Here is a 50,218-nt window from a genome sequence, read left to right on the forward strand (position 1 = left end):
CCGGGCAATCGCACACCGTTCCGCATACGAGAGCTGTCGGTACCTGGTTCCCATCGCAACACCTCAACCTGGTGTTGCACTTCGTTTGTGAACTCGGGGCATCTCTTGCCGCTAGGATTGTGAGTCGGGATGGCGGCCGCGGCTGGCGTGTGGCTGGAGCCTCAGGCGTTGCGCGAATGGATCCTGACTTTCGTCAGGATGACGAAGAAAGGCAGGCACAAAAAAGGGGCGCTCGCGGGCGCCCCTTTTCTTCGTCGCTGTACTCGCCTCAGTGGCGGAAGTGGCGCATGCCGGTGAAGACCATCGCCAGTCCGGCCTCGTCGGCCGCCGCGATGACCTCTGCGTCGCGGATCGAGCCGCCCGGCTGGATCACGGCCGTCGCGCCCGCCTCGACCGCGGCCATCAGCCCGTCGGCGAAGGGGAAGAAGGCGTCGGAGGCGACTGCCGAGCCGATCGTGCGCGGAGTCGCCCAGCCCGCCTTGTCGGCGGCATCCTTGGCCTTCCACGCGGCGATGCGCGCGGATTCCAGTCGGTTCATTTGGCCGGCGCCGACGCCCGCGGTGCTGCCGTCCTTGGCATAGACGATCGCGTTCGACTTGACGTGCTTGGCGACGGTCCAGGCGAAGCGGCAGTCGGCGAGCTCCTGCTCGGTCGGCGCGCGCTTGGTGACGACCTTCAGTTCTTCCGTCGAGAGCAGCCCGTTGTCGCGCGACTGCACCAAGAGGCCGCCGGCGATCGACTTGATGGCGAGGCCGCCGCGCGCCGGATCGGGCAGCTCGCCCGTTACAATCAGGCGCAGGTTCTTCTTGGCGGCGAAGATCGCGCGCGCTTCCTCGTCGGCGTCGGGCGCGCACACCACTTCGGTGAAGATGCCGCTGATCGCGCGCGCCGTCTCCCCGTCGAGCGGGCGGTTGAGCGCGATGATGCCGCCGAACGCCGACACGCTGTCGCAGGCGAGCGCCGCCTGATAGGCCTCGAGCAGCGTGTCGCCGGTGGCGACGCCGCAGGGGTTGGCGTGCTTGACGATGACGACGGTCGGCGGACCGTCGCGGAACTCGGACACGAGCTCCAGCGCGGCGTCGGCGTCGTTGTAGTTGTTGTAGCTCAGCTCCTTGCCCTGGAGCTGCTGGCCCTGGGCGATGCCGCGGGTGGCGCCGGTGTTGGGCAGGTAGAGCGCCGCCGTCTGGTGCGGGTTCTCGCCATAACGCAGCGTGTCGGCGCGGGTGAAGGCGAGCGGCAGCGTCTGGGGCAGCGTCTCGCCCTGATCGACGCTCGCGAACCAGCCGGCGATCGCCGAGTCATAGGCGGCGGTGGCGGCATAGGCCTTGGCAGCGAAGCGGCGCCGGGTGTCGAGGCGCGTCGCGCCCGCGTTGGCGTCGAGTTCCTCGACCAGGGCTGCATAGTCGGCGGGATCGGTCACGATCGCGACATGCGCGTGGTTCTTGGCGGCCGAGCGCACCATCGAGGGGCCGCCGATGTCGATGTTCTCGATGATCTCGTCGCGGTCGGCGCCCTTGGCCACCGTCTGCGCGAAGGGGTAGAGGTTCACCACCACCAGGTCGATCGCGCCGATGCCGTGCTCGCCCATCGAGGCGACATGCTCGGGATTGTCGCGCACCGCCAGCAGCCCGCCGTGGACGACCGGGTGGAGCGTCTTGACGCGGCCGTCCATCATCTCCGGAAAGCCGGTAAGGTCGGAAATGTCGCGCACGGGCAGCCCCGCGTCGCGGATCGCCTTGGCGGTGCCGCCGGTGGAGACCAGTTCCACGCCGTGGCGGTCGAGCGCCCGGGCGAGATCGAGAATGCCGCTCTTGTCGGAGACGGAGAGCAGCGCGCGCGTGACGGTGACGTTCATGCGCGGCTCCTTCGCGCCGATTGGGCGGAGAGGCAAGGGGGGAGCGGGTGTCGGGTCGGATGAGCCCATCCCCGTTTGTCTCGAGTAGGGATCGAGCTTGTCGAGAGCCCGTATCGAGAGAGCCACAACGACCGGTTTCTCGATACGCCCTCTCGACAAGCTCGACGGCTACTCGAAACGAACGGAGAAGGGGACGGGCCTTGAACCTACCGCGCGCGGTGGAAGCGCCAGCCGACGCCGGCGCCGCCCGGCTGGGCCATGCCGGTGAGCACCAGCTGCTGGGTGCCGTGCGGCCGCCCGTCGCCGTCGATCCACAGGCTGTCCTCGACGGCGAGCGCGGCACCGCGGCAGCGGAACTGCCATACCGACTTGCCATCGGGCAGCCGCAGGAACGCCGCCTGGCCGTCGGCGGTGCTCGCCACCTCGATGCCGAGTCCCAGGTGGAAGCGGATCGCGAAGCCGACGTCGCCCTGCTTGCCGCCGTTGCCGCCGCGGGCGGTGGCGGGCAGCAGCGTGTCCTCGCCCACCAGATCGCGGCCGTCCGTCGACAGCGTGATCAGCCGGCGGTGGACGAGGCCCAAACGGCGGACATAGCCGTCGTGGCTCGCCTCGATCCGGCTGAGGTCGTCGGTTTCCTGCCGGCTGAGCTCGACCTCGCTGACGCCCCGGCCGAGCGCGCCGTCGGCGTGGATCGCGGTGGAGTTGGAGTCGCCCAGCACCAGCGTCGAATGCGCGGCGGTGGTGCGCAGCGCGGGCGGCAGGCTGGGCGGCAGCGTCCGCAGCGCGCCGTTGGCGCCGCCGCAGTTGACGACGATCCGCTGCCCCGCGTCCGACAGTTCGAACGCCAGCGTCGAAGCGCAGCCGCCGGTCGCCTGGCGGTTGGCGGGCGGCGGCGCGGCGTCGAGCACCACCACGGTCTTGGCCGCCGACAGCCGCTGATAGCCCCAGTCGCGTGCCTGGCGGAGCGGGCGGGTGCGCACGCCGGTCGCCTCGACGATCTGGGCGATGCGCTCGCCCGCCAACGGTGCCGCGCCCTGCCAGCTGCCCAGCCCGCCGTCGCCGTGGCACACGCCGAGCAGCGCCGCGACCAGCCGGGCGAGCGTCTCCCCGACACTCTCGGGCGCCTCCATCCGACGCGCGGCATAGGTCTCGCGCAGCATGGTGAGCAGCTGGATCAGGTCGAGCTGGTCGGCGGGCGAGCGGCCGAGCGTGCCGCCGTCGTCGAACACCGCGGCTGCGAGCGCGCGGGCGAGCCCGGCCTCGCCGAACGCGCGGCGCGGCTCGCCGCCGGGGATCATCAGCCCCGCCGCGACCACGCCGCACCAGGCGGCGACGCGCGGCACGCCGGCAGCGACCTTGCCCGCGGTGCTGTCGAGATGGCGGGCGCCGCGCGCGAGCGCGTGCAGCACCTTCGAACGATAGACGAGGTCGGTGCTCGACAGGATCAGCGGCGCATGCGCGGTCCAGAACAGCAGCCGCCGGCCCCACAGGTCGGCGCGCCAGGCGGGGTCGGAAACCTTGCTCTCGTGCGCCGCGAGCCAGTGGCGCAGGATCGCCTCGGCGATCGGCGCGGCGGTGGCGCGCGTCGCGACGCTGGAAAGGTCGCGCAGCCACGCGAAGCTGTGGAGATATTCGGCGAACGGAGCCGAAAAGGTGGGGCGCGGTAGCGACAGCGCGTTGATCGGCACCGCTTCGCCACGGAACAGCACCACGCCGTCAAGCAGCGCATGGCCGCGCTCGACATCGCCGAAGAAGGGATCGTCGGCGACCGCGATCAGCTTCAGCGGATGCTTGCCCTTCAGCCGCAGCGCGTGGAACGGCGTTCGCCACGCCAGCCGCTCGAGCCGTTCGGACAGCCGCTCGGCGAGCGACAGCCCCTTGCCGCCGCTCTGGCGGATCAGCCGCTTGCCCGCTTCGATCCCGTCGGGTGCGGTATCTTCGGGGGCGGGATCGGTCACGCGCCTTTCAGTGCCCGGATGTTGTCGGCATAGGCGGCAGGGCCGCCGGTGAAGGTGGCGGTGCCGGCGACCAGCACGTTCGCCCCGGCTTCCACCGCCAGCGGCGCGGTGGTGCGATCGATGCCGCCGTCGACCTCCAGGTCGATGTCGCGGCCGGTGGAGTCGATGCGCTGGCGCAGCGCGGCGATCTTGGCGAGCTGGCTGTGGAGGAACTTCTGCCCGCCGAAGCCCGGATTGACGCTCATCACCATGATGAGGTCGACCAGGTCGAGCACGGAGTCGACCGACTCGACCGGGGTGGCGGGATTGAGCACCACGCCCGCGCGCTTGCCCAGCGCCTTGATCGCCTGGAGCGAGCGGTGGAGGTGGGGGCCGGCCTCGGGATGGACCGAGATGATGTCGGCGCCGGCCTCGGCAAAGGGCTGGAGCAGCGGATCGGCGGGGGCGATCATCAGATGGACGTCGAACGGCTTGGCGCTGTGCTGGCGCAGCGCCTTCACCACCATCGGGCCGATGGTCAGGTTGGGCACGAAATGCCCGTCCATCACGTCGACGTGGATCCAGTCGGCCCCGGCCGCGTCGATCGCGCGCACCTCCTCGCCCAGCCGGGCGAAGTCGGCGGACAGGATCGAAGGGGCGATGCGGACGGGTCTGCTCATGATCCCGCGACCTCTAGCATGGCAGCCCCTTGCCGCAACCGGCTGTCGGGCGCGGTCGCCGAATTCCGAGGGCGGGTGATCGCTGTGGATGACGCGGTGCACTCTTTCTTCTTGTACCCCGGCGGAGGCCGGGGCCCAGTTACGGTGGTGTCGGATTGGGGCACCCATGACGGCCTTCCCACCTGGGCCCCGGCCTCCGCCGGGGTACAGAAGCAAGGAAAGGCGTTCCCTCAGCCCACCCGGTCGAGCCGCGCGATGAAGAAGCCGTCGAGGCCGCCCTGTTCCGCCAGCATCCCCGGCAGCGTGCGCACCCAACCTTGCGGCGAGGGCGCGATGCCCTCCGGCAGCAGCTCGGGCGCGGCGGGCACCAGGCGATAGTCGGCGCGGTCGGCGAGAAAGCGTTCGACCTGCGCCTCGCCCTCCTCGCGCTCCAGCGAGCAGGTGGCGTAGACCAGCCGGCCGCCCGGCTTCACCCAGTCGGCGGCGCGCGCGAGCAGCCGCGCCTGCAGCTCGGCGGCCTCGGCGATCACCGCCGGGCGGACGCGGTGGAGCACGTCGGGGTGGCGGCGGAAGATGCCGGTGGCGCTGCACGGCGCGTCGAGCAGCAGCGCGTCGACCGGCGCGGCGGGTTTCCACTTCAGCGCGTCGGCGGCGGCCACCTTGGCCGACAGCCCGGTGCGCTCCAGGTTCTCGGAAAGGCGCGCGAGCCGCTTTTCCGACACGTCGAGCGCGGTCACGTCCCAGCCGGCAGCGGCGAGTTGGAGCGTCTTGCCGCCCGGTGCCGCGCACAGGTCGATCGCGGTGCCCGGCCCGTCGCCCAGCAGCCGCGCGGGCAGCGAGGCGGCGAGGTCCTGCACCCACCACTCGCCCTCGTCGAAGCCGGGGAGCTTGGGCACCACCGACTCCGCGGGCACGCGGCGATGGCGCGGCAAGAGCGGGGTGCCGCCAGCGGCAGTGTCCTCGCCGCGCAGGCTAAGGTCGATCGGCGGCGGGGCGGCGATCGCGACGCGGGCCGCTTCGGCGACGTCCTCGCCCCACGCCGCCTGCCAGCGCAGCCAGGCGGCGGCGGGCAGCTCTGGCAGCTCCGGCAGCGTCGCGCCTTCGCGCATCAGCGTGCCGAACACGCCGTGGACCAGCTTGCGCGGGCCGCCGTCGACCAGCGGCAGCACGGTCGCGATGGCGGCGTGCGGCGGCGTGCCGAGCGCCAGCGCCTGGACGAGCGCGATGCGGAGCGCAAAGCGCGCCTTGGCATCCTCGGGCAAGGGCCGCGCGGTGGCGGAATCGATCAGCGCGTCGAGGTCGGGCAGCCGGCGCAGTGCCTCGCTGGCGATGGCGTGGGCGAGGCCGCGGTCCTCGCGTCGGTCGAGCCCGGCGGCGGCGCGGTCGAGCGCGGCTTCGAGCGCGATCCCGCGGCGGAGCACCGCGTCGAGCAGGCGGAGCGCGGCGCGCCGGGCGGGGACGCCGGGCGGTTCGGGGGCGAGTTGCGGGCGGGCCATCAGGGGCGCCGTCCGGGTGCGCACTGCATCATATCGTCCATCCCTTGATCCCGAGCCTTTCGCCGCCGATGTGGGGGCTGCATCTGTTTCGGAGAGTCCCATGGGCCAGCGGCCGCCCCACGTGAAGCCACCCGAGCATCTTTCGAAGAGTCCGCCGGTCCCCGAACCCGAACCGGTCGCGCCGCCCGAGGGCGATCCGCTGGGCGCCAATCCCGTGCGCTATGGCGACTGGGAGCTGAGGGGCGTGGCGGTGGATTTTTAGGTTCGATTCTAAGCAGGGCCCCGTTCGTGCTGAGTAGGGACTGAGCGTGGCGTAGGCGGGCCTTCGCAAAACCTCGGTCCATTCTCGTCATGCTGACGGAAGTCAGCATCCATACGCGCTCCGCTTGCGCCTCCAGCGTAGCGGCAACGGATCCTGACTTCCGTCAGGATGACGAGGGAGGATCCTGTCCAAGGCACCGCCGCAATCCCGTCGTGCTCCTGCGCAGGCAGGAGCCCAGGATTGCGGAACGTCGCGCTTTTGACCCTGGGCTCCTGCTTTCGCAGGAGCACGCAGCGCCAGCGGGAGCGACCGCCCTCACACCGGCAGCTCGTCGCCCCGCTCGCGGTAGAACGCCTTGACCGCCTCCCAGCCCTCTTCCGCGGTTTCGCAGAAGGTGATGAGGTCCAGGTCGCGCGGGGAGATCACGCCTTCGTCGCACAGCGCCTCCAGGTTGACGACGCGCTCCCAGAACTCGCGGCCGTAGAACAGCACCGGGATCGGCGCGACCTTGCCGGTCTGGATCAGCGTCAGCAGCTCGAAGCTCTCGTCGAAGGTGCCGAAGCCACCGGGGAACACCGCCACCGCACGGGCGCGCAGCAGGAAGTGCATCTTGCGCAGCGCGAAATAGTGGAACTGCATCGACAGCGACGGCGTGACGTACGGGTTTGGCGCCTGTTCGTGCGGGAGCACGATGTTGAGCCCGACCGACTCGGCGCCCGCCTCGCTCGCGCCGCGGTTGGCCGCCTCCATGATCGACGGCCCGCCGCCCGAGCACACCACGAAGTGCCGCTTGCCGTCCTCGTCGAGCGGGAAGTTGCTGGCGAGGCCGGCGAGTTCGCGCGCGACGTCGTAGTATTTGGACTTGGCGATCAGCCGCTCGGCGATGCGCCTGGCGCGATCGTCCTGCGCGAGGTCGAGCAGCGCGCCGGCCTTGCTCGGCTCGGGGATGCGTGCCGAGCCGTAGATCACGAAGGTGGAGGCGATATTCGCCGCGTCGAACACCAGCTCCGGCTTGAGCAGTTCGAGCTGGAAGCGCACGGGACGCAGGTCCTCGCGCAGCAGGAAGTCCATGTCCTGGAAGGCGAGGCGGTAGGAGGGGTGCTCGGTCTGCGGGGTGGAGACCTGGGTGCGTGCGGTCTCGGCTTCGTGCTTGGCGTCGCGGAATACGCGCGACGGTACTCGGGTATCGGCCATGATGCTTCCTGCGGCAGCCGGCGCGGACGCACCGGGCGAAAGCGCACCAATCTAGCGCGGTTGCGGTCGCACGCAAGCGGGGGTGGGGCTTCGGCTGGCGCGATCTCGCTCTTCCCCGTCATGCTGACGGAAGTCAGCATCCATTCGCGCTCCGCTTCCGCATCTGGCGTTGCGGCAATGGATCCTGACTTTCGTCAGGATGACGAGGAGGGAGGCCATTCCGGCTCTCCGAATTCCCCCGCGACCGCACTCACCGGCAGTAGCCGCCGCGGCCGCTCATGTCGAAATGCAGGTGGTTGTAGTGCGCCGCGTTGTAGTCGGGGCCGAGCACGGTCTTGAACCGCTTGCACGCCGATCGGTGGACGATCTGGAGGAACTCGCGCACATTCGGGTCGCTGGAGCGCCAGCCGCGTTCGATGCTGATGCGTCGCCCGTCGGCCAGCACGAAGCCGCCGATGTCGATCGCGTTGGCGAGGCCGTGCTGCGACAGCTTGGCCGAGCCGGCCGCCCCCTGGCCGACGATGCCGCGGCAGACGTAGGTGCCATAGCTTTCGATCCGCACCACGTCGCTGCCCAGGATCTGGCGCGCGGCCGGACCGACGCCGTGCTGCACCCAGCCGACGAAGGCGCGCGCGGTGGGGCAGCGGATCGCCTTCAGGCCGGAAGTGGGCACGCCGAAATCGACCAGCTGCACCGCGCCCAGCACCAGGCAGCCGCCGCCATAGTCGCGATCGGGCAGCGGGCTGAAGCGGACGCCGGCGCGCGACAGGTCGGCATAGCATTGCTGCGTGTCGCGCGGGGTCTGGCCGGTCAGCGTCACCGGGCCGCTGCCGCGCGGGCGCGGCGCCGGGCGCCGTTCCTCGCGTCCGCCGCCGAAGACACAGGCCGCCAACAGAAACGGCAGCAGCAGGGCGAACAAGCGACGCGAAACCAAGTGCATGGCCTCGGGTGTAGCGGAGGTGCCGGTGCCTGCGCCACCCGGGCCGCGCCCACCGCGCCCACCGCGCCCACCGCGCCCACCGCGCCCACCGCGCCCACCGCGCCCACCGCGCCCACCGCGCTTCGCCCCGCCGCCCGTGCGCCGCCGTTCACCCAATCCGCGCGGACCGGCGTTGACAAGCGCCCGCGCGCCGTTAGGGCCGTCGACGGGCCACGCTGTCCCAACGCAGCGCGTGCTCTCTGTAAGGAGAGACTATTTTGACGGATATGATTTCGGTTCCCGCCATCGGTGCGTCCGCCGCACCCGCAAAGCCCGCCGCCAAGCCGGCGCGCCCCCATTTTTCTTCCGGTCCCTGTGCCAAGCCGCCCGGCTGGTCGCCCGAGAAACTCGCCACCGAGGTGCTCGGCCGCTCGCACCGCTCGAAGCTCGGCAAGGCGCGGCTGCAGCGCGCGATCGACCTGACCCGCGAACTCCTCCAGGTCCCGGATACCCATCGCATCGGCATCGTTCCGGGCTCCGACACCGGCGCGGTCGAGATGGCGATGTGGTCGCTGCTCGGTGCGCGGCCGGTGACGTTGCTCGCCTGGGAAAGCTTCGGCGAGGGCTGGGTGACCGACGCGGTCAAGCAGCTCAAGATCGAACCCAACGTGCTCAAGGCGCCCTATGGCGAGATCGTCGACCTGACCCAGGTCAGCCCCGAACATGACGTGATCTTCACCTGGAACGGCACCACGTCGGGCGTGCGCGTGCCGAACGGCGACTGGATCGCCGACGACCGCGCCGGCCTCACCATCGCCGACGCCACCTCGGCCGTGTTCGCGATGGACCTGCCGTGGGACAAGCTCGATGTGGTCACCTTCTCGTGGCAGAAGGTGCTGGGCGGGGAGGGCGCGCACGGCGTGCTGATCCTGGGCCCGCGTGCGGTCGAGCGGCTGGAGAGCTACACGCCGGCATGGCCGCTCCCCAAGATCTTCCGCATGACCAAGGGCGGCAAGCTGATCGAGGGCATCTTCAAGGGCGAGACGATCAACACGCCGTCGATGCTCGCAGTCGAGGATGCGATCTTCGCGATGGAATGGGCCGAGAGCGTCGGCGGGCTCAACGGCCTGATCGCGCGATCGACCGCCAACGCCACCGCGCTCGGCCGCATCGTCGCGGCGCGCGACTGGCTCGACCATCTGCCGGCCGATCCGGCGATCCGCTCCAACACCAGCGTCTGCCTGAAGCTCGTCACCGATGCGGATGCCGAAGCGCAGGGCGCGATGGTCAAGAAGATGGCCTCGCTGCTGGAAGCGGAAGGCGCGGCGTTCGACATCGCCGGCTATCGCGATGCCCCGGCGGGCTTGCGCATCTGGTGCGGCGCGACCGTCGACACCGCCGACATCGAGGCGCTCGGCCCGTGGCTCGACTGGGCCTGGGAACAGGTCAAGCCCGCCTGATCCTCGTCTCCTCGTTTTTCCAGTTATCCCCGTCATCCCAGCGAAGGCTGGGATCTCCCGCCGCGAACGCCATGAATCCGTTCCCCTGCGGCTCGAGATCCTGACTTTCGTCAGGATGACGATTGCAGAAAGCCAATCGTCATGCCCAAAGTCCTCATTTCCGACAAAATGGATCCCAAGGCCGCCCAGATCTTCCGCGAGCGCGGGGTCGAGGTGGACGAGATCACCGGCAAGACGCCGGACGAGCTGAAGGCGATCATCGGCCAGTACGACGGCCTCGCCATCCGCTCCTCGACGAAGGTGACCCAGGAGATCCTGGACGCCGCGACCAACCTGAAGGTCGTCGGACGCGCCGGCATCGGCGTCGACAACGTCGACATTCCTGCCGCCAGCGCCAAGGGCGTGGTGGTGATGAACACCCCGTTCGGCAACTCGATCACCACCGCCGAGCACGCGATCGCCCTCCTGTTCGCGCTCGCCCGCCAGCTGCCCGAGGCCGATGCCTCCACCCAGGCCGGCAAGTGGGAGAAGAACCGCTTCATGGGCGTCGAGCTGACCGCCAAGACGCTGGGCCTGATCGGTGCGGGCAACATCGGCTCGATCGTCGCCGACCGTGCCCGCGGCCTCAAGATGAAGGTCGTCGCCTTCGATCCGTTCCTCACCCCCGAGCGCGCGATCGAGATGGGCGTGGAGAAGGTCGAGCTCGACCAGCTGCTTAGCCGCGCCGACTTTATCACGCTGCACACGCCGCTCACCGACCAGACTCGCAACATCCTGTCGGCCGAGAATCTCGCCAAGACCAAGAAGGGCGTGCGCATCATCAACTGCGCGCGCGGCGGGCTGATCGACGAGGCTGCGCTCAAGGCCGGGCTCGACTCGGGCCATATCGCCGGCGCAGCGCTCGACGTGTTCCAGACCGAGCCCGCCAAAAACTCGCCGCTGTTCGGCACGCCCAACTTCGTGTCGACGCCGCACCTGGGCGCGTCCACCACCGAGGCGCAGGTCAACGTCGCGATCCAGGTCGCCGAGCAGATGGCGGACTTCCTTGTGTCGGGCGGCGTCACTAACGCGCTCAACATGCCGTCGCTGTCGGCCGAGGAAGCGCCCAAGCTCAAGCCGTACATGGCGCTCGCCGAGAAGCTGGGCTCGCTGGTGGGCCAGCTGGCGCACGGCGCACTGACGTCGATCGCGATCGAGGTCGAGGGGGCGGCCGCCGAGCTCAACCAGAAGCCGATCACCGGTGCGGTGCTCGCCGGGCTGATGCGCGTCCATTCGGACACGGTGAACATGGTCAACGCGCCGTTCTTGGCGAAGGAGCGCGGGCTGGAAGTGCGCGAAGTGCGCAACGAGCGTGAGGGCGACTATCACACGCTGGTGCGGGTGACGGTGCGCACCGAGGCGGGCGACCGCTCGGTCGCGGGCACGCTGTTCGGCAACCAGGCGCCGCGGCTCGTCGAACTGTTCGGCATCAAGGTCGAGGCCGATCTCGCCGGCCACATGCTCTACGTCGTCAACGAGGACGCGCCCGGCTTCATCGGCCGGATCGGCACGACGCTGGGCGAGGCGGGGGTCAACATCGGTACCTTCCACCTCGGCCGCCGCGAGGCGGGCGGCGAGGCGGTGCTGCTGCTGTCGGTCGACGAGCCGGTGACGCCCGAACTCGCCGCCACCGTGCGCGCGTTGCCCGGAGTCCGCACCGCGATGGCGCTGGCGTTCTGACGAGCGCAATGCCGCACCAGCATCGTACCCCGGCGGAGGCCGGGGCCCAGTTGGGATAGTGGCGGAAGGGCGTGCTGACGCCTCGACCGCTCCGCAACTGAACCCCGGCCTCCGCCGGGGTACGGGTGTCCCCAGCGCTTGCGACTCCAAGCGGAGCGGCAATGGATCCTGACTTCCTTCAGGATGACGAGAGGAGACGTAGGGAGTACCCGCCGCCCCCGCTTGTCGCGGGCGGGGACATCCCCTAGCTGCCGGGCGCGACGCCGCGCGCCGATCGGGGCCGCGCCCAACAGGAATTTGCGATGACCGGCCTCTTGCCCGAAGGGTTCCACGACCGCCTGCCGCCCGCCGCCGATGCGGTCGCGCGGTTCGAGGGGCGGGTGCTCTCGGTCGCGCGCAGCTATGGCTACGAACAGGTCGACCCGCCGCTCGCCGAATACGAGGATGCGCTCGGCCGCCGGCTGAAGGCGGCGCGCGCGCAGGACGCGGTGCGCTTCGTCGATCCGGTGTCGCAGAAGACGCTGGCGATCCGTCCCGACATGACCGCGCAGGTCGGCCGCATCGCCGCCACCCGCATGGGCCACCACCCGCGCCCGGTGCGGCTGTGCTATGCCGGCCCGGTGCTGCGGCTGCGCGCCGCCGACCTCGATCAGCGCCGCGCGCTGCGCCAGATCGGGGCGGAGCTGATCGGCCTCGACAGCGTCGCGGCGGTGCGCGAGGTCGTGACCGTCGCGGTCGAGGCGCTCGCCGCCGCCGGCCTCACCGACGTGTCCGTCGATTTCACCCTGCCGGACCTGCTCGACGCGCTCGCCGGCGACACGCTGGCGCCCGACCAGCTGCTGGCATTGCGCGAGGCGCTGGACGGCAAGGACGCCGGCGCGGTCGCGGCGATCGATCCGGCCTATCTGCCGCTGATCGAGGCGGCCGGGCCGTTCGACCAGGCGCTCGAGCGGCTGCGCGCGAGCGATGCGGCCGGGGCGCTCGGCAGCCGGCTCGACGGGCTGGAGGCGATCGCCGAGGCGATCCGCGACCGCGCGGCGCTGACGCTCGACCCGACCGAGCGGCATGGCTTCGAATATCAGAGCTGGGTCGGCTTCTCGCTCTACGCGCGCGAGCTGCGCACCCAGATCGGGCGCGGCGGCGCCTATGCCGTGGTCGGCGAGAACGGCCGCGCGGAGCCGGCGGTCGGCTTCTCGCTCTATGCCGACGTGCTGCTCGACGCCGGCATCGGCGCCGACGCGCGCCGGAGGCTGTTCCTGCCGTTCGGCACGCCCGCCGCCACCGGTGCGGCGCTGCGCGCGGAAGGCTGGGTGACGGTGGCGGCGCTGACCGAGGACGACACGCCCGAGGCGCAGCTGTGCACGCATCGGCTAGGGGATGCGGGGCCGGTCGCGCTGGGGTGAGCGTGTAGCGGAAGACCCGTCCACTCCCCCCGTTTGCCCTGAGTAGCGCCGTGAGGCGCGTATCGAAGGGGGGTGCCGGGGCGGTACCTCGATACGAGCCCTCGATACGCTCCTGGCGGAGCTACTCGGTCTCTACTCGGCACGAACGGGGGAGGGCGCGTGGCCCCCCAACCTCACCCCGCCGGCGTCAGCTTCAGCAGCCGGCCGCCGTCGCCGTCCTCCAGCAGCCAGATCGCGCCGTCGGGGCCTTGCTCCACCTCGCGGATGCGCTTGCCCATCGGCCATTGATCGCCCTTCGTCGCGCTGGTGCCGTTCACGTCGACGCGGACCAGCGCCTCGCTCGACAGGCCGCCGATGAACAAATCGCCCTTCCACTGCGGGAACAGGTCGCCCGAATAGACGAGCAGCCCGCCCGGCGAGATCACCGGGTTCCACGACACCTTGGGCGGTTCGAAGCCGTCGCCGGGCTTGTGGTCGGGGATGTCGCGGCCGTCATAGTGGCTGCCGTTTGACGCCTTGGGCCAGCCATAGTTGCGGCCCGGCAGGATCAGGTTGACCTCGTCGCCGCCCTTGGGGCCCATCTCCTGCTCCCACAGATTGCCCTGCGCGTCGAAGGCGATGCCGAGCAGGTTGCGGTGGCCGTAGGACCAGACCGCGGGATGGAAGCCGCGCGCGGTGAGGCCGGGGTCGCCCGCCGGCTTGCCGTCGAGGGTGAGGCGCAGCACCTTGCCGAGCGTCACCTTGGGGTCCTGCGCCGGGTCGAACTTCTGGCGCTCGCCGTTGGTGAAGAACAGGTGCTGCCCATCGGGCGCGAAGGCGATGCGGCCCGAATAATGGCCGTTGCCCGAAACGAGCGGAGTCGCGCGGAAGATCGTCTCGATCTGGCGCAGCCGCTCGCCGCCGGGCTGCAGGTCGAGCGTGCCGCGCGCCAGCACCACGCCCTTGCCGCCGTCGCCGGCCGCGGAATAGCTGAAATAGACCCGCTTGCTGGTGGCGAAGTCGGGCGCGAGCACCACGTCCATCAGCGCGCCCTGGCCTTCGCTGTCGACCGTCATCGTCGCGACCGTGCGGCGCTCGCGGCCGTCGGCGGAGACGAGCAGCATCTTCCCCTGCTTCTCGGTCACCAGCATCCGCCCGTCGGGAAGGAAGGTCATCGCCCAGGGCGCATCGAAGCTGGTGACCGGGGTGACGGCGAACGGGCGTCCGTCGGCAGCCGCCGGTGCGCCGGTCGCGGTCGCCTGCGCCTCGGTGCCGTTGGCGACGGCCGGGCTGTCGGGGGCGCCGCAGGCGGCGACCAGGACGGCGGCGGCGGTGCAGGCGATGGTCCGGTGCATGGCATTCTCCCTTGTTCATTGCCCAACGCGGCGTCGGCGGGAATGGTCCCGCAGCGGCGTTTCGAAACCAGCTTGTTCTGACCTGGCGAATTGCCTATATCCGGCATGTTCTCGACATTGGAAACCTTGGCGAGGTCGGGCCCCACGGGTCCGGCGGCGGCGGGGCGTACCTTGGTTCGAACCGAACTCTAAGGACCGGCAGCAGGCCGGCCGCAACGAACTGGAGCGTGGATTGGCGGACATCGCCGAACTCAACCGGCTGATCGAGCCCGAGGCGAAGGCCCTGGGGCTGGCGCTGGTGCGCGTGAAGATGTTCGGCGGCAAGTCGGATCCGACGCTGCAGGTCATGGCCGAGCGGCCGGACACCCGCCAGCTGACGATCGACGATTGCGCCACGCTGTCGCGCCGCCTGTCCGACCTGCTCGACACGCTGGAGGCCGAGGGCCGCGACCCGATCGAGGGTGCGTACCGGCTGGAGGTTTCGTCGCCGGGCATCGACCGGCCGCTCACGCGGCTGCAGGACTTCGCCGACTGGGCAGGGCACGAGGCGCGGATCACGCTGGCCGAGCCGATCGAGGGGCGCAAGCAGCTCACCGGCGATCTCGTCGGCGTCGAGGGCGACCAGATCACGATCGACGTGCGCAAGTTCCGCCAGATGACGGTGCCGTTCGCCGCCGTCGCCGACGCCAAGCTCACCATCACCGACAAGCTCCTCGCCGCCACCCAGCCGCTCGACTCGAGCGGGGCGGACGACATCATCGAAGTAGAAGGGTAACCTCATGGCCACTGCCGTTACCGCCAACCGCGCCGAGCTGATCGCGATCGCCGATTCGGTCGCGCGCGAGAAGCTGATCGACAAGGGCATCGTCATCGAGGCGATGGAGGACGCGATCCAGCGTGCCGCCCGCGCGCGCTATGGCGCCGAGAACGACATCCGCGCCAAGCTCGATCCCAACACCGGCGACCTGCGCCTGTGGCGCGTGGTCGAGGTGGTCGAGGCGGTCGACGATTATTTCAAGCAGGTCGACGTCGCCCAGGCGCAGAAGCTGCAGAAGGGCGCGGTCGTCGGCGACTATATCGTCGATCCGCTGCCGCCGATCGAGTTCGGTCGCATCGCCGCCCAGGCCGCCAAGCAGGTGATCTTCCAGAAGGTCCGCGACGCCGAGCGCGAGCGCCAGTTCGAGGAGTTCAAGGACCGCGTCGGCGAGATCATCACCGGCGTCGTCAAGCGCGTCGAGTTCGGTCACGTCGTGGTCGACCTGGGTCGCGCCGAGGGCGTGATCCGTCGCGACCAGCAGATCCCGCGCGAGGCGGTGCGCGTCGGCGACCGCACCCGCTCGCTGATCTTCAACGTCCGCCGCGAGAACCGCGGGCCGCAGATCTTTCTGTCCCGCGCGCACCCGGACTTCATGAAGAAGCTGTTCGCGCAGGAAGTGCCCGAGATCTACGACGGCATCATCGAGATCAAGGCCGCCGCCCGCGACCCGGGCTCGCGCGCGAAGATCGGCGTCATCAGCCGCGACAGCTCGATCGACCCGGTCGGCGCCTGCGTCGGCATGAAGGGCAGCCGCGTCCAGGCCGTCGTGCAGGAGATGCAGGGCGAGAAGATCGACATCATCCCCTGGTCGGAAGATACCGCGACCTTCGTCGTCAACGCGCTGCAGCCGGCGAACGTCAGCCGCGTCGTGATCGACGAGGAAGAGGATCGCATCGAGGTGGTGGTCCCCGACGACCAGCTCTCCCTGGCGATCGGCCGCCGCGGCCAGAACGTGCGGCTGGCGAGCCAGCTCACCGCCAAGGCGATCGACATCCTCACCGAGGCCGACGCGTCGGAGAAGCGCCAGAAGGAATTCGTCGAGCGCTCCGGCATGTTCGAGAGCGAGCTGGACGTCGACGAGACGCTGGCGCAGCTGCTGGTCGCCGAAGGCTTCGGCGCGCTGGAGGAAGTGGCCTATGTCGAGGTCGACGAGCTCGCCTCGATCGAGGGCTTCGACGAAGACCTTGCCGCCGAGCTGCAGAACCGTGCGCAGGAAGCGCTGGAGCGTCGCGAGGAAGCCAATCGCGAGGCACGCCGCGCGCTGGGCGTCGAGGACGCGCTCGCCGAGATGCCGTACCTGACCGAAGCGATGCTGGTCACGCTCGGTAAGGCGGGGATCAAGACGCTCGACGATCTGGCGGACCTCGCCACCGACGAGCTGGTCGAGAAGAAGCGCGCCGAGCCGCGCCGCCGCAACGACGACGCGCCCAAGCGGCCGGAGCCCAAGGGCGGCATCCTCGCCGAGTACGGGCTGTCGGACGAGCAGGGCAACGAGATCATCATGGCCGCGCGCGCCCACTGGTTCGACGACGAGGAAGCGCCGGCGGACGAGGCTCCGGCCGAAGCCGAGACGGGCGAGGAGGCCGAGGCCTGATGCCCTTCGTCGACATTCGCCTGGCCGGCGCCGCCTCGCGCGAGCAGAAGGCGGCGATTGTCGCCGACGTCACGCGTTCGCTGGTCGAGCGGCTGGGCAAGAGCCCGGCCGCCGTCCAGATCACCATCACCGAACTGTCGACCGAGAACTACGGTGCCGGCGGCCAGCTGATCGCGGACCGCGATGCTGCCCCCGGCGCGCAAGCGAGGGAGGACGCGCATGCGGAACCCTCGCAATGATGCCGCTTCGGTAACGCCGCGCGCCTCCGGGCACCGCGGACAGCGCAATCCTGCCACGCCCCGGCCTCCGCGCGAACCGCGCGACGGGCCGGAGCGCAGCTGCATCCTTACGCGCGAGACCGGCGCGCGCGGCGCGCTGGTGCGCCTGGCGCTGTCTCCGGACGGCGAGGTGCTGCCCGACGTCCATGCCAAGGCGCCCGGTCGCGGTGCGTGGATCGGCGTGGACCGGGTCGGCCTCGATGCGGCGATCGCCAAGGGGCGGCTGAAGGGTGCGCTGTCGCGTGCCTTCAAGACCCAGGCGATCGCGATTCCGGACGATCTTTCCGGCCGGATCGAGTCGGCGCTGCAGCGCGCGGCGCTCGACCGGCTTGGGCTCGAGTCCCGCTCGGGCAAGCTGGTGAGCGGCGGCGAGCGGATCGAGAAGGCCGCGCGCAGCGGCCAGCTCCACGCGCTGTTCCACGCCGCCGATGCCGGCGCCGACGGGGCCGGCAAGCTGGCCCAGGCATGGCGCGTCGGCTCCGATCGCGAAGGCAGCGGTGCCAAGGGGCTGGTATTGCCGGTCGGGCGCACCATATTGTCCTTGGCGCTGGGGCGCGAAAATGTGGTACATGTCGGCGTGACCGACGGACCAGCGGCCAGTCGGGTCGGCGAGGCGATCGCCCGGTGGCTGCACTTTATCGGACCCGTACCCTCCTCCGTGTCTTGCGAAACCGTTTCGCAGGGCGCATCGGCTGCCGGAACCTCGGCGGCTGCACAGACGACGACGAAGCAGGAACTTGAGTAACGCATGAGCGAGACGGACAACGACAAGCCGAAGCTGGGCGCGCGGGCACCGCTGGGGCTGAAGCGCACGGTGGAGACGGGCAAGGTGAAGCAGAGCTTCAGCCATGGCCGCTCCAACACCGTGGTCGTGGAGGTCAAGCGCCGCCGCGTGCTCGGCCGCCCCGGCGAGGAGCAGCAGCAGGCGGCCCCCGCCGCCGCGCCGACTCCGGCGCCCGAGGCTGCGGCCCCCGCGCCGGCAGCCCCGCGCACGCCTGCGCCGGCGCCGGCCGCGAACGCTGGCCTGTCGCGCCACGAGTTGCAGGCCAAGCTGCTGCGCGAGGCCGAGGAAGCGCGCATGACCGCGCTCGAGGAATCGCGCCGTCGCGACGAGCGTCTCCGCCAGGAGGCTGCCGGCCAGGAACAGCGCCGCGCCGAAGAGCGTCGCGCCGAAGCCGCTGCGCCCGCGCCGGAGCCGACGCCCGCGCCGGAGCCGACGCCCGCGCCGGAGCCGACGCCCGCACCGGCCCCCGCGCCCGTCGTCGAGGCCAAGGTCGAGACGCCTGCGCCCGAGCCCACGCCGGCACCCGAGCCGACGCCCGCGCCGGCCGAGGCCGCCGCTCCGGTCTCGGCTGCCCCGGCAGCGCCGACGCCTGCCGAGCCTGCACCCGCCGCCGCGGCACCGAGCACGCCCGCGCCCAAGCCGGCGGCGCCCGCCGCGCAGGCACAGCGCCGTCCGGCAGCAGCGTCGCGTTCGCCGCAGCAGCCGCAGCAGCCGATGACGGTGCAGTTCGATTCGTCGCTGCCCGCGCCGCGCCGGTTCACGCCGGTCCAGCGGCCCGAGATCCCCAAGCCGAAGCCCGAGCCCAAGCCGGCTCCGGCCGCAGCGACGCCGTCGGCAAGCCCGTCGTCGTCCGCACCCGCCAACCGCACCGGCGCACCGACGCCGCGGCGCAACGACTCGCCCAGCCGGCCCGCGCCCTCGCGAGACCGCAAGGGTGACGATCGCCGCCAGTCGGGCAAGCTCACGGTCACCCGTGCGCTGGGCGACGGCGATGGTGCACGCGCACGTTCGCTCGCGGCGCTGAAGCGCGCCCGCGAGAAGGAAAAGCGCCATTACGGCGGCCCGCGCGAGCCGCAGGCCAAGCAGGTGCGCGACGTGAAGGTGCCGGACGCGATCACCGTCCAGGAACTCGCCAACCGCATGGCCGAGAAGGGCGCCGACCTCGTCAAGACGCTGTTCAAGATGGGCATGCCCGTCACCATGACGCAGACGATCGACCAGGATACGGCCGAGCTGCTGGTGACCGAGTTCGGCCACAACATCGTCCGCGTGTCCGACGCCGACATCGACCTGGCGCTCGACACCACCGAGGATTCGGCCGATGCGCTCAAGCCGCGTCCGCCGGTGGTCACGATCATGGGCCATGTCGACCACGGCAAGACCTCGCTGCTCGACGCGATGCGCGGCACCGACGTGGTGCGTGGCGAGGCCGGCGGCATCACCCAGCACATCGGTGCGTATCAGGTGACGCTGAAGGACAAGTCGAAGATCACCTTCCTCGACACGCCGGGCCACGAGGCCTTTACCGAGATGCGGGCGCGCGGTGCCGACGTCACCGACATCGTCATCCTGGTGGTGGCGGCCGACGACGGGCTGATGCCGCAGACGATCGAGGCGATCAACCACACCAAGGCGTCGGGCAAGCCGATGATCGTGGCGATCAACAAGATCGACAAGCACGAGGCGAACGCCCAGCGCGTGCGCGAGCGTCTGCTCGAGCACAACGTCCAGGTCGAGGAGATGGGCGGCGAGACGCAGGACGTCGAAGTCTCCGCGCTCAAGAAGATCGGTCTCGACACGCTGATCGAGAAGATCCAGCTGCAGGCCGAGCTGCTCGAGCTGCAGGCCAACCCCGACCGCCAGGCCGAGGGTGCGGTGATCGAGGCGAAGCTCGACAAGGGCCGCGGCCCGGTCGCGACGATCCTCGTCAACCGCGGCACGCTCAAGGTCGGCGACGTGTTCGTCGTCGGCGCCGAGAGCGGCAAGGTCCGCGCGCTGATCGACGACAAAGGCCGTCAGGTGAAGCAGGCCGGGCCGGCGATGCCGGTCGAGGTTCTGGGCCTGTCGGGCGTGCCGATGGCCGGCGACCTGATGCAGGTCGTCGACAACGAGGCGCGTGCTCGCGAGGTCGCCGAATATCGCGCCGGCGTGATCCAGCAGAAGCGCACCACCAATGCGCCCGCGAGCCTGGAGAGCATGTTCTCCGCGCTCAAGGACAAGCAGGCGATCGAATATCCGCTGGTCGTCAAGGCCGACACCCAGGGCACCGTCGAGGCGATCGTCGGCTCGCTCAACAAGATCTCGACCGACGAGATCCGGGTGCGGATCCTGCATTCGGGCGTGGGCGGCATCACCGAGAGCGACGTGACGCTCGCCGGGGCTTCGGGGGCGCCGATCATCGGCTTCAACGTCCGTCCGAACAGCAAGGCGCGCGAGATCGCCGAGCGGAACAAGGTGGCGCTGAAGTATTACGACGTCATCTACGACCTGGTGGACGAGATCCGCGCCGGCATGGCGGGCGAGCTCGGGCCGGAGGCGTTCGAGACCGTCGTCGGCCGCGCCGAAATCCGCGAGGTCTTCTCCGCGGGCAAGACTGGCAAGGCCGCCGGTCTGCTGGTGGTCGAGGGTGCGATCCGCAAGGCGCTCAAGGCGCGCATCACGCGCAACGACGTCATCATCTACCAGGGCGAGATCGCCTCGCTCCGCCGGTTCAAGGACGATGTCGCCGAGGTTCGCGCGGGCCTGGAATGCGGTGTGACGTTCTCGCAGAACTTCACCGACATCAAGGCGGGCGACTTCCTCGAAACCTTCGAGGTCGAGATGCGCGAGCGCACGCTCTGAGAACCCGTGTCACCCCGGTCCCGAGCCGGGGTGACACGCCTTTTTTGCTAAGATTGCATCATGAAGAACGAACCGCAGGAACGCTCCGTCCGCACGCTCCGCGTGGGCGAGCAGGTGCGCCACATCCTGTCGGAAATCCTCCAGCGTGGCGACGTCCACGACGAGACGCTCGCCAGGCACATGGTGTCGGTGACCGAGGTGCGTATGTCGCCCGACCTGCGCCACGCGACCGTGTTCGTGAAGCCGCTGCTGGGCAAGGACGAGGAAGCGGTGCTCAAGGCACTGCGCACCAACACCGCGTATCTGCAGCGCGAGGTCGCCCACCGCGTGAAGATGAAATACGCGGCCAAGCTCAAGTTCCTGGCCGACGACAGCTTCGAGGAAGCGAGCCACATCGACGCGCTGCTGCGCGATCCCAAGGTGGCGCAGGATCTGGGCGACGGGGCCGACGGCGACGATTGACGCTGCAGCTGGTAAGACGCATCTTACCGGCATGGGCGCGCAAACCACCATGTCCGAAAAGGGCCAAATCGTTATCCCGAAAGACGTTCGGGAGGCGCTTGGTTTTTCGCCGGGGCAGCGGTTCGACGTGATCCAGACCGGCCGGGGCGTGCTGCTCCAACCGTCTGCCGTCAAGAGCGGCCGCAGCCGGGACGAGCTGCTCGGCGAAATTCGCAAGATCACCGCCAGCTACAGGGGGCCGGCGGTCTCGATTGACGAAATTAACGAAACCGTCTCGGCCGAATGGGCGAAGAGCGGACTGCGCGGCGACTGGTGAGGGCACTTGACACCAATGTCGTCCTGCGGCTGCTCGTCCCCGACGACCCAGAGCAAACCCGCCTTGCCGAGGCGCAGTTGAATGGGCCGGTGTTGTTGTCGCTCACGGTCCTGCTGGAAACTGCCTGGGTACTGCGCTCGCGCTACGGTTTCGCACGCGAGCAGATCGTGACGATCCTGACCTACCTGCTCGACCAGCCGCGGCTGGTCGCTGAAGCGGCCGACCAGCTTCCTTGGGCGCTCGACAGCTATGCCCGGGGCGGCGATCTCGCCGACCTGCTCCATCTCGTCGCCGCGCGGGGCGCGGACGCCTTTGTCACCTTCGACCGCGGCATTGCGCCAGCGGCAGGCGCGAACAGTCCCCTTCCCGTCGAGACCCTCGCCTGATGGCCAAACTCTATTTCTACTACGCCTCGATGAACGCGGGAAAGTCGACCACGTTGTTGCAAGCCGACTTCAACTATCGCGAGCGCGGGCTCACCACGCTGCTGTTCACCGCGGCGCTCGACGATCGGGCGGGGGCGGGGACGATCGGATCGCGGATCGGCCTTTCGGCACCCGCCGCGATGTTCGACGCGGCGACCGACCTTCATGCCGCCGTCGCGGCCGAGCGGCAGCCGGTCGGCTGCGTGCTGGTGGACGAGGCGCAGTTCCTGTCGGCGGAGCAGGTCGACCAACTCGCGCGGGTCGCCGACGAGCTGAACGTGCCGGTGCTCGCCTATGGCCTGCGCACCGACTTCCAGGGCGTGCTGTTCCCGGGCTCGGCGCGGCTGCTCGCGATCGCCGACGCGCTGGTGGAGATCAAGTCGGTGTGCGTGTGCGGGCGCAAGGCGACCATGAACCTGCGCGTCGACGCGCAAGGTCGTGCGGTCACCCAGGGCGCCCAAACCGAGATCGGCGGCAACGACCGCTACCTCGCGCTGTGCCGCAAGCATTTCTGCGAGGCGATGCGGGGGTAGGCGCTTCAGTCGCGCGCCGCGCGACCTCGCACGACCTCTGCGACCGCCTTGGCGCGTTCGGGTTCGTCGCACGTCTTGCGCACGAACGCGTCCCGCGAACCGGCGAGGTCCACGCAGGCGAAGGTCGCCTGCTGGCTGGGGATCATGTCGAGCGGTTCCGCGCTCGCGTCATGCCGGGCGATGACCACCGCGAGCTGTTCGAGATAGGCAGCCGGGCTGTCGTCCTGCGCCAGTCCCACGGCGCTGGCGAGCGCGCGGGTGCGGAAGCGCTCGGCCCGTCCGAACGCCTCCATCTCTCGAAGGGTATTGGCCGCGCGCGCTTCCAACCAGGCGCGTTCCAGCTGCGGCACTTGCGTGGGGAGCCGGTCGACCCGTTCCACGAACGTCTGCTGATATCGCGCCGCCTGCCGCTGCAGGTCGGGCATGCCCGTGTCGTCTCCAGTACCGGGGCGCACTTCCCAGATAGCGCGCATCAGCAGGCTGAGCGACTGCTCCGGCGGCCGCCCGAGTTGGTCGGCGAGCCAGAAGGCGCGGTAGTAGACCGTTTCTCCAAGGATCGCACGATAGCGTTCGGAGGCAATCAGCGGCGTCAGCCGCGCGATATCCTTCGCGTCGAACTCGTCAAAGATCACCAGGTGGTTGGTCGGGCATTCCGGGATCGGCAGCGGAAAGGGTAGGTAGCTATAAGGCTTGCCGTCGGGACGCTGGCCGTAGGTGCTGTAGCTTCCCGCCTGCCAAGCCGAGAACCGTTCGCCGCCGATCGGACAAACCTGTTCGGTGGGGCCGCCGTGCAACGGGGGCGGCGGCGGGGGCGATTGCGTCTGCAGCGCCGCCAGTAGCAGCATGGTCCATCCCATCGTCCGTCTCCCTGCCGAAATCGCACCAGCCTATCGGCGACGTCAGGGTGCGCAAGCGGACTTGGCGATCTAGCGGCCTTGCGGCAGGTCCCCCGCATCGCCACTGACACAGGCATCATGGACATCGCACAAATCGTCTGGACCATCGCCGTGTGGCTCGTGCCGCTGGTGATCGCCATCGTCTTCCACGAGGTCGCGCACGGCGTGGTCGCCAACTGGCTCGGCGATCCGACCGCGGCCGAGCAGCGGCGGCTGACCTTCAATCCCGTCCGACACGCCGACCCGATCGGCACCGTCGCGCTGCCGCTGGTGCTCGCCGTCTCCGGCGCGCCGGTGTTCGGCTGGGCCAAGCCGGTGCCGGTCGACGCGCGGCGGCTGCGCAATCCGCGCTGGCACATGGTGCTGGTGGCGCTGGCCGGGCCGGGCATCAACCTGCTGCTGGCGCTCACCGCCGCGCTGCTGATCGCGGTGGTGTCGACCGTCACCGGCGGCGAGGCGGGGATCGTCAGCCGGTTCCTCGTCAGCAACCTGATCAACTTCGTGCTGATCAACCTCTTCCTCGCGGTGTTCAACCTGCTGCCGGTGCCGCCGTTCGACGGCGGGCACGTCGTGGAGGGGCTGCTGCCGCGCCCGCTCGCCCATCGCTACGCGCAGCTCGGGCGCTTCGGCATCCCGGTGCTGCTGCTCCTCTTGCTGGTGCTGCCGATGCTGTCGCCGCAGCTGAACGTGGTCGAGCGCGTGGTGTCGCCGATCGTGTTCGGCCTCGCCGAGGCGCTGCTGCGGCTCGTCGGGCTGGGGGGCTAAGGTGCACGGCTGGATCCTGCTCGACAAGCCGCTGGGGCTCGGCTCGACCCAAGGCGTGAGCGCGGTCAAGCGCGCGCTGCGCGACGGCGGCTATGGCAAGTTCAAGGTCGGCCACGGCGGCACGCTCGATCCGCTCGCGACCGGCGTGCTGCCGATCGCGCTGGGGGAGGCGACCAAGCTCGCTGGGCGGATGCTCGACAGCGACAAGGTCTATGAGTTTACCGTCCAGTTCGGCACGCAGACCAACACGCTCGATCGCGAGGGAGCAGTGATCGCGACTTCGGACGTGCGCCCGACCCGTGCCGCGCTCGACGCGGTGCTGGGGCGCTTCACCGGCCCGATCGCGCAGGTGCCGCCGGCCTATTCGGCGCTCAAGGTCAACGGGCAGCGCGCCTACGACCTTGCGCGTGCGGGCGAGGAGGTGACGCTGAAGAGCCGCGACGTCACCATCCATGCGCTGACGGTCGCGGAAGCTGCCGGCGAGGGAGCGCTGGAAAAGGCCACCCTTACCGCCCATGTGTCGAAAGGCACCTATATCCGCAGCCTGGCGCGCGACATCGCGCTGGCGCTGGGCAGCGTCGGCCATGTGACGATGCTGCGGCGGGTAAAGGCGGGGCCGTTCGGGCTCGACGGCGCCATTTCGCTGGACAAATTGGCGGAACTCGGTAAGGGCCACGCGCTTGCGCAAGCGCTTCTGCCTTTGAGGGCGGGGCTGGACGACATCCCGGCTCTTTCCCTCACCCCCGACCAGGCAGGGCGGCTCCGACAGGGGCAGCAGTTGGTCGGGATCGCCGCTGACGATGGCCAGGCCTTTGCGACGCTGGACGAGGTTCCGGTCGCGCTGGTCGAGGTCGAGCACGGGGTCGCCCGTGTCGTTCGCGGTTTCAACCTCGAATAGAAAGGACGACGATGTCGATCACCCAGGAGCGCAAGGAAGCGCTGATCAAGGACCACGCCCGCGAGAGCGGCGACACCGGCAGCCCCGAGGTCCAGGTCGCGATCCTGACCGAGCGGATTTCCAACCTGACCGAGCACTTCAAGACCCACGCGAAGGACAACCATTCGCGCCGCGGTCTGCTGATGCTGGTCAACAAGCGTCGTTCGCTGCTCGACTACCTCCGCAAGAAGGATGCCGAGCGCTACACCGCGCTGATCGCGAAGCTGGGTCTTCGCAAGTAAGGAACGGCGCCCCGCGGGGCGCCGTTTTCTTATTCCGGCCAAGCCCGGTATAGGAGGCAGGCGGCCGCCCCGGCCGCAACGGATTTCCTCCGGTTTTCGCCCGTTCGGGCATGCCGGAGCAAGCAGGGTCGAGCGCAATCCGGCGACTTGGCCCCGGGCCGAAACGGTCCACCCCTGCGGGCACGTACCCGCAAGCTGCCCCGGCAGGCATCGGGCCGCCGGAGTGAAGGAAACGACATGTTCGATATCAAGAAGACCAGCATCGAGTGGGGCGGCAAGACGCTGACGCTCGAGACGGGCCGCGTCGCCCGCCAGGCCGATGGCGCGGTGATCGCGACCCTCGGCGAAACGGTGGTGCTGTGCGCCGTGACCGCCGCGCGTTCGGTGAAGGAAGGGCAGGACTTCTTCCCGCTGACCGTCCACTATCAGGAGAAGTATTCGGCCGCGGGTCGCATCCCCGGCGGCTTCTTCAAGCGCGAGCGTGGCGCGACCGAGAAGGAAACGCTGACCAGCCGCCTGATCGACCGTCCGATCCGCCCGCTGTTCCCGGAAGGCTTCTACAACGAGATCAACGTCATCGCTCAGGTGCTGAGCTATGACGGCGAGAACGAGCCCGACATCCTGGCGATGATCGCCGCGTCGGCCGCGCTGACGATCTCGGGCGTGCCGTTCATGGGCCCGATCGGCGCGGCCCGCGTCGGCTACCAGGACGGCGAGTACGTCCTCAACCCGACGCTGGAGCAGACCAAGGCGGGCGAGCTCGACCTGGTCGTCGCCGCCACCGGCAACGCGGTGATGATGGTCGAATCCGAAGCCAAGGAGCTGTCGGAAGAGGTCATGCTGGGCGCCGTTGTGTTCGCGCATGACGCGTCGAAGAAGATCGTCGACGCGATCATCGACCTCGCCGAGCAGGCCGCCAAGGACCCCTGGGAGCTGACCCCGGTCGCCGACCAATCGGCCCAGAAGAAGAAGCTCAAGGACCTGATCGGCGCCGACCTCGCCGCCGCCTACAAGCTGACCGCCAAGCAGGACCGCCAGAATGCGATCAACGCCGCCCGCACCAAGGCGCGCGACGCGTTCGCCGACCTGAAGGAGAGCGATCCCGCGCAGTATCTCGGCGTCCTCAAGCTCGTGAAGAAGCTCGAGGCCGAGGTGGTCCGCACCGCGATCCTGAAGGACGGCCGCCGCATCGACGGTCGCGACACCAAGACGGTGCGTCCGATCGAGGCGATGGTGCACTTCCTGCCGCGCGCGCACGGCTCGGCGCTGTTCACCCGCGGCGAAACCCAGGCGATCTGCTCGACCACGCTCGGCACCAAGGACGCCGAGCAGATGATCGACGGGCTGAACGGGCTCCACTACGAGCACTTCATGCTGCACTACAACTTCCCGCCCTATTCGGTCGGTGAAGTGGGCCGCTTCGGCGCGCCGGGCCGTCGCGAAGTCGGCCACGGCAAGCTCGCCTGGCGCGCGCTGCACCCGGTGCTGCCGTCGAAGGACGAGTTCCCCTACACGATCCGCGTTCTGTCCGACATCACCGAGTCCAACGGCTCGTCGTCGATGGCGACGGTGTGCGGCGGCTCGCTGTCGATGATGGACGCGGGCGTGCCGCTCAAGCGTCCGGTCTCGGGCATCGCGATGGGCCTGATCCTGGAGGGCAAGGACTTCGCCGTGATCTCCGACATCCTCGGCGACGAGGATCACCTCGGCGACATGGACTTCAAGGTGGCGGGCACGTCCGAGGGCATCACCAGCCTTCAGATGGACATCAAGATCGCCGGCATCACTGAGGAGATCATGAAGGTCGCGCTGGCCCAGGCCAAGGACGGCCGTGCGCACATCCTGGGCGAGATGAACAAGGCGCTGGGCGAGACCCGCACCGAGCTCAGCGCCCACGCCCCGCGCATCGAGACCTTCACGATCGACAAGTCGAAGATCCGCGACGTCATCGGCACCGGCGGCAAGGTGATCCGCGAGATCGTCGCCACCACCGGCGCCAAGGTCGACATCGACGACGAGGGCGTCATCAAGGTGTCGTCGTCCGACACCGCGCAGATCGAAGCCGCGATCAACTGGATCAAGGGCATCGTCGAAGAGGCCGAGGTCGGCAAGATCTACACCGGCAAGGTCGTCAACATCGTCGACTTCGGTGCGTTCGTGAACTTCATGGGTGGCAAGGACGGTCTCGTCCACGTCTCCGAGATGAAGAACGAGCGCGTCGAGAAGCCGGGCGACGTCGTCACCGAAGGCCAGGAAGTGAAGGTCAAGGTGCTCGAGGTCGACCAGCGCGGCAAGGTCCGCCTGTCGATGCGCGTCGTCGACCAGGAGACCGGCGCCGAGCTGGAGGACACCCGTCCGGCGCGCGAACCGCGCGGCGAGCGTGGCGATCGCGGTCCGCGCGGGGACCGTGGCGACCGCGGTGATCGTGGCGATCGTGGCCCGCGCCGCGAGGGTGGCGATCGCGGCCCGCGCCGCGACCGTGGTCCCCGCCGCGAGCGTTCGGAAGGCGATGCCGGCAAGGGCGGCGAGGACGGTGGCGACATCGGCCTGCCGTCGTTCATCACCGACAACTGATCGTTCGATCGATCCGCTAGGAAAGGGGGGCCGCGGCGACGCGGGCCCCCTTTTTGGTGCCGGAAGCCAACAGGGTAGCCGTCGCGCCGCGATTGCGTCGCGGCCCGACCTCGGGCACAAGCGAACAAAACGGGGGTAGGCGAGACGATGCCGATTCAGCGGGCGCCGGAGGGGGCGGCCGGACGCCTGATCCAGCGGTTGCCGATCGCGGTCGACCGGCCCGGGCTGGCGCTGGCGTGCACGCTGGCGTGCGTCGCGGCGGGCTTCGTCGTGCGCTGGCTCGCCGACTCGCTGCTGCCGCCGGGCTTTCCCTATGTCAGCTTTTTCCCGGTCGTGATCCTCACCTCGTTCCTGTTCGGCGTGCGGATGGGGACGATCGCCGCGGTGCTGTGCGGGCTGCTCGCCTGGTATTTCTTCATTCCGCCGTACCACACGCTGACGCTGACCGGCGGCTCGACGGTCGCGCTGCTGTTCTACGTCTTCGTGGTCGCGACCGATATCGCGCTCGTCCACTGGATGCAGCACGCCAACCGCAACTTGGCGCGCGAGCGCGAGCTCAGCCGGGCGCTCGCCGACACCCGCGAGCTGCTGTTCAACGAACTGCAGCATCGCGTGTCGAACAACCTGCAGGTCGCAGCCGGCCTGTTGTCGGTGCAGAAGCGGCAGGTGAGCGACGCCGCCGCGCGCGCCGCGCTGGACGAAGCCTCGCGCCGGTTGGCGCTGATCGGGCGCATCAGCCGCCAGCTCTACGACGCCGGGGGAGCCACCCGGAAGATGCGCGAGTTCCTCGAACCGCTGTGTGCCGACGTGGTCGAGGCGAGCGGACGCACCGGCATCCGCTGCACGATCAACGTCGCCGAGGACGCGCCGCTCTCCTCCGACGCGGCGGTGCCGCTGGCGCTGATCGTCGCCGAGGCGATGGCCAATGCGATCGAGCACGGCTTCCGCGATCGCGACGCCGGCCACATCGAGGTGCATCTGGCGCGCAACGGCGAGGACATGGTGACGGTGGAGGTCCGCGACGACGGCCACGGCGTGCCGGAGGGCTTCTCGATCGAAGCGTCGGACAGCCTGGGGCTGCGGATCGCGACGATGCTGGCGGGGCAGCTCAACGGCAGCTTCGACCTGATCGGCGGCAAGGGCACCATCGCGCGGCTCGTGCTGCCGGCGTAAGAGGGCGGGCAGCGCGCGCGCCATCCGTCATGCCGACGAAGGTCCACATCCGGACACGCCGCGCTCGCGCTGCCTGATCTCACGCTGCCCGTCAGGAACCTGCTGAGCGCCGAACGTCGAAAGGGAAGTGGGGAGCTTCTGTTGCCCGGTGCTCCCCGTACCGCTGGAATCCGCTTCTGTTGCCCGGTGCGGTCCAACCGCGCTATTTTGGAGTAACCTTAGGCCGTTAGGCCGTCGGGTTACGCCGCAATCGCGAGTGCTTCGTTATCGTTGGCACTTGTGTAATGGGCCGTTGCGGTGGTCCCATTCCGAGCGAAAACAGCGCCTTTCAACACACGTCGATCCTGGTTCGGCCCCGTCAGGACCGGCCTGAAAGACCGGTTCTGGTGGAGCCGCCGGGTACTGCCCCCGGGTCCGCTGCGCCTAGTCTACGCCGCAGTTTATCGCCATATCCGGCCGAAGCCGGCACCGACCCATATAAGCGGTTGGTTTCCGCAATAAAAGGCCATGCCGGTCTTTTCATGGCCACAAAGCGCTGGCATGGGCTGCCCCAACATGTTGACCCAGCGTTCACGATATGCGCTGCGCGCGATGTTGTTCCTGGCTGCCCAACCTCCGAGCGTCGCACCCACTCCGATGCACCGGATCGCGGCCGGGGCGAACGTTCCGCGCAAGTTCCTGGAGCTGATCCTGGCGGATCTGCGCGAGGCGGGATTCCTGCTGTCGACGCGCGGCAAGGCCGGCGGCTACCGACTCGCCCGCGCCACCCACCTGATCTCGCTGGGCGAGATCATCCGCGTGATCGAGGGGCCGCTGGCGCTGGTGCCCTGCGTCAGCCGTACCGCCTATCGTCCGTGCGGCGACTGCAAGGACGAGGCGGCGTGCGCGATCCGCATCGCGATGGCGCGGGTCCGCGACGAAACCGCGCGGATTCTCGACGGCACCAGCCTGGCCGATGCCACCGCCGAGGACCTCGCCGCGGCGTAATGCGGCGCGCCGCCGGGGCGACGCGCCCGCGGCTCAGCCGGCCTTCATCGCCTCCAGCAGACGCTTGACCTCCTGGGAGCGGCCGCGCGGCAGGATCAGGATGTCGTCGCCGCTCGCGACGACGATCAGGTCCTTCACCCCGACCATCGAGATCCGCGCGCTGTCGCTGCGCACCAGACAGCCGCTGGTCTCGATCATCACCACTTCGCCGCCGCAGACGTTGTCGTCGGCATCGCGCGTGCTGATCGCGTGCAGCGCATCCCAGCTGCCGACGTCGCTCCAGCCCATCGCCACCGGCACCACCGCGACGCGCTCGGCCTTTTCCATCACCGCATAGTCGATCGATTCGGCGGGAGACGCGGCAAAGGCGTCGGCGTCCGGATAGACGCGCTTGCCCTCGCGACGGGCCTGACCCATCGCGGTCTCCGCGGCGTCCCGCATTTCGGACGCGTGGGTGCCGAGTGCGTCCAGATACATGTCGGCGCGGAACAGGAAGATGCCGCCGTTCCAGGCGTGGTTGCCGTCCGCCAGCATCGCCTCGGCACGATCGCGCGGCGGCTTCTCGACGAACCGTTCGACGCGGTGCGCGCCCGGCGCGATCTCATCACCGACCTTGATCCAGCCATAGCCGGTCTCCGGCGAGTCCGGCGCGATGCCGAAGGTCACCAGCCAGCCCTCGGCAACCAGCGGCAGCGCCGCCTCGATCGCGGCATGGAAGGCGGCGACGTCGGCGATGACGTGATCGGACGGCATCACCAGCAGCGGCGTGGCGTCGCCGCCCGCTGCGACCGCGGCGAGTGCGATCGCCGGAGCGGTGTTGCGGCCCTCGGGCTCGAGCACCAGCGCCTGCGCCGCCGCACCGATGTGGCCGAGCTGTTCCTCGATTTCCTGCGCGTGCGCGGCGTTGGCGACGACGATCGGCGCACCGAACCGCGGCCCCGACGCGCGGCGCGCGGTGAGCTGGAGCATCGTCTCCTCCGCGGTCAGCGACAGCAGTTGCTTGGGCCGCTCGCGTGTCGAGATCGGCCACAGCCGGGTCCCCGACCCTCCCGACAGGATGACGGGCACGATCGTGGGTTCGGACGGCATCTGGCGCTTCTCCAACGGAGGGGCGATCCACAGGAACGGGATCTTGATCTAGGTAGCTGCCGCGCACAACGCTCGGACGGCGCGTGCGTTCAGCTTTTCTTCGCGAATTATTGTACAGGATAGGTGTCGGCGGGGTTTACACGTCCGGCGAGGAAACCAGACGTCATGATCAGGCTGTTCAAGCACTATATTCCCTATGCCGTGCTGCTGCTCGGGCTGCTCGACGTCGTGCTGCTGATGGTGGCCGCCGAGCTGGGGTGGATCGTGCGCGCGGCGCAGATCGACATGCTGGTCGAGCCGATCGGAAACCGGGTGCCCCAGCTGCTGAGCTTCGCGGCGTCGCTGGAGCTCGCAATGATCGCGGTCGGGGTCTATGGGGCCGAATCGCTCCAGTCGCTGCGCTTCGCCGCGGCGCGGCTGCTGGTTGCGATCTCGCTGGGCGTGATCGTGCTCGCGCTGCTGTTCTTCCTGGTGCCGGCGATCACCTTCTGGCGCTCCAACCTGCTCTACGCGATGGGCTTCGCCACGGTGCTGCTGCTGCTGCTGCGCATCCTGGCCGGCAAGACGCTGGGCGGGCAGGTGTTCAAGCGCCGAGTGGTGGTGCTGGGCGCGGGCGCGCGCGCGGCGCGGCTCAAGGCGCTGTCGCGCACGCCCGGCGCGGCCTTCGTCGTCGTCGGCTATGTCGCGATGGTCGAAGCCAAGCAGGTCATCCCGGAAGCGATCGCGCGCGACGCGATCCACAACCTCGCCGACCATGTCGTGCTGCTCAACGCGAGCGAGGTGGTGCTGGCGCTGGAGGAGCGGCGCAACGCGCTGCCGCTCAAGGACCTGCTGCGGATCAAGACCACCGGCGTCCACGTCAACGAGCTGTCGACCTTCCTCGAGCGCGAGACCGGCCGCGTCGATCTCGACACCGTCAACCCGTCGTGGCTGATCTTTTCCGATGGATTCTCGTCGGGACGTGCCTTTTCCAGCATGTTCAAGCGGCTGTTCGACGTCACCGTCAGCCTGGTGCTGCTGGTGCTGATGCTGCCGCTGCTGGTGCTCGCGGCGGCAGCCATCAAGGTCGACAGCCGCGGGCCGGTCTTCTACCGCCAGCGCCGCATCGGCCTCTACAGCCTGGGGTTCGACATCGTGAAGCTCCGCTCGATGCGCGTCGATGCGGAGGTTGCCGGCACGGCGGTTTGGGCCGAGAAGGACGACCCGCGCATCACCCGCGTCGGCCGCGTGCTGCGCAAGCTGCGGATCGACGAGCTGCCCCAGTGCTGGAGCGTGCTCAAGGGCGAGATGAGCTTCGTCGGCCCGCGGCCCGAACGCCCGCAGTTCGTCGAGGATCTCGAGCAGCAGCTCCCCTATTACGCCGAGCGTCACATGGTGAAGCCGGGGATCACCGGCTGGGCGCAGATCAACTATCCCTATGGCGCGTCGATCGAGGATGCGCGGCAGAAGCTCGAATACGACCTCTACTACGCCAAGAACTACTCGCCCTTCCTCGACCTGCTGATCCTTTTGCAGACGGTGCGCGTGGTGATCTGGCCGGAGGGTGCGCGCTGACATGCTGCCCGGCCTGATCCTGTGGAGCCACGCGCTTGCCGCGCTGCTGTTCGGGATGCTGGCGGCCTGGGCGGTGCGCAGCCACGAGCTGCCGCGGACGATCCGCGCGAGCTTCGCGGCGGCGCTCGGGCTGACCGCGCTGTGGGCGCTGGCGGTGGCGGGGATCGGCGCGGCCGAGCCGGTGACCATCGTGGTCGAGGCATTGCGCGATCTCGGCTGGCTGGGCGCGATGCTGGTGCTCCACCGCTCGGGCGGGGCACGCTACCTGACGCTGCCGCTCGCCTATGCCGCGGTCGCGCTGGCGGTGGTGCTGCAGGGCGCGCTGCAGCTGATGGTGGCGGACGCGCAGGCACCGGCCTTCGACGGGCTGATCCGCGTCGCGTTGCTGATGCGCGCGCTGGCGGCGGCGGGAGGGCTGGTGCTGCTCTACGGCCTCAGCTCCGGGCTCGGCCGCTCGGGCATGCGGCTTGCGATGACCGCGATCGGCGCGCTGTGGCTGATCGACGTCAACCTGGGCGCCATCGGCTATCTGGCGGGCGAGGCGCCGCGCGAGTTCCAGACGATGCGCGGTCTGGCGCTGGCGGCGCTCGCCGGCGTGATCGCGCTCGCCTTTCATCGCAGCGACGGGCGGGCGCTGCGCGTATCGCGCACCGCGACGCTGCATCTGCTGTCGGTGCTGGGGCTGGTCGGCTACGTCCTCGCGATGGTCGCGGGCAACAGCCTGCTGGCCGCGGTCGCCGGCAGCCAGGCGCGGCTGCTCCAGACCGCCTTCGTGTTCGGATCGACCGCGGCGGTGCTGACGCTGATGTCCTCGCCGTGGCTGCGCGCCTGGCTGCGGGTCAAGCTCAGCAAGCACCTGTTCCAGCACCGCTACGACTATCGCGTCGAATGGGCGCGCTTCACCGAGACGCTGGGCCGCCCCCAGGGTGCCGCACCGCTCGCCGAGCGCGTGGTCAAGGCGATCGCCGACCTCACCCAATCGCCTGCCGGCATGCTGCTGATCGCCCGCGACGACGGGCTCGAGCGCGCCGCCGGGTGGAACTGGCCCGCCGACGCCGCCGAACCGGACTCCGCGGCCGCGCTCGCGCAGCATCTGGCGGGGACCGGCCGGCTGATCGAGCTCGACGCGGTCCGCAATGCCACCGCCGACACCGCGGACGCGGCGGCGGTGCCGGCCTGGATGCTCGCGTCGCCCGACGCCTGGGTGGTCGTGCCGCTGCCGCATCTGGGACAGCTGGTCGGCGCGATCCTGCTCGCGCGGCCGCCGCTCGATCGCGCGCTCGACTGGGAGGATTTCGACCTGCTCAAGATCGCGGGTCGCCAGGTCGCGAGCTACCTCGCCGAGGCGCGCGCGACCGAGGCGCTGCTGGAGGCGCAGCGCTTCGACGAGTTCAACCGCCGCTTCGCCTTCATCCTCCACGATCTCAAGAATCTGGTCAGCCAGTTGAGCCTCGTCGCGCGCAATGCCGAGCGGCACGCCGACAATCCGGCGTTCCGCGCCGACATGGTCGCGACGCTGCAGGAATCGTCGGGGCGGATGCGCGACCTGCTCGCACGGCTGGCGCAGCGCCAGCCGACGCCGGCCGGCGTCGCATGCCCGCTCGATCTGGGGGCGGTGGCGCGTGGGCTCGCCGACGCGCGGCGGGCGCAGCATCCGGTGGTGGTCGATGCCGGCGCCGCGGTGTTCGCACTGGTCGATGCGCCGCGGCTGGAGCAGCTGCTCGACCATCTCGTCCAGAACGCGATCGAGGCGAGCGCGCCGGGACGCGCGGTGACGCTGCGAATCGCAGGGTTGGGGGAGATGGCGGCAATCGAGGTCGTCGACCACGGCCACGGCATGTCGCCCGCCTTCGTCCGCGAGCGGCTGTTCAAGCCGTTCGTCTCGTCCAAGCCCGAGGGGTTCGGCATCGGCGCCTACGAAGCGAGCCTGCTGGCGCAGGCGATGGGCGGCCGGATCGAGGTGAGCAGCCGCGAGGGCGAAGGCTCGACCTTCCGCGTGCTGCTGCCGCGTTCGCCCGCAACGACTCTGGAGGAAGCGGCATGACCACCGATCCGCAGCGGCTGCTGATCGTGGAGGACGACCTGGGCCTCCAGCGGCAGCTGCGCTGGGCCTATGAAGGCTATGCCATCACCGCGGTCGGCGACCGTCAGGCGGCGCTCGCGGCGCTGCGTGCGGAAGAGCCTGCGGTGGTGACGCTCGACCTCGGCCTCCCGCCGGACCCGGACGGCACCAGCGAGGGGTTTGCGACGCTGGAGGCGATGCTGGCGCTCAAGCCCGACACCAAGATCGTCGTCGCGTCCGGCCACGGCGCGCACGAAAGCGCGCTGAAGGCGATCGCGATGGGCGCGTTCGATTTCTACTCCAAGCCGATCGACATCGACACGCTGGGGCTGATCGTCGCGCGCGCCTTCCACGTCCATGCGCTGGAGGCGGAAAACCGCCGGCTGGCCGCGCGCATCGAGGGGGAAACGGCGCTGGGCGGGATGCTCACCGCCGCGCCGGAGATGCTCAAGGTGACGCGGACGATCGAGCGCGCCGCGCCGGCCGACGTGTCGGTGCTGCTGCTCGGCGCCTCGGGCACGGGCAAGGAACTGCTCGCGCGCGGCCTCCACGATGCGAGCCCCCGGAAGCAAGGCGCGTTCGTCGCGATCAACTGCGCGGCGATCCCGGAGACGCTGCTCGAAAGCGAGCTGTTCGGGCACGAGAAGGGCGCGTTCACCGGCGCGATCAAGACCACCGCCGGGAAGATCGAGAGCGCGCAGGGCGGGACGCTGTTCCTGGACGAGATCGGCGACGTGCCGCTGGCGCTGCAGGTGAAGCTGCTGCGCTTCTTGCAGGAACGCGTGATCGAGCGGATCGGCGGCCGCAAGCCGATCGCGGTGGACACGCGCATCGTCTGCGCGACCCATCAGGATCTCGACGCGATGGTCGCCGACGGGCGGTTCCGGGAGGACCTGTATTACCGGTTGGCCGAGATCGTGGTCCGCATCCCGTCGCTCGCCGAGCGGCCGGGCGACGCCGGGCTGCTCGCGCGGCACTTCCTGCGCCGCGCCGCGCGGCAGATGAACGCGGGGGTGAAAGGCTTCGCGCCCGACGCGCTGGCCGCGATCGACGCCTGGGGCTGGCCCGGCAACGTGCGCGAGCTGGAAAACCGGGTGAAGCGCGCGGTCATCATGGCCGACGGCAAGCAGATCACCGCCGCCGACCTCGACCTGGACGAGGGCGCGGCCGAGCCGATCAACCTGAAGGCGATCCGCGAACAGGCCGACCGCCGCGCGATCCGCCACGCGCTGGCGCGGGCGCAGGGCAACATCTCCGGCACCGCCCGCCTGCTGGGGATCAGCCGACCGACGCTCTACGACCTGATGAAGGCATACGACCTGCAGCCGTGAGGGGCGTCGCTGGGGGGAGCCTTCGCCTCATCCGCCGTCATGCTGACGAAGGTCAGCATCCAGACACGCTGCGCTCGCGCATTCTGCCGGAACGGCAAGGGATCCTGACTTCCGTCAGGATGACGAGATGAGGACACGGCGGCGCACCTGTCTCCGCCGCTTGCCCGACGTGGCCGGCGGCGGGTAGCGCAGGCAGCATGGACGCACCGACCGACACGCTCGCCCGCATCGCCGCCGCGCTCGAACGCCTTGCGCCGCCGCCGCCGCCTGCGGCCGACCCGCTCGCAAATCCGGCCTATCTGTGGGACGGGACGGTGCTGAAGGCGGCGCGGGCGTTCGATCCGCTGCCGCTCGACCTGCTGTCGGGCATGGACGCGCAGAAGCTGGCGTTCGTCGCTAACCTCCGACGGCTGGCCGATGGCGTCGCCGCGCAGGACGTGCTGCTGTGGGGCGCGCGCGGCACCGGCAAGTCGGCGCTGGTGAAGAGCGCGGTCGCCGCGGTGCAGGCGGAGGGCGCCGCGCTCGCGCTGGTCGAGGTGGTGACGCCGCGGCTGGAGACGCTGCCCCAGCTGTTCGCCGCGATCGCGGGCGCCGACCGCGCTTTTGCGATCTTCCTCGACGACCTCGGCTTCGAGCATCCGGGCGAGGCGCGCGCGCTGCGCTCGCTGCTGCAAGGGGGGGCGGAGGCGCGGCCGGCCAATGCGCGGCTGGTGGTGACCTCCAACCGCCGCCACCTGATGCCCCGCGACCTCGCCGAACAGGCGAGCGCGATCAACCCGCGCGATTCGGTCGACGATAGCCTTGCGCTCGCCGACCGCTTCGGGCTGAGCCTGGGATTCCACGTCGTCGACCAGGACGCGTATCTGGCGATCGTCGCCGGCTATTGCGCGGCGCACGACCTGCCGTTCGACGCGGGGGATGCGGTCGGGTGGGCGACCCGGCGCGGCAGCCGCTCGGGGCGGGTGGCGTGGCAGTATGTCACCGACCTGGCGGGGCGCCACGGGCGGGCGCTGTAGATTGGATGGGAGCGGCGGCTTCTACGGCTGCCCCGCCAAGTGAAACCGGGCGCTCCGCGAACCCGCACGAGAGCCTCGACCCGTCTTCATCATGCTGACGGAAGTCAGCATCCAGACACGCAACGCCCCTGCTTCAGGCGGAGCGGCAATGGATCCTGACTTCCGTCAGGATGACGGAAGGAAGGGTTGGCGTCTTCATCGCAGAAAGTCTGCGGTCGCCGAGGATGAGCCTTTCGATTCGGGCGGGCTTGTTCGACCGAGCGTCCGGTCAGCTGCGACACCGTGCTCCTGCATCCGCAGGAGCGCGAATCACCCCGCCAGCGCTTCGGCCTGTTCGGCGAGCTCCAGCCAGCGTTCCTCCGCCGCGTCCTTGTCGGCGCGCGCCTTGGCGACGGCGGCCATCAGCGCGTCGAACTTCTTGGGGTCGCGCGCATAGAGATCGGCGTCGGCGAGCGCGGCCTCGTCGCGGGCGATCGCCTGCTCCAGCTTCTCGATCTCGCCGGGCAGCAGGTCGTAGTCGCGCTGGTCCTTGTAGCTGAGCTTGGTGGGCTTGGTCCGCACTGGCTCGGCCGCGACCGCCTTCGCCTTCCGCGGCTCGGCCTTCGGCTTGCGGCGCGCTTCCCAGTCGGCGTAGCCGCCTACCACCACGTCGACCGTGCCCGATCCGTCGAGCCCCAGCGTCACCGTCACCGTGCGGTCGAGGAAATCGCGATCGTGGCTGACGATCAGCACGGTGCCGGCATAGTCGCCGATCACCTCCTGCAACAGGTCGAGCGTCTCCAGGTCGAGGTCGTTGGTCGGCTCGTCGAGCACCAGCAGGTTGGAATGCCGCGCGAACTCGCGCGCGAGCAGCAGCCGCGAACGCTCGCCGCCGGACAGCGTGCCGATCTTCGCCTCGGCGATGCTCGGGTCGAACAGGAATTCCTTCAAATAGCCGTGGACGTGCTTCTTCACGCCCAGCACCTCGATCCAGTCGCCGCCGTCGGCGAGCACGTCGCGCACGCGCTTTTCCGGCGCCATCAGCTTGCGCTGCTGGTCGATGACGATGCCGTCGAGCGTCTTGGCGCGGGTGATCTTGCCCAAATCCGGCGCCAGCTCGCCGGTCAGCATGCGCAGCAGCGTCGTCTTGCCGGCGCCGTTGCCGCCGACGATGCCGATGCGGTCGCCGCGCCGCACGCGCAGCGAGAAGTCCTTGATGACGGTACGGTCGCCGAACGCCTTGGTGACGTGCTCCGCGTCGATGACCACCTTGGTCTTGGTGTCGTCGCTCTCCACCGCGAGCTTGGCGGTGCCCTGCGGCCCCGTCATCGCCGCGCGTTCGGCGCGCATCTTGTGCAGCGCCTCGAGCCGGCCCTGGTTGCGCTTGCGCCGTGCCGTCACGCCGCGGTGCAGCCAGTGCTCCTCGATCTTGAGCTTGGCGTCGAGCTTCTCGGCGGCGCGCTGCTCCTCGGCCTGCACCGTGTCCATCCAGGCGTCGAACCCGCCGAAGCCGATCTCGTTGCGGCGGATGGTGCCGCGGTCCAGCCACAGCGTCGACCGCGTCAGCCGGGTCAGGAAGGTCCGGTCGTGGCTGATCGCGACGAAGGCGCCGGTGAAGCGGCCGAGCCATTCCTCCAGCCATTCGATCGCCGAGAGGTCGAGGTGGTTGGTCGGCTCGTCGAGCAGCAGCACGTCGGGCTGCATCGCCAGCGCGCGCGCGATCGCGGCGCGGCGCCGCTCGCCGCCGCTGGCGGTCGCCGCCTCGCGCGACAGGTCGATGCCGAGCTGGTCGGCGATCGCCTCCACCTCATGCGTCGCGGCGGCATCCTCGCCGTGACAGGCGAAGTCGTGCAGCGTCGCGAAGCCGGAGACGTCGGGATCCTGCTCCAGCAGCACGACGCGCGTGCCCGGCACCATCGTCCGGCGGCCTTCGTCGGAATCGAGCGTACCGGCGATCAGCCGCAGCAGCGTCGACTTGCCCGCGCCGTTGCGCCCGATCAACGCCAGCCGGTCGCGCTGGCCGATATGCAGGTCCAGGCCGCGGAACAGCCAGCCGGATCCCTGGATCAGGCCGAGGCCCTCGTAGCTCAAGATGGGTGCTGCCATGCCGGGCAGGTAGGCGGCCGCCGCCGACGGAGCAAGTTGCCGCCGTGCAACACCTGGTCCGCTGGGCATATTCATAGGCTATTCAACGCGCTCCCCCTATGCCAACCAGTATGAGGATGTTGGTTCGAGCCGGTCTCTGCGTGTGCGCGCTGCTGCCTGTGGCAGCGGCTGCGGCCCCCGTGGCCGGCGTGCAACGCCATCGCGGCGACCAGGAAGCGGCGATGGAAGGCCGCAAGCAGGGCCAGATCCTGCCGCTGCGCGAGATCGAGCGCCGCGTCGTGGGCGCAATGCGCGGCGCGCAGTATCTGGGGTTCGACTTCGACGCCGACAGCGCCATTTACACGCTCAAGTTCCTGCGCGATGGCGCGGTGATCTGGGTCGATGTCGACGGCCGCACCGGGCGGATCGTCGGCCGCACGGGACCATGAAGCCTCGGAAAGGGTGAGAATGCGCGTTCTGATCGTCGAGGACGAACCGAATCTGGGCCGGCAGCTGCGGGCTACGCTGGAAGGGGCGGGCTATGCCGTCGACCTCGCCACCGACGGCGAGGAGGGGCATTTCCTCGGCTCCACCGAAACCTACGACGCGATCATCCTCGATCTGGGCCTGCCCGAGATCGACGGGCTGACCGTGCTCGACCGCTGGCGCAAGGAAGGCCGCACCGCGCCGGTGCTGGTGCTCACCGCGCGCGACAGCTGGTCCGACAAGGTCGCCGGGCTCGACGCGGGCGCCGACGACTATGTCGCCAAGCCGTTCCAGACCGAGGAACTGATCGCCCGGCTGCGTGCGCTGATCCGCCGCGCCTCGGGCAACGCCTCGGCCGAGCTGATCGCCGGCGACATCCGTCTCGACACGCGGTCGGGCAAGGTCACCAAGGCGGGCGAGCCGGTCAAGCTCACCGCGCAGGAATACAAGCTGCTCAGCTACCTGATCCACCACAAGGGCAAGGTGGTCAGCCGCACCGAGCTGATCGAGCACATCTACGACCAGGATTTCGATCGTGATTCGAACACCATCGAAGTGTTCGTCACGCGCATCCGCAAGAAGCTGGGTCCGGACGTGATCACCACGATCCGGGGTCTCGGCTACAGCCTCGACGAGCCGGGCGCGCCTGCGCCGGTGGCGTGACGCGCGGCCGCGCTTCGCACCGGGTGAGGGCGGGCGGACGATGAGACCCTGGGGCGGATTGCTCGACACCTGGGCGTCGCGGCGCGAGAAGCCGGCGACGCCGGTGCAGCCGCGGCCGGGCGATCCGGCGCCGCGCAGCTACGTGCGGGTGACGGGGTCGCTCAGCCGCCGCATGATCCTGATCGCGGCGGCGTGGATTCTCGTGCTGCTCGCGGGCGGCGGCTACGCGCTCGATCGGGTGCTGAGCTCGGCCATCACCCGCAACTTCGACGACCAGCTCGACTATCTGCTCACCTCGATGATGGTGACGGCGGAGATCGGCCCGGACGGCGAGGTGCTGTTCAACCGCACGCTGGGCGACCAGCGCTTCCTCGAGCCCGGATCGGGGCTGTATTGGCAGGTCAGCGGCAAGGGGTACGAGATCTATCCCTCGCGGTCGCTGTGGGACCGCAAGCTGCCCGAAGGGGCGCTGCACCACGATAAGGACATCCACACCTACGAAAGCGACGCGTTCCCGGACGAGAAGCTGCGGATCGTCGAGCGCGACGTGATGCTGCCGGGCTCGCCGGTGCGCTGGCGCTTCCAGGTCGCCGAATCGACGGAGGTGCTCGACGCGCAGATCCTGGCGCTGCGCCGCACGCTGGTGCGCAGCTTCCTGCTGCTCGGGCTCGGACTGATCGTGATGGCGGCGTTGCAGACCTGGTACGGGCTGCTGCCGTTGCGCAAGCTGCGCTACGCGATCGCGCGGCTGCGCGGCGGCGAGGCGGCGCGGCTGGAGGGGGCGATGCCCGCCGAGGTCGCGCCGATGGTCGAGGAGCTCAACGCGCTGGTCGAGCACAACGACCGGCAGGCCGAGGAGGCGCGGCGCCACGCCGGCAATCTGGCGCATGCGCTCAAGACGCCGCTCACCGTCATCATGAACGCCGCCGCGGCGGGGCAGGACGATCTCGCCGACACGGTGGTTCGCGAGGCGCGGACGATGCGCCGCCAGGTCGATCACCATCTCGCCCGCGCGCGGGCGGTCGGGCGTCGCGGCAGCGCGCACAGCCGCACCCCGGTCTGGCCGTCGGTCGAGGCGGTGGAGCGCGCGGTCGGGCGGCTCTATCCCACCGTCCGAGTCGACGTGGACGGTGCGCGCGACCTCATTGCCCGCATCGAGCGGCAGGATCTGGACGAAATTCTCGGCAATCTCGTCGAGAATGCCGCCAAATACGGCGGCGGCAGCGTGTTCGTGACGGTGCGCGCCGACATGGGGTTCGCCGAAATCCAGGTCGAGGACGACGGCGTCGGCATTCCCGAGGCCGATCGCCAGCGGATCTTCGACCGCGGCGTCCGGCTCGACAGCGGCAAGCCCGGCACGGGCCTCGGCCTCGCGATCGTGCGCGACGTCGCCGAGATCTACGAAGGCACCGTCACGCTGGAAGAGAGCGAGGATCTGGGCGGCCTGCTGGTGCGGCTGCGCCTGCCGGCTTTCGGCTGAGCGCGGGAACGGAGCACGATGCGCTGATCGGTCGCCCGCGCGTCGCTCAGAAGATCGCCAGCCCCATGCGTTTGACCGCGGCGGTGTAGCCGCGCATGCCTTCGAACGCCGTTTCGGTGAGGGCGATATAGGCGCGGCGGCGGTCGAGCGGGTCGTCTTCGCGCTCGAACAGGCCCGCCTCGGTCATGGTGGTGATCCAGCGTAGCGCGGTGGTGGGCGGTACGGCGGCGGCGATGCACAGGCTGGAGACCGAGACCGACGCCCGCTCCAGCCGGGCGGCCATCAGGTCGAGCAGCATGTCCCACGCCGGGTCGGCGAACAGCTGCGCGTCGAAGAACTGCGCGCGCAGCCGCCGTGCGCGGATCACCGATCGGATCGCGGCGGGTTGCGGCAGCGACTGCTCGCCGGCGCCGTCGTGCCGCGTTCCGTGCGGAAGCTCGAAGCCGTGGCCATCGGCCTGTTGCGCGGCGAAGCCGGGCCGCTCGTGCCCGTTGCCAGCGCCGCGGATACCCCCACCGTGTCCGTCGGCCGGACTCATCCGCTTGATCGCCTCGGCGATGCGCGCGACCTCTTCGCTCAAGCGGCGCAGTTCGTTGTCGTGTTCGTGCACGCTGCTGTGGAACTGGACGGTGGTCGGACGGCCGGCGATCGCCAGCGCCGCGACTCGATCGGCGACGTCGGGCTCGCACAGCAGTTGCATGCCCGACGCGGTCACCTGCGCGGCGACCTGGTCGAGCTGCCCCTCGCTGAAGCAGACGACGAGTCGCGCGCCATATTGCTCGGCGAGCGACTGGCCCCGCAGCAGCAGCCGGTCGAGCTCGCCCGGGCTGGCGCGTCCGGCCTCGATCAGGACGATGTCGAGCGCGGCGAGCAGCGGCAACGCGCCGCCGAGATGCTGGAAGTCGCTGCGCGCGACCACGCGCGTCCCCGCCAGCGCCGCCGCCTGCTCCGCAGCCTCGATGCTGGCGGGGTCGTCGGCGGCGAGGAACACCGTCGCCGCGTTGCTATACCCGCCGTGGGGGTCCGGACCGTCCATCGAAGCCTCTGAAGCGAGCGAAGACGGTTCCAGCATGCAGCAAGTCCCCATCGTGAATCAGGCGTTAAGCACCCATTACGGGTCTTTACCTGCCACAGTCGAGGCTCCGTATCAATCGATCGCCTTCACGATCTCTTCTGTCATCTTCTTGGCGTCGGCGAGCAGCATCATGGTGTTGTCCATGTAGAACACCGGGTTGTCGACGCCGGCATAGCCCACCCCGCCCATCGAGCGCTTGACGAAGAGCACGGTCTTGGCCTTCTCCACGTCGAGCACCGGCATGCCGTAGATCGGCGAGCTCTTGTCGGTCTTGGCCGAGGGGTTGGTGACGTCGTTGGCGCCGATCACGAAGGCGACGTCGGTCTGCGCGAACTCGGCGTTGATGTCCTCCAGCTCGAACACCTCGTCATAGGGGACGTTCGCCTCGGCCAGCAGCACGTTCATGTGGCCGGGCATGCGGCCCGCCACCGGATGGATGGCGTATTTGACGCGAACGCCGTGAGCCTTGAGCTTGTCGGCCATCTCGCGCACCGCGTGCTGCGCCTGCGCGACCGCCATGCCGTAGCCCGGGACGATGACGACCTGCTCGGCCTGGCTCATCAGGAAGGCGGCATCCTCTGCCGAGCCGCGCTTCCACGGCCGGTCGATCGCCTCACCGCCGCCGGCCGCGCTCTCCGCGCCGAACCCGCCGGCGATGACGCTCAGGAAGCTGCGGTTCATCGCGCGGCACATGATATAGCTGAGGATCGCGCCCGAGCTGCCGACCAGCGCGCCGGTGATGATCATCGCGCTGTTTTCGAGCGTGAAGCCCATCGCCGCCGCCGCCCAGCCCGAATAGCTGTTGAGCATCGACACCACGACCGGCATGTCCGCGCCGCCGATCGGCACGATCAGCAGGAAGCCGACCACGAAGGCGAGCAGCGTCACGGCCCAGAACATCCACGGCGTCTGGGTGTGCGCGAACTGTGCCGTCAGCGCGAGGATGAGGCCGAGCACGCCCAGGTTGATGAAGTGCCGGCCCGGCAGCAGGATCGGCTTGCCCGACATCGAGCCGTTGAGCTTGAGGAAGGCGATCACCGATCCGGAGAAGGTGATCGCGCCGATCGCGGCGCCCAGCGTCATCTCGATCCGGCTGACCGGATGGATCGCCGCGAACGGCTGGCCGATCAGCGGCACCACCAGCTCGGCGATGCCGAACGCGATCGGGTTGAGGAAGGCGGCGGCGGCGACCAGCACCGCGGCCAGCCCGACCAGCGAGTGGAAGGCGGCGACCAGCTGCGGCATCGCCGTCATCGCGATCCGCCGCGCGATGACGAGGCCGATGACGGCGCCCAGCCCGATCGCGCCGAGGATTTCGAGAAGGGTGATCCAGTCAGGCAAAAACTGGAGTCCGTGCTCGATTGCGGCAGCGCTTCCGCCATACGGGTTCGCGGCCATCGGCAGGTGCGTCAGCAAGGTGGTCACCACCGCGATGCCCATGCCGATCATGCCGAGGCGGTTGCCGCGCCGCGACGTGGCGGGGGAGGAGAGTCCGCGCAGCGCGAGGATGAAGCACACGCCCGCGATCAGATAGGCCAGCGCCACCCAGGGGTTAACCGAAGCCGTATGTTCCATCCTGAACCCCCTTTTCCGTCCACGCCGGCCGGTGAAACCTGCAAACCTCCACCATCATGCTGACGAACGTCAGCATCCAGACACGCTCCATCTGGAATTCAGGCGGAGCGGCAATGGATCCTGACCTTCGTCAGGATGACGTCGAATATACCCCGACGGCCTTCGCCGGGAGGACGACCTAGTGCTTGGCGGCCGCGTCCGGTCGCTCCTTCTTCTTGTACATCGCCAGCATCCGCTCGGTGACGGCGAAGCCGCCGAAGATGTTGATGCTTGCCAGCACCACGCCCAGCAGGCCGAGCCATTTGGAGCCCGGCGCGCCCGAGGCGGCACCCGCGACCAGCGCGCCGACGATGATCACCGAGGAGATCGCGTTCGTCACCGCCATCAGCGGCGTGTGCAGCGCCGGGGTGACCGACCAGACGACATAATAGCCGACGAAGCACGCCAGCACGAAGATCGACAGGATCGAGACGAAGTTCATGGCCGTGTCCTTCCGTCGTTGCCGGCGAGTGCGGCGAGGCAGGCGTCGAAGGCCGCCATCGCCGCCGGATCGCCGTCCGCCACCGTCACCCATTGCCCGTGCGCGGCGACCGCGCCGCCCAGCATCAGATTGTCGTGATGGCCGAAATCCTCGACCACCGAATCGCCGTCGTCGCCGACGAGCACGCGCATCCGGGTCGCAAAGTCCTCCGCGGCCGACGAATAGCCGTGGATCGGCCGGTCGAGCGCGGCGAAGAACCCCAGCTCGAACGCCGTGCCGCTGTCGGCACCCACCCCGCGGAACGGGGTGAGGTTGGCGACGATCGCATCGGCCGAACGCATCCGCGCCAGATTGGCGCGATAGATCGCCACGCCGTCCTCGAAGCTGCCGCTGGCCGAGGGGCTCGCCTCGACGTCGAACGGGAAGATCCCCTCGAATCCCAGCGCCGAGCAACGCGCGAGCTTCGCGCGTGCGACTGCGGGAGCGTCGGGCAGGAACACGTCGGGGCCGGCGAGATAAAGACGAAGCGCCATGCCGGCGGTCAGGCCTGCAGCCGCGGGTGCACCACCGTGCCGCCCTGCGTCAGGCGAATGCCCTGCGTCACCTCGTCGTCGTCGGGCAGCACCGGTCGTCCGGCGTCCTTGTCCCAATAGGCCGAGAGGAAGTTGTAGAGGTTGCGCGCGAACAGCGCCGAGGCGTCGGCGGCGAGCCGGCCGGGAACGTTGCGGTGGCCGAGGATGCGCACGCCGTGGCGCTCGACCACCTCGCCCGCGACCGCCCCCTCGACGTTGCCGCCCTGCTCGATGGCCAGGTCGACGACAATGCTGCCGGGGCGCATCGTCTGGAGCTGCGCGTCGGAGATCAGCCGCGGCGCCGGCTTGCCGGGAATCAGCGCCGTGGTGATCACCACGTCCTGCTTGGCGAGGTGGCTGGAGACGAGCTCGGCCTGCGCCTTCTGATACTCGGGCGACATTTCGGTAGCATAGCCGCCGCTGCCCTCGCCCTCGATCCCCGCGACGTTCTCGACGAAGATCGGCTTGGCGCCGAGCGACTGGATCTGCTCCTTCGTCGCCGAGCGCACGTCGGTGGCGGAGACCTGCGCACCCAGCCGGCGCGCGGTCGCGATCGCCTGGAGCCCCGCGACGCCGACGCCCATCACGAACACGCGCGCGGCCGAGACGGTGCCCGCCGCGGTCATCATCATCGGGAAGGCGCGGCCATAGGCGGCGGCAGCGTCGATGACGGCCTTGTAGCCGGCGAGGTTCGACTGCGACGACAGGATGTCCATTGACTGGGCGCGGGTGATGCGCGGCATCCACTCCATCGCCAGCGCGTCGATCCCCAGTGCGGCGTAGGCGTCGACTCGGGCGCGCTCGCCGAACGGGTTGAGCCCCGCGACCAGCCAGGCGCCCCGCTGGATGCCGGCAAGCGACTCGGGGGTGGGGCCCTGCACGCCCAGCACCACGTCGGCGCCGGTGAGCACCTCGGCACGGCTGCCGAGCGTCGCGCCGGCGGCGGCATAGGCCGAGTCGTCGTACGAGGCGGCGGCGCCGGCGCCGGCCTGGACGGCCACGTCTGCACCGAGTTGGACGAACTTCTTGACGGTTTCCGGAGTCGCGGCGACGCGCGGCTCACCGGCGGCCGTTTCGGACGGGACGGCGATCTTCATGTCAGGCGGCGATCAGCCACACCACGAAGGCGGCGACGAGAAGGACCACGATCGTCGCCCATTTCACCATCGCGAGGAAGCCGTGGTACGTACCCGTGTGGGCAGTCAGATCGCCATTGCCGGCCATGCTCGGATCCCCTGCAGTTTCCTGTTCGGGACGAGCTTAGACCCGTCGTCCCGGCGCGCCAACCCCGCGCCGGTAGGCTTAAGCTGCTCTTTACCTTCCGTGCTATAGCGACGGCGCGACAGGATTTGGGGAGGCGGGGATGACGCGCAACGGCCAGCGCCTGCTGATGGTGATTGACGACGACCCCGCGCAGCGCCGGCTGATCGCGGTGATCGCCGCCCGCCGCGGCTGGCGCACGATCTTCGAGGAGGACGTCGATTCGGCGCTGGCGACGCTCGCGACGCCCGACGGGCATACGCTCGACGCGATCCTGCTCGACCATCGCTTTCCGGACGGCGAGTCGGCGCTCGCCGGGCTGATCGCGGCGCTGCGCCGCAACCGCCCCGCGCTGCCGCTGCTGATGCTCACTGCCGACGGTTCGGTCGCGCACGCGGTCGCGGCGATGCGTGCCGGCGCCAGCGACTTCCTGGTCAAGCCGCTGGTGCCCGAACGGCTGCTCGCCGCGCTCGACGCGGCGGCAGGGGCCGAGGACTCGGGCGAGCTGCGGCCACTTGCCGAAAAGCTGTCGATGCCGCTGGCCTTCGACGAGGTGGTCGGTTCGGCACCGCAGTTCCGCGCGGCCCTCGCGATCGCGGCCAAGGCGGCGCGGGCGCGAGTCCCCGTGCTGATCGAGGGCGAGAGCGGCGTCGGCAAGGAAATGCTGGCCGAGGCGATCCACGCCGCATCGCCGCGCGCACGCCGGCCGATGGTGCACCTCAACTGTGGATCGACGCCGGCGAATCAGATCGAGAGCGCGCTGTTCGGCCACGAGAAGGGCGCCTTTCCCGGCGCGTTCGAACGCCGCACCGGCCGATTCGAGGAAGCCGACGGCAGCACGCTGTTCCTCGACGAGGTCGGCGAGATGCCGCTGCCGGTCCAGGCCAAGCTGCTCGACGCGATTCTGTCGGGCGAGGTGCGGCCGATCGGCGCCGCCTATGCGCGCAGCGTCGACGTGCGCGTGATCGCCGCGACCGACCGCACGCTGGTCGACGAGGTCGAGGCCGGGCGGTTCCGCGAGGACCTCTATTACCGCCTCAACGTCGTCCAGCTGACCATCCCGCCCCTGCGCGAGCGCCCCGGCGACGTGGGGCCGCTCGCGCGCCATCTGCTGGCGCGAATCGGGCGGCAGCCGGGGCTGCGGCCGCTCGGCATTACCGACGAGGCGCTGTCGCTGCTCGCGGGCTACGACTGGCCGGGCAACGTCCGCCAGCTCCAGAACGCGCTGTTCCGCGCCGCGGTGCTGTGCGAGCGCGACGTGCTGACGCTGGCCGACTTCCCGCAGATCGCGCAGCGTTCCGACGAGGACACCGGCCGCCGGCCGACGCCGATCCGGCCGACCGAGGCCGGCGTCACGCTGTTCCGCCCCGACGGCAACCTGCGCGCGCTCGACGAGATCGAGGCGGACGTGATCCGGCTGGCGATCGGCCATTATCGTGGGCGGATGAGCGAAGTCGCCCGCCGCCTCGGCATCGGCCGCTCGACGCTCTACCGCAAGCTGGGCGAACTGGGGATCGACCAGAGCGCGGCGTGATCCGCCTCGGGGTGCCTCACAGACAGCGCCGCGGCCCGTCCGCCACCGCGCGGGCACGCGCGTTCTGGTCCGCGCCGGGCGCGATCTTCGCGGATAGGCACGGCGTCTGCGCCAGCGACACCGACAGCAGATAGGAGGTCGGCCGCGACGGCTGGTCGGGATTCTCCACCACGGCATAGCGCAGGATCAGCGCATCGGGGCGGAAGCGGCCGTCCTCTTCGCGCCCGCGCCACTCGATCCGCTTGCCCAGTTCGCTGAAGCCGCCGCTGCCGATCGAGGGCAGGCGGAGGTTATGCTGGGTGTCGTCGGCAACGATCATCAGATTGTGCCGCCCGTCGGCCTCGACGAGCGTCAGCCGATAGCCGCCGAGGCCCGGACAGGTCGACTCGAAGAATCCCGCTTCCTCGGGCGCCGAGCGTACCAGCTGGCACTCGTCGAGGCTGGTGTAGCGCGATACGCGGCCGACAGCAGGGCTCTCCGACGCGGCCGGGGTGGGCGTCGCGGCCTCCGGAGCCGGGGAGGGCGAGGGTGCGACCTCGGGCGCCGGCAGCGTCTCGGCGGGGGCGGCGGCATTGGGCGCCCTGTCCTCGGGCTCGGATTGACACGCGCCGAGACCGGCGAGCAGCAGGATCGGGAGCAGCTTCCTCATGCAGGCGAAACGATCGGCGGGCCGAAACGGTTCGCTCGGCAGCCTTCCCCCGCCAGGGGTCCACCTTCGCGAACGGCCCGCAACGCTCCCCTCCCGTCATCCTGACGAAGGTCAGGATTCATTGCCGCTCCGCTTGCGACTCGGTTGTCGCGCGGTGTTCTTCGGCGCTTCTATCCCGCCAGCGCGGTATCGCGCAGCCCGCGCCAGACGCGCAGCGCCTGCACCGTCTCGGGTACGTCATGGACGCGCAGCAGCTGCGTGCCGGTCTCGGCCCCCTTCAGCGCCAGCGCCAGCGATCCGCCCAGCCGGCGGTCGGCGGGCGCCTCGTTGGAAAGCGCGCCGATCATCCGCTTGCGGCTGGCGCCGAGCAGGACGGGGCAGCCGAGGCCGTGAAAGATCGCCAGCCCGTTGACCAGCGCCAGGTTCTCGGCCAGCGACTTGCCGAAGCCGATGCCGGGATCGACCAGAATGTTGGCGCGGGCGACGCCGCCGGCGACCACCGCCTCGATCCGCTGCTCCAGCCAGTCGAACACCTCGGTCAGCACGTTGCCGTAGCCGGGGCGGGCGTGGCCGCCGCTCTCCGGATCGGGCGAGTGCATCAGCACCACCGGGCAGCCGGCACGCGCCACCACGTCGAGCGCGCGCGGATCGAAGCGGAGCGCGGCGACGTCGTTGACCAGATGCGCACCCGCGGCCAGCGCCGCCTCCATCACGCTCGCCTTGCGCGTGTCGATCGACACTGGCGTGCCGCTCGCCGCCAGCCGCTCGATCACCGGCACGACGCGCGCGATCTCGTCGCCTTCCCACACGGTCGTGGCACCCGGCCGGGTCGATTCGCCGCCGACGTCGATCAGCGCCGCGCCCGCCGCCGCCATGTCGTGGCCGGCGCCGGCGATCGCCTCCGGATCGGTGCCGTGGGCGCCGCCATCGGAAAAGCTGTCGGGCGTGCAGTTGAGGATCCCGGCGACCAGCGGCTGGTCGAAGCGCAGCACGCGGTCGCCGGCGCGAATCGGCGCGCGCGGCGCGGTGATTCGTTCGTCGAGCATGCGGAGCCGCGCGCCCTGCGCGCTCGATACCCGCTCGAGCAGCTGCGGGAGGTCCGCCAGCGCCACCGTGGTGCGGAAGGCGGGGGCGAGCAGTTCGTAGGCGGCGAACCACTGCATCCCACCCGCCAGCCGCGCGGCCTGTCCGTCGAGGCCCACCGGCGTGTCGACGAAGTGGATCGGCCGGAGGTGGAGGCGGGCGTCGGGCGGGGGCAGCATCATCCCCCCGCTTTCGCGCAGCGCCCGCCGGGCTGCAACGGGGCGTCTTCCAACATCGTGCTGCGTGGGTCGGCAGGAGCCTAGGTGTTCAGTCCCGGCATCTGGTGGATCGGATTGACGATGAAGCGTTCTGGCTCTGAGGTCCAGAGCTTGGCGATGTATTCGTAGGGTGTGAGGCCGCT

45 protein-coding genes, 1 other RNA gene and 1 pseudogene are annotated in these 50,218 nt (G+C 69.9%); 27 read left to right on the forward strand and 20 right to left on the reverse strand.

From position 1 onward, the window contains the following. Window positions 1-268: 268 nt before the first annotated feature. The 4 genes from purH to ACBY01_RS12510 form a co-directional block, all read right to left on the reverse strand. Window positions 269-1,855, reverse strand: coding sequence for a bifunctional phosphoribosylaminoimidazolecarboxamide formyltransferase/IMP cyclohydrolase (gene purH / locus ACBY01_RS12495; protein ID WP_416461210.1), 1,587 nt, complete (start codon window positions 1,853-1,855; stop codon window positions 269-271). A gap of 206 nt (window positions 1,856-2,061) precedes the next feature. Beyond that, window positions 2,062-3,813, reverse strand: coding sequence for a heparinase II/III family protein (locus tag ACBY01_RS12500; protein ID WP_416461211.1), 1,752 nt, complete (start codon window positions 3,811-3,813; stop codon window positions 2,062-2,064). After that, a complete protein-coding gene (gene rpe, locus ACBY01_RS12505; RefSeq protein ID WP_416461212.1) occupies window positions 3,810-4,472 on the reverse strand; it encodes a ribulose-phosphate 3-epimerase in 663 nt (220 codons plus the stop codon). Before rpe ends, ACBY01_RS12500 begins: the two co-directional genes overlap by 4 nt. 230 nt (window positions 4,473-4,702) lie before the next feature. Beyond that, window positions 4,703-5,968: an RsmB/NOP family class I SAM-dependent RNA methyltransferase gene (locus tag ACBY01_RS12510; protein WP_416461213.1), complete on the reverse strand. Its 1,266-nt coding sequence runs from the start codon at window positions 5,966-5,968 to the stop codon at window positions 4,703-4,705. A 100-nt stretch (window positions 5,969-6,068) separates the two neighbouring features. On the opposite strand from ACBY01_RS12510, the gene ACBY01_RS12515 reads away from it, so the two are divergent. After that, window positions 6,069-6,230, forward strand: coding sequence for a DUF1674 domain-containing protein (locus ACBY01_RS12515; RefSeq protein WP_416461214.1), 162 nt, complete (start codon window positions 6,069-6,071; stop codon window positions 6,228-6,230). Between the two features lie 315 nt (window positions 6,231-6,545). Here ACBY01_RS12515 and ACBY01_RS12520 read toward each other — a convergent pair whose 3' ends face one another. Together ACBY01_RS12520 and ACBY01_RS12525 are read right to left on the reverse strand one after the other, a co-directional pair. Continuing rightward, a complete protein-coding gene (locus tag ACBY01_RS12520) occupies window positions 6,546-7,424 on the reverse strand; it encodes an LOG family protein (RefSeq protein WP_416461215.1) in 879 nt (292 codons plus the stop codon). A 250-nt stretch (window positions 7,425-7,674) separates the two neighbouring features. After that, window positions 7,675-8,364, reverse strand: a complete 690-nt coding sequence (locus ACBY01_RS12525; protein ID WP_416461216.1) for an extensin family protein — start codon at window positions 8,362-8,364, stop codon at window positions 7,675-7,677. 266 nt (window positions 8,365-8,630) lie between these two features. Between ACBY01_RS12525 and ACBY01_RS12530 the strand changes: the two genes are divergently transcribed. The 3 genes from ACBY01_RS12530 (at window position 8,631) to ACBY01_RS12540 (ending at window position 12,925) form a co-directional block, all read left to right on the forward strand. Beyond that, on the forward strand, window positions 8,631-9,803 hold the full coding sequence (locus tag ACBY01_RS12530) for a phosphoserine transaminase (protein ID WP_416461217.1): 1,173 nt from the start codon (window positions 8,631-8,633) through the stop codon (window positions 9,801-9,803). Between the two features lie 141 nt (window positions 9,804-9,944). Next, window positions 9,945-11,522, forward strand: a complete 1,578-nt coding sequence (gene serA / locus ACBY01_RS12535; protein WP_416461218.1) for a phosphoglycerate dehydrogenase — start codon at window positions 9,945-9,947, stop codon at window positions 11,520-11,522. 302 nt (window positions 11,523-11,824) lie between these two features. After that, on the forward strand, window positions 11,825-12,925 hold the full coding sequence (locus tag ACBY01_RS12540) for an ATP phosphoribosyltransferase regulatory subunit (protein ID WP_416461219.1): 1,101 nt from the start codon (window positions 11,825-11,827) through the stop codon (window positions 12,923-12,925). 173 nt (window positions 12,926-13,098) lie between these two features. Here ACBY01_RS12540 and ACBY01_RS12545 read toward each other — a convergent pair whose 3' ends face one another. Beyond that, the gene (locus ACBY01_RS12545) at window positions 13,099-14,259 is read right to left on the reverse strand and encodes a PQQ-dependent sugar dehydrogenase (protein WP_416461220.1); all 1,161 of its coding nucleotides are present in this window, start codon (window positions 14,257-14,259) and stop codon (window positions 13,099-13,101) included. 232 nt (window positions 14,260-14,491) lie between these two features. Here ACBY01_RS12545 and rimP point away from each other — a divergent pair, with 232 nt between their 5' ends. From rimP to ACBY01_RS12590, 9 genes are read left to right on the forward strand one after another with little or no spacing between them, the layout of a single operon-like run. Beyond that, window positions 14,492-15,034 carry a ribosome maturation protein RimP gene (rimP, locus tag ACBY01_RS12550; protein ID WP_416461221.1) on the forward strand — a complete coding sequence of 181 codons (543 nt, stop codon included), beginning with the start codon at window positions 14,492-14,494 and terminating at the stop codon, window positions 15,032-15,034. A 4-nt stretch (window positions 15,035-15,038) separates the two neighbouring features. Further along, the gene (gene nusA / locus ACBY01_RS12555; RefSeq protein ID WP_416461222.1) at window positions 15,039-16,670 is read left to right on the forward strand and encodes a transcription termination factor NusA; all 1,632 of its coding nucleotides are present in this window, start codon (window positions 15,039-15,041) and stop codon (window positions 16,668-16,670) included. Beyond that, window positions 16,670-16,909, forward strand: coding sequence for a tautomerase family protein (locus ACBY01_RS12560; protein WP_416461223.1), 240 nt, complete (start codon window positions 16,670-16,672; stop codon window positions 16,907-16,909). Before nusA ends, ACBY01_RS12560 begins: the two co-directional genes overlap by 1 nt. Next, window positions 16,890-17,693, forward strand: coding sequence for a DUF448 domain-containing protein (locus ACBY01_RS12565; protein ID WP_416461224.1), 804 nt, complete (start codon window positions 16,890-16,892; stop codon window positions 17,691-17,693). Before ACBY01_RS12560 ends, ACBY01_RS12565 begins: the two co-directional genes overlap by 20 nt. A gap of 3 nt (window positions 17,694-17,696) precedes the next feature. After that, window positions 17,697-20,573 carry a translation initiation factor IF-2 gene (infB, locus tag ACBY01_RS12570; RefSeq protein ID WP_416461225.1) on the forward strand — a complete coding sequence of 959 codons (2,877 nt, stop codon included), beginning with the start codon at window positions 17,697-17,699 and terminating at the stop codon, window positions 20,571-20,573. A gap of 60 nt (window positions 20,574-20,633) precedes the next feature. After that, window positions 20,634-21,035, forward strand: coding sequence for a 30S ribosome-binding factor RbfA (gene rbfA / locus ACBY01_RS12575; RefSeq protein WP_416461226.1), 402 nt, complete (start codon window positions 20,634-20,636; stop codon window positions 21,033-21,035). Window positions 21,036-21,066: 31 nt separating this feature from the next. Then, a complete protein-coding gene (locus ACBY01_RS12580) occupies window positions 21,067-21,351 on the forward strand; it encodes an AbrB/MazE/SpoVT family DNA-binding domain-containing protein (RefSeq protein ID WP_416461227.1) in 285 nt (94 codons plus the stop codon). Then, complete coding sequence (locus ACBY01_RS12585; RefSeq protein ID WP_416461228.1) at window positions 21,318-21,737, forward strand: type II toxin-antitoxin system VapC family toxin; 420 nt, start codon at window positions 21,318-21,320, stop codon at window positions 21,735-21,737. The genes ACBY01_RS12580 and ACBY01_RS12585 overlap by 34 nt, the downstream gene beginning before the upstream one ends. Then, a complete protein-coding gene (locus tag ACBY01_RS12590; protein WP_416461229.1) occupies window positions 21,737-22,309 on the forward strand; it encodes a thymidine kinase in 573 nt (190 codons plus the stop codon). The genes ACBY01_RS12585 and ACBY01_RS12590 overlap by 1 nt, the downstream gene beginning before the upstream one ends. Window positions 22,310-22,314: 5 nt before the next feature. Here the strand turns inward: ACBY01_RS12590 and ACBY01_RS12595 are convergent, their stop codons facing one another. Then, complete coding sequence (locus ACBY01_RS12595; RefSeq protein ID WP_416461230.1) at window positions 22,315-23,166, reverse strand: hypothetical protein; 852 nt, start codon at window positions 23,164-23,166, stop codon at window positions 22,315-22,317. 117 nt (window positions 23,167-23,283) lie between these two features. Between ACBY01_RS12595 and ACBY01_RS12600 the strand changes: the two genes are divergently transcribed. The 5 genes from ACBY01_RS12600 to ACBY01_RS12620 all read left to right on the forward strand — a co-directional run bounded on the left by ACBY01_RS12600 (window position 23,284) and on the right by ACBY01_RS12620 (window position 28,896). Next, window positions 23,284-23,970, forward strand: coding sequence for a site-2 protease family protein (locus ACBY01_RS12600; RefSeq protein ID WP_416461231.1), 687 nt, complete (start codon window positions 23,284-23,286; stop codon window positions 23,968-23,970). Between the two features lies 1 nt (window position 23,971). After that, a complete protein-coding gene (gene truB / locus ACBY01_RS12605) occupies window positions 23,972-24,868 on the forward strand; it encodes a tRNA pseudouridine(55) synthase TruB (protein ID WP_416461232.1) in 897 nt (298 codons plus the stop codon). An 11-nt stretch (window positions 24,869-24,879) separates the two neighbouring features. Further along, the gene (gene rpsO, locus ACBY01_RS12610; RefSeq protein WP_416461233.1) at window positions 24,880-25,149 is read left to right on the forward strand and encodes a 30S ribosomal protein S15; all 270 of its coding nucleotides are present in this window, start codon (window positions 24,880-24,882) and stop codon (window positions 25,147-25,149) included. Between the two features lie 237 nt (window positions 25,150-25,386). Beyond that, window positions 25,387-27,723, forward strand: coding sequence for a polyribonucleotide nucleotidyltransferase (pnp, locus tag ACBY01_RS12615; protein ID WP_416461234.1), 2,337 nt, complete (start codon window positions 25,387-25,389; stop codon window positions 27,721-27,723). 147 nt (window positions 27,724-27,870) lie between these two features. Next, a complete protein-coding gene (locus ACBY01_RS12620; protein WP_416461235.1) occupies window positions 27,871-28,896 on the forward strand; it encodes a sensor histidine kinase in 1,026 nt (341 codons plus the stop codon). A gap of 165 nt (window positions 28,897-29,061) precedes the next feature. Here ACBY01_RS12620 and ssrA read toward each other — a convergent pair. Next, window positions 29,062-29,403: a transfer-messenger RNA gene (gene ssrA / locus ACBY01_RS12625) on the reverse strand. Window positions 29,404-29,451: 48 nt separating this feature from the next. On the opposite strand from ssrA, the gene ACBY01_RS12630 reads away from it, so the two are divergent. Then, window positions 29,452-29,883, forward strand: a complete 432-nt coding sequence (locus ACBY01_RS12630) for an RrF2 family transcriptional regulator (protein ID WP_416461256.1) — start codon at window positions 29,452-29,454, stop codon at window positions 29,881-29,883. 33 nt (window positions 29,884-29,916) lie between these two features. Here ACBY01_RS12630 and ACBY01_RS12635 read toward each other — a convergent pair whose 3' ends face one another. Then, window positions 29,917-30,972 (reverse strand): mannose-1-phosphate guanylyltransferase/mannose-6-phosphate isomerase, encoded by a 1,056-nt coding sequence (locus tag ACBY01_RS12635; RefSeq protein ID WP_416461236.1) that lies wholly within the window; start codon window positions 30,970-30,972, stop codon window positions 29,917-29,919. A gap of 165 nt (window positions 30,973-31,137) precedes the next feature. On the opposite strand from ACBY01_RS12635, the gene ACBY01_RS12640 reads away from it, so the two are divergent. The 4 genes from ACBY01_RS12640 to ACBY01_RS12655 all read left to right on the forward strand — a co-directional run bounded on the left by ACBY01_RS12640 (window position 31,138) and on the right by ACBY01_RS12655 (window position 36,935). Further along, on the forward strand, window positions 31,138-32,526 hold the full coding sequence (locus ACBY01_RS12640) for a TIGR03013 family XrtA/PEP-CTERM system glycosyltransferase (RefSeq protein ID WP_416461237.1): 1,389 nt from the start codon (window positions 31,138-31,140) through the stop codon (window positions 32,524-32,526). After that, complete coding sequence (prsK, locus tag ACBY01_RS12645) at window positions 32,516-34,570, forward strand: XrtA/PEP-CTERM system histidine kinase PrsK (protein WP_416461238.1); 2,055 nt, start codon at window positions 32,516-32,518, stop codon at window positions 34,568-34,570. Before ACBY01_RS12640 ends, prsK begins: the two co-directional genes overlap by 11 nt. Continuing rightward, window positions 34,567-35,919 carry a PEP-CTERM-box response regulator transcription factor gene (gene prsR / locus ACBY01_RS12650; RefSeq protein WP_416461240.1) on the forward strand — a complete coding sequence of 451 codons (1,353 nt, stop codon included), beginning with the start codon at window positions 34,567-34,569 and terminating at the stop codon, window positions 35,917-35,919. Before prsK ends, prsR begins: the two co-directional genes overlap by 4 nt. Before the next feature lie 197 nt (window positions 35,920-36,116). Beyond that, entirely contained in the window at window positions 36,117-36,935 is an 819-nt protein-coding gene (locus ACBY01_RS12655; RefSeq protein ID WP_416461241.1) for a DUF815 domain-containing protein, read from the forward strand. A gap of 309 nt (window positions 36,936-37,244) precedes the next feature. On the opposite strand, the gene ACBY01_RS12660 is transcribed toward ACBY01_RS12655, so the two are convergent. After that, on the reverse strand, window positions 37,245-39,020 hold the full coding sequence (locus ACBY01_RS12660) for an ABC-F family ATP-binding cassette domain-containing protein (RefSeq protein ID WP_416461242.1): 1,776 nt from the start codon (window positions 39,018-39,020) through the stop codon (window positions 37,245-37,247). A gap of 140 nt (window positions 39,021-39,160) precedes the next feature. Between ACBY01_RS12660 and ACBY01_RS12665 the strand changes: the two genes are divergently transcribed. From ACBY01_RS12665 to ACBY01_RS12675, 3 genes are all read left to right on the forward strand, one after another. Then, on the forward strand, window positions 39,161-39,448 hold the full coding sequence (locus ACBY01_RS12665) for a hypothetical protein (protein WP_416461243.1): 288 nt from the start codon (window positions 39,161-39,163) through the stop codon (window positions 39,446-39,448). Window positions 39,449-39,467: 19 nt separating this feature from the next. Then, window positions 39,468-40,148 (forward strand): response regulator transcription factor, encoded by a 681-nt coding sequence (locus ACBY01_RS12670; RefSeq protein ID WP_416461244.1) that lies wholly within the window; start codon window positions 39,468-39,470, stop codon window positions 40,146-40,148. A 172-nt stretch (window positions 40,149-40,320) separates the two neighbouring features. Continuing rightward, window positions 40,321-41,628, forward strand: a complete 1,308-nt coding sequence (locus tag ACBY01_RS12675) for a sensor histidine kinase (protein ID WP_416461257.1) — start codon at window positions 40,321-40,323, stop codon at window positions 41,626-41,628. A gap of 46 nt (window positions 41,629-41,674) precedes the next feature. On the opposite strand, the gene ACBY01_RS12680 is transcribed toward ACBY01_RS12675, so the two are convergent. The 6 genes from ACBY01_RS12680 to ACBY01_RS12705 form a co-directional block, all read right to left on the reverse strand. After that, a complete protein-coding gene (locus ACBY01_RS12680; protein ID WP_416461245.1) occupies window positions 41,675-42,664 on the reverse strand; it encodes a hypothetical protein in 990 nt (329 codons plus the stop codon). A 111-nt stretch (window positions 42,665-42,775) separates the two neighbouring features. Next, entirely contained in the window at window positions 42,776-44,278 is a 1,503-nt protein-coding gene (locus tag ACBY01_RS12685; protein ID WP_416461246.1) for an NAD(P)(+) transhydrogenase (Re/Si-specific) subunit beta, read from the reverse strand. Window positions 44,279-44,456: 178 nt separating this feature from the next. Then, window positions 44,457-44,759 carry an NAD(P) transhydrogenase subunit alpha part 2 gene (locus ACBY01_RS12690; RefSeq protein ID WP_416461248.1) on the reverse strand — a complete coding sequence of 101 codons (303 nt, stop codon included), beginning with the start codon at window positions 44,757-44,759 and terminating at the stop codon, window positions 44,457-44,459. Next, on the reverse strand, window positions 44,756-45,292 hold the full coding sequence (locus ACBY01_RS12695) for a nucleoside 2-deoxyribosyltransferase (RefSeq protein WP_416461249.1): 537 nt from the start codon (window positions 45,290-45,292) through the stop codon (window positions 44,756-44,758). Before ACBY01_RS12695 ends, ACBY01_RS12690 begins: the two co-directional genes overlap by 4 nt. A gap of 8 nt (window positions 45,293-45,300) precedes the next feature. Then, window positions 45,301-46,428: a Re/Si-specific NAD(P)(+) transhydrogenase subunit alpha gene (locus tag ACBY01_RS12700; protein WP_416461251.1), complete on the reverse strand. Its 1,128-nt coding sequence runs from the start codon at window positions 46,426-46,428 to the stop codon at window positions 45,301-45,303. A gap of 1 nt (window position 46,429) precedes the next feature. Next, entirely contained in the window at window positions 46,430-46,555 is a 126-nt protein-coding gene (locus ACBY01_RS12705) for an aa3-type cytochrome c oxidase subunit IV (RefSeq protein WP_416461252.1), read from the reverse strand. 139 nt (window positions 46,556-46,694) lie between these two features. On the opposite strand from ACBY01_RS12705, the gene ACBY01_RS12710 reads away from it, so the two are divergent. Then, a complete protein-coding gene (locus ACBY01_RS12710; protein WP_416461253.1) occupies window positions 46,695-48,125 on the forward strand; it encodes a sigma-54-dependent transcriptional regulator in 1,431 nt (476 codons plus the stop codon). A 16-nt stretch (window positions 48,126-48,141) separates the two neighbouring features. Here ACBY01_RS12710 and ACBY01_RS12715 read toward each other — a convergent pair whose 3' ends face one another. The 3 genes and pseudogenes from ACBY01_RS12715 to ACBY01_RS12725 all read right to left on the reverse strand — a co-directional run. Then, entirely contained in the window at window positions 48,142-48,774 is a 633-nt protein-coding gene (locus ACBY01_RS12715) for a hypothetical protein (protein ID WP_416461254.1), read from the reverse strand. Window positions 48,775-48,944: 170 nt separating this feature from the next. Beyond that, window positions 48,945-50,039, reverse strand: coding sequence for a dihydropteroate synthase (gene folP / locus ACBY01_RS12720; protein ID WP_416461255.1), 1,095 nt, complete (start codon window positions 50,037-50,039; stop codon window positions 48,945-48,947). Window positions 50,040-50,116: 77 nt separating this feature from the next. Continuing rightward, window positions 50,117-50,218, reverse strand: a pseudogene (locus tag ACBY01_RS12725) (IS481 family transposase); the annotation flags it as partial.

Origin of the sequence: Sphingomonas mangrovi, assembly GCF_047975845.1 — a bacterium.
In the GTDB taxonomy this organism is placed as follows: domain Bacteria; phylum Pseudomonadota; class Alphaproteobacteria; order Sphingomonadales; family Sphingomonadaceae; genus Sphingomonas.

Bases quoted from the DNA above. Each gene is read 5' to 3' on its own strand.
- pnp (WP_416461234.1), top strand. From the start codon at position 25,387: ATGTTCGATATCAAGAAGACCAGCATCGAGTGGGGCGGCAAGACGCTG.
- ACBY01_RS12515 (WP_416461214.1), top strand. From the start codon at position 6,069: ATGGGCCAGCGGCCGCCCCACGTGAAGCCACCCGAGCATCTTTCGAAG.
- prsR (WP_416461240.1), top strand. From the start codon at position 34,567: ATGACCACCGATCCGCAGCGGCTGCTGATCGTGGAGGACGACCTGGGC.
- ACBY01_RS12710 (WP_416461253.1), top strand. From the start codon at position 46,695: ATGACGCGCAACGGCCAGCGCCTGCTGATGGTGATTGACGACGACCCC.
- rbfA (WP_416461226.1), top strand. From the start codon at position 20,634: ATGAAGAACGAACCGCAGGAACGCTCCGTCCGCACGCTCCGCGTGGGC.
- ACBY01_RS12630 (WP_416461256.1), top strand. From the start codon at position 29,452: ATGTTGACCCAGCGTTCACGATATGCGCTGCGCGCGATGTTGTTCCTG.
- ACBY01_RS12660 (WP_416461242.1), bottom strand. From the start codon at position 39,020: ATGGCAGCACCCATCTTGAGCTACGAGGGCCTCGGCCTGATCCAGGGA.
- ACBY01_RS12640 (WP_416461237.1), top strand. From the start codon at position 31,138: ATGATCAGGCTGTTCAAGCACTATATTCCCTATGCCGTGCTGCTGCTC.
- ACBY01_RS12655 (WP_416461241.1), top strand. From the start codon at position 36,117: ATGGACGCACCGACCGACACGCTCGCCCGCATCGCCGCCGCGCTCGAA.
- purH (WP_416461210.1), bottom strand. From the start codon at position 1,855: ATGAACGTCACCGTCACGCGCGCGCTGCTCTCCGTCTCCGACAAGAGC.
- ACBY01_RS12695 (WP_416461249.1), bottom strand. From the start codon at position 45,292: ATGGCGCTTCGTCTTTATCTCGCCGGCCCCGACGTGTTCCTGCCCGAC.
- ACBY01_RS12540 (WP_416461219.1), top strand. From the start codon at position 11,825: ATGACCGGCCTCTTGCCCGAAGGGTTCCACGACCGCCTGCCGCCCGCC.
- ACBY01_RS12700 (WP_416461251.1), bottom strand. From the start codon at position 46,428: ATGAAGATCGCCGTCCCGTCCGAAACGGCCGCCGGTGAGCCGCGCGTC.
- ACBY01_RS12585 (WP_416461228.1), top strand. From the start codon at position 21,318: ATGGGCGAAGAGCGGACTGCGCGGCGACTGGTGAGGGCACTTGACACC.
- serA (WP_416461218.1), top strand. From the start codon at position 9,945: ATGCCCAAAGTCCTCATTTCCGACAAAATGGATCCCAAGGCCGCCCAG.
- ACBY01_RS12565 (WP_416461224.1), top strand. From the start codon at position 16,890: ATGCGGAACCCTCGCAATGATGCCGCTTCGGTAACGCCGCGCGCCTCC.
- ACBY01_RS12680 (WP_416461245.1), bottom strand. From the start codon at position 42,664: ATGGACGGTCCGGACCCCCACGGCGGGTATAGCAACGCGGCGACGGTG.
- nusA (WP_416461222.1), top strand. From the start codon at position 15,039: ATGGCCACTGCCGTTACCGCCAACCGCGCCGAGCTGATCGCGATCGCC.
- ACBY01_RS12510 (WP_416461213.1), bottom strand. From the start codon at position 5,968: ATGGCCCGCCCGCAACTCGCCCCCGAACCGCCCGGCGTCCCCGCCCGG.
- rpe (WP_416461212.1), bottom strand. From the start codon at position 4,472: ATGAGCAGACCCGTCCGCATCGCCCCTTCGATCCTGTCCGCCGACTTC.
- folP (WP_416461255.1), bottom strand. From the start codon at position 50,039: ATGATGCTGCCCCCGCCCGACGCCCGCCTCCACCTCCGGCCGATCCAC.
- infB (WP_416461225.1), top strand. From the start codon at position 17,697: ATGAGCGAGACGGACAACGACAAGCCGAAGCTGGGCGCGCGGGCACCG.
- ACBY01_RS12545 (WP_416461220.1), bottom strand. From the start codon at position 14,259: ATGCACCGGACCATCGCCTGCACCGCCGCCGCCGTCCTGGTCGCCGCC.
- ACBY01_RS12690 (WP_416461248.1), bottom strand. From the start codon at position 44,759: ATGAACTTCGTCTCGATCCTGTCGATCTTCGTGCTGGCGTGCTTCGTC.
- ACBY01_RS12595 (WP_416461230.1), bottom strand. From the start codon at position 23,166: ATGGGATGGACCATGCTGCTACTGGCGGCGCTGCAGACGCAATCGCCC.
- ACBY01_RS12520 (WP_416461215.1), bottom strand. From the start codon at position 7,424: ATGGCCGATACCCGAGTACCGTCGCGCGTATTCCGCGACGCCAAGCAC.
- ACBY01_RS12600 (WP_416461231.1), top strand. From the start codon at position 23,284: ATGGACATCGCACAAATCGTCTGGACCATCGCCGTGTGGCTCGTGCCG.
- ACBY01_RS12635 (WP_416461236.1), bottom strand. From the start codon at position 30,972: ATGCCGTCCGAACCCACGATCGTGCCCGTCATCCTGTCGGGAGGGTCG.
- ACBY01_RS12670 (WP_416461244.1), top strand. From the start codon at position 39,468: ATGCGCGTTCTGATCGTCGAGGACGAACCGAATCTGGGCCGGCAGCTG.
- ACBY01_RS12530 (WP_416461217.1), top strand. From the start codon at position 8,631: ATGATTTCGGTTCCCGCCATCGGTGCGTCCGCCGCACCCGCAAAGCCC.
- ACBY01_RS12675 (WP_416461257.1), top strand. From the start codon at position 40,321: ATGATCCTGATCGCGGCGGCGTGGATTCTCGTGCTGCTCGCGGGCGGC.
- ACBY01_RS12685 (WP_416461246.1), bottom strand. From the start codon at position 44,278: ATGGAACATACGGCTTCGGTTAACCCCTGGGTGGCGCTGGCCTATCTG.
- ACBY01_RS12620 (WP_416461235.1), top strand. From the start codon at position 27,871: ATGCCGATTCAGCGGGCGCCGGAGGGGGCGGCCGGACGCCTGATCCAG.
- ACBY01_RS12590 (WP_416461229.1), top strand. From the start codon at position 21,737: ATGGCCAAACTCTATTTCTACTACGCCTCGATGAACGCGGGAAAGTCG.
- rpsO (WP_416461233.1), top strand. From the start codon at position 24,880: ATGTCGATCACCCAGGAGCGCAAGGAAGCGCTGATCAAGGACCACGCC.
- ACBY01_RS12525 (WP_416461216.1), bottom strand. From the start codon at position 8,364: ATGCACTTGGTTTCGCGTCGCTTGTTCGCCCTGCTGCTGCCGTTTCTG.
- ACBY01_RS12715 (WP_416461254.1), bottom strand. From the start codon at position 48,774: ATGAGGAAGCTGCTCCCGATCCTGCTGCTCGCCGGTCTCGGCGCGTGT.
- ACBY01_RS12705 (WP_416461252.1), bottom strand. From the start codon at position 46,555: ATGGCCGGCAATGGCGATCTGACTGCCCACACGGGTACGTACCACGGC.
- ACBY01_RS12560 (WP_416461223.1), top strand. From the start codon at position 16,670: ATGCCCTTCGTCGACATTCGCCTGGCCGGCGCCGCCTCGCGCGAGCAG.
- ACBY01_RS12580 (WP_416461227.1), top strand. From the start codon at position 21,067: ATGGGCGCGCAAACCACCATGTCCGAAAAGGGCCAAATCGTTATCCCG.